Genomic DNA, 57,016 nt, shown 5'->3' on the forward strand with positions numbered 1-57,016 from the left:
ACAGTTCGCGGTGCAGCAGTTGACGCGCGACGACGCCGGGTCTGTGTCTGTGTTGGCGCATCAATCGTCACTTTCGGCAATGTCGTGTCGGACGATCGCGATTCTTGTGCAAACGTGGAGCTGCTGTTCGCCAACATTCCGGCGCCAAACGCGACCACGGCACTCGTTGAAAGAAGAAATGAGCGCCGACCAAAGCGCGCAACCCAGCAACCTACGTTAGTCATAAGATGTATTCCCCCGAATCCCGATAAATTCGCGCATGCTTCTGCAAGAGTAGAATTAGGTGAAGATTAGATCGGATTTAGAATGTCTCTAGGTCATGATCGAGACTATTGATCGAGCCCGAAAACCAGCTCTAAGCGAGTGAAGTTCGCAAATAGCGATTGACTTTCGAGTCCACCCCACAAGCCAACGGTTACAATGCGCCTGCTATTGATCGAAGACGATGCGATGTTTGGCAAAGCGCTGGTCCGAGGCCTTGGGCGAAACGGCATGACTGTGGATTGGATCCGCGATGGGGCCGACGGGTTAGCTGCGCTGACGCGCGCAGAGCACGCCGCGGCGCTACTCGATATCGGGCTTCCGGAGATGTCGGGATTCGAAATCCTGAAGGCAATGCGAAGCAGCAGGAGAATGCCGCCCATCCTCATCATAACGGCGCGAGATCACGTAGATGATATCGTGACAGGCCTCGATCTCGGCGCCGACGATTACCTCATAAAGCCGTTCGACCTTCGTACCCTGCTGGCCCGGATTCGAGCCGTGATTCGACGAACAAATGCTCGAACCAGCGCATTGATGACCAGCAAGGACATTGCCCTGAATCCATCCACTTACGTCGCGACCTTCCGAGACGTCGAAGCAACGCTGTCCGCCCGTGAGTTCTCGGTGTTGTATGCTCTGATGGAACATCCCGGAACCATTCTGTCCCGCTCGCAAATTGAAATGCGAATTTACGGCTGGGGCGAGGAAATCCAGAGCAACGCGGTCGATGTCGTCATACACGGCCTACGAAAGAAGTTCGGCAAGGACATGATCCACAACATTCGTGGAGCAGGCTGGGTGGTTATCAAAGGCGAGTCATGAATTCGTTGCTGAGGACAATACTCGCTCCGATCACGGCATTGCTGGCAGCTTTCTGCTTGGCTGCCGCAGCCGCATCTTTCGGCTTGGTGACCTACGAAGCTAACAAGTTCCTCGATGCCCAGTTGCAGGAAATTGCGATCAATACCAGTAAAAAAACGCCAATGGACTTTGAAACGGAGGATGAAGACCGGCTCGTGGTTCGCGTCTGGGATCGCTCTGGGGCCATTGTTTACCACGGCGGACCTTCAGTCGACATGCCTTGGACGCACCAACCCGGTCTTTCTGATGCTGTCGTAGACGGTCAACCCTGGCGTGTCTATCGATGGAGCACTGCTCACCACAACGCGCTGATTGCTCAAACCTGGAGTGCCCGCCGCGAGATTGCCGCGTTTGCTGCCAAGGGCGCTGCACTTCCTTTGCTGCTGGCGGTGCCGCTCGCATGGCTTCTGATACGTTGGTCCATCGGACGAACCCTGCGCGAATTTCATCGCCTATCATCTGCAATCGGCAACCGAAGCCTCGAGGCGCGCGAACCCCTTCGGCCCACGGACATACCGACCGAGATCGTTCCGCTCATTGCAGCAATCAATCAACTTGTGGAGCGCTATCGTCAGGCATTGGAAACCCAGCGACGTTTCGTTGCCGACGCCGCTCACGAACTCCGGACGCCCCTTGCAGCGCTGCAAATACAGACCGACAATTTACTGGCATCTGACCTCAGTAAACAATCCAGAGAATTGGCAAACGAACTCGGTGATGGGGTACGACGATCGTCTCATTTGGCAAACCAGCTGCTGGAAATGGCCAGATCTGAAGGCAGTCCCGCAGTCTGCAATCGAACGATCGACCTTGCCGCTCTTATCACCTCAATCCTCACAGAGTTTGTCACCTCGGCAAGCGCAAGTGGAATTCATCTCGAGAGAGACATCGCAGATCCCGCATCAGTTGATGCAGACGATACCGCGGTTCGAAAAATTCTGTCGATTCTTATCGACAATGCGATTTGCTATTCATCGCGGGACAGTGTGGTCACGGTGAAACTCTCTCTCACTGAAAATCAGCCCCGAATAGATGTAATGGACAGCGGACCCGGCATCCCGAATGATGTCATGCCTTTCATCTACGACCGTTTTTATCGAGGCGCGCCGCAGGAGATTGAAGGAAGCGGTCTTGGTTTGGCGATCGCCAAAGCGGCTGCGGATCGTAACAACATACGGCTGTTCCATCAGAGGCGAACGGACGTTCAAGGCACAGTCGCCACAATGATTTTCAACCAGTGTTCTGCGTAGATGACCAGATGCTTCGGTACGAGTCGGCGATCTCTACTTTTCTGCTTCCAGGTATGTCTCTGATGACGTTGTCCAGCATATCGGCATCGTCTGCGTTCACGCATCGCCCGGTTCAGCGCTCTCCCCACCATCGCTTGCAACATCAGATCTGGGGCGCTTCAGATCTATACATTGCTGAGCTGGTGCCTCTCTTCGCAAGAATGCCTGATCGGCCTCAAATCATCTTACGACGGACACCCGAAGCTCACGATTTTCGTTTGGTAGAATGGATGACCCCATGATCTACTTTTTTCTTTTTGTTGCAGCGCTTACTGCGTTTTCTCTTAGTGCATTTTGTGGCGGTGGCGCCGGATTATTACTGATCCCAATCCTTGGCTATTCACTCCCGCTAAGCCAGGTGCCAGCAGCGCTTACCCTTGGAACAGCAACAAGCTCCTTTTCCAGAATCTGGATATTTTTTAGCGTCATCCGTTGGGATATCGCCAAGTTGTTCTTGCCGACGGCTATGTTGGGAGTGATTTTAGGCGCGAAGATGTTGAGTTATCTTCAACCGATGTATCTAGAGTTGTGCATCAGCCTATTTCTAATCTCCAATCTACTTTGGCTCTTTAGAAAGCAGGAAACAAAACATACCGCATCCGCATCGCTCACTGTTCCACCATGGCAAATCAGACTGGTCGGCCTTTTGGCAGGTTTCATTTCTGGTCTGACAGGTGCGGTTGGTGTCCTGTTTAACCGGTTTTATTTTCGCTGCGGTTTAGACAACGATGAAATCATCGCGACCAGAGCCGCGAATGAAGTCTTGCTCCATTTGATCAAGCTCTATCTTTATGCGTCATTGGGTTTGTTTCATCTCAAAACCATAGAAATCGGCTTGCTCGTGGCGCTGGCCGCTGTTCTCTCCTCTGGCTTAATGAAATTCGTTTTGCCTAGTGTATCCAGAGGACTGTTCATGCGAGCTGGATATACCGCCATGGTACTTTCTGGCGTATTGATGCTGAACCGCGCGGTTGTCGATATTAAACTTGCAAATGATCCCGATCTAATAGTGACCATCAAGGCTGAAGAATTAAGCGCTCGATTAACTTGGAATACCTTGGTCTATCTTGCGGAGCTTAGGTACGACGAAGGCTTGGAAATCGAGAACGCTGTTCCGCTGTCATCTCTTTCGGTTGATCGACAACGCTACGTTCAATCTTTGCAAGACGGCGCCGAAAAAGTCAGTATTGAAAAGGTGTATGCTCTGAAAGGAATATCGTATGAAGCCTATTTTTTTGATCGCCAAAACCGTTTGATTAGCAAAATCAAATTCGACTGAGAACATCGGTCCAGGTGGCACAGAGAATTGAAGCGACCAAGATCACTGCGAACGCAATTTGAGAAAAACTCACCATCGATAATCTGCCCCTCGCTACCATGTTGCGAGTATCGCATCATGTTGAACTGGCGCATTCGAAACTGTCCATGGTGCGCGAGTTCGTCCGCTTTCACGGTGGTGGTAACGAGGACAACGAAGCCGCTGCAATTGAACAATTGGCCTCGCGACTCCGCGCTGCATGATTGAGCCGACGACTACTGTGTTGGCGCGGGCATTGTTGCAGGCGGCGCTGGAGGCGATGATGTAGTCGGACTGAATCCGCCGAACATATAAATGAGCGCTATAGCGAGAAAAATCGCTGCGGCGAAGCCCATCGCTCCGAGGCTTAGGGCTCTCCGATTTCGTAATCCTCGAAGCATTTCCGTCGCCCCCCAAAATAAGAAAATGACATGCGCCGCATTGCGACCCAACGTCCGGAGCGGTCTACTACTGCTTACCCCATGCTTACCCAAATGAAGAACAATTGAGCGAGCCGCAGTAGCAAGGTGTATCTAATTGATATCTTTGTGTAAATGGTGACGGGCTAAACAGGGTAATTTCCTGCAAAAAACAGGAGACGTATAGCGACCATCGTGACTTACGCCTGCCTCGTAGCGCTTTCCGTGATTTGTCTGAAGGAGGATATCAGGGAATAAACAGGGAGGCTACGACCGCGTATTGGCAGAACGGCTTGCCGATCTTGTTCTCACAGATCCGTCCTATAACGTTCCTATCACCCGTCACGGTCGCCGCCCTGCGAGGTCATGTGTTCGTACTCGAGCGGCATATTCTCGGTCCGACGTGGCTCGCCTATGACGCACACAGCGGTCGCCATAGGACGCGCATTCATCCTAGGTCAATCGCCGGCTTCCAGATCGTCAATCCGCCACGGTTGAGGCTGGTACTGCAATGGTCCTTGTCGCATCATTCTCGCTATCGTCATCTGGTGCGGGTTCGGATTGGTGTGTCTGCTTCTTGGCGCCAAAGCCGACATGTCGATCAAAACCGTCAAGGAGTGGATTTTGGTCGCGACCTCCGTTGATGTGCGGGCCGGGGCTGTCGGCGAAGAGGCAATGCCGAAGCAGCCGCAAGAACGGCTGGGGTGTCTGAGCGGCAAATCAAAGATGCACGGCGACGTCTCACGTCCTCTAGTAATTCACCCAATATCTCGACGCGCAGATAGCCAAATAAAATGCAGCTAAAAGGCCAAAAAGACCACTTGCAAACAAGAGGCCACTCTCAACCAATAGATCACGGAAAGCTGGCGCAGCGTCTTGTTCTATCGCCAGCGTGATCCGCTTGCGCCTTTTGAGAGCAAGTACAGCGAAGGTATATGAAAGGCCCGCTGTAATAGACACATACGCTATCTGTCCTATCACCTTGCGTCTCCTTCAATGTGGTCGGGTGCTGGTTGCAACCAGCCTAGCACATCGCACATCAGGTGGGCTATTTTGCTCGTCGCGAGCTTCGACAAAAACCCGCCGGCAAGGGAGACCCACCGGCGGGTCTTTGGTCGGAGATCCGCAGCCAATCCCGGATGGACCTGGCCGCGCACCCCATCCGCACAAATAATAACCGATGCATCCCGCAGCACAAACTCACTGAAGAGTGAGCAACTAACATCAGAAATCGGAGTTAGAGTTACCTTACAGGTCGCGGCAAGATCAGGTTGGTTGTGCTCTCGCGTCTGGTCTTGATCGTGATCGTTTCCGAAGGGGCGAACTCGCGCCTTCCGGCGGCCAGAGATCGACCCGCGAAAGGGAGACAACGAACATGGCCACTTATTATCCTCTCGAAGGCACGTCACCCCCACCCTCAGAAACTGCCGCCGTAGACGGACCCGTGATCCGCCATATCGGTTTCTCCGACCTTCTTGACGCCCTGCGGCTGGGCTGGGAAGACTTCAAGGCGGTTCCCAGCCACGCCATCGTCCTTTGCGTTATCTATCCCATAATCGGAATTCTGCTGTGGCGTATGGTGCTCGGCTACTCGGTCTTGCCGATGCTGGTTCCGATCGCCGCAGGCTTTGCCTTGATCGGGCCATTTGCGGCGCTAGGACTTTATGAACTGAGCTATCGGCGCGAACTCGGCCAAGAAGCCTCCGCCTGGCACGCGTTCGGCGTGCTACGAGCGCCGTCGTTTGGATCGATGCTTGGACTGGGCGCGCTGTTGTTTGCTATCTTTGTCGGCTGGGTGGTATCGGCGCACGCGATCTACGTGTCCACCTTCGGCAACACCCCGGCAGCGGCAATGCCCGATTTCTTCACGCAGGTCTTCGCCACGTCCGAGGGCTGGCGCATGATCATGATCGGTGTCGGCGTCGGGTTCCTGTTCGCGGCCGTCGCGCTGTGCATCAGCATTGTGTCGTTCCCGCTGATGCTTCATCAACACGCCGATATGAGCGATGCCATTCAGACGTCGATGCGCGTGGTCGCGAAGAATCCAATCGCGGCCGCGGAATGGGGTCTGATCGTTGCTGTCTTGCTGACGCTCGGGTCGATTCCCTTCTTCCTTGGCCTCACGATTGTGATGCCGTTGCTCGGTCATGCGACGTGGCACCTCTATCGCAAGGCGATCGAGAGCCCTTTGATGTCGTCATCGCACGAGCCCGAGCAAATTGAGAGAGAAAAGCGCTACGCGGCCGATTTCCCGTCCGTCTTGTTGCCCCCATACGGGCGCAAGCATCGGTTCTTCGATAGTTCGGATTGATGGAAAAAGGTTCGCTCTCGCAAGGCCGTCTCGATGGCAATCGAGGCGGCCGGCGCGCGCGGATCGCTCAACACAGACTCCAACCGATTATCGTCTTCAGATAGTCTTGGAAAACCCCGTTCCGGTGGGGTTTTCTATTCCGGCCGCAAATGCGCTTCGATCAACTCACGAGCTGTTTCGTAGACATGTTGCACAGCAGGATCGGCACCCTGTTGCATTTCAAGCAACATCAGGGCGTTTTCATAAATCTCAGTGGCATCTTGCTGAGTCAGGACGCCGCGATTGACCAGCGCTGGGATTAGCGCGGCAAGCAGCGATGACGAAACCAATTCGGACGCGGCAACAGATTCGAGCGGGTCTAGGTCAGGCACTTTTCGCCTCCAGGGTTGCGGCTCCGCTGATGCTTTGACGTGGGTTTTCTAAGTGGCGCTGTCAATTACCGAATTTGATGCATCCGTTAGCACGAGCTTACCGTTATCCACGCTGATCGAGCGGCGCTCTGCAAGCAACGTCAAATCATCGCTCGATGGCGCGAGCAGCTTGCGCCCCGCTCGGATGTCACGCAACTCATTCTCGTAGTGTCAACGGTCATGCTGCAGCTAAATCGATGATCTCCGACGCCAAGCGCGACACACGTCAGCGTTCGCGGAACCGAACTGCGGTGTCGCTGCGATACGACACGAGCCCGTGGACGAAGATGGCACCTTGTTTGCCGCTCAATTCTCTCCTAGTTTGACCGCAATGAGCCACAAGCGGCACGTCCGATTACTCCCTCTCGCAAGAACACTCATGTTCCTGGCGGTGGGTGCGCTTTTGCTTCAGACTATGTTGATGTCGATTTCTCAGGCCTCGGCTGCCTCTGGCGTACTGCCTGAACCAGCCGTTGTCCTGAACGGTTCCATGCACTACCACGGCCACCTCGCAGGTCATGTGCATGTCCATCATGGTGACATCGCCGAGGGCCACGTTCACAGCCCAACCGATCACAACCATGATGGCGCCCTCCCGCCTTCGTTCTGCATGCTGTTCTGCGTATCCGTTACCATTCCGACTGCGCCCATTTTGGCTGATCCGTCTGGGTTTGTCGGCGTTGCCCAACTGCCTCCATCGGAGCGTGCGGACGGCATCGACCCGGGCGCTCTGATCCGCCCGCCAAGTACCCCCAGCATCGCGTAGTCCGGGCGGCCCTTTCGGCTGCTGCAAATTCGCGTGTCTGAAGGGGTTTTCAATGTTCCTGAATCAATGCTGCCCGCGTGGGCAGTTCGTAGGGCTTGGCGCCATTGGATTTGGCTGTCTGTTTGCCTTCGTGCTCAGTCTTTCTGTTTCGGCCGCCCATGAGGGGCACGATCATGGCGACGATCAAAAATCGGCAGCCGCCTCGTCTGTGTTTCCTCGGGTGACGGCGCAATCTGATCGCTACGAGGTCGTCGGCGTCCTGAAGAACGGCAAGTTTTCGATATTCGTCGATGACGCTGTGTCCAACCAACCGGTAACGGATGTCACCGTGCAGGTCACGATCGGTGACACGGAAGCCATCGAAGCCGAGCACGGCCCGAACGGCTATACAATTCCCTCTCCTGATCTGGTCCGTTCCGGATCGACGGAGGTGATCTTCTCGATCAATGGTGGAAAGGGTGACGACCTGCTCGTCGATTCCTTTACCCCCTCCCAGCCGATCGAACCGAACATGCGGCGCAATTCGACACGGTTTTCTCCGATAGGGACCGCGGAAGCCCTTGTTTTCGCGGGAATCATCCTCGGGCTGCTGTTCGGTTATCTGAGACGTCGAGGACGGCGCAACGCGTCCTACATCGCCGGGCTGACATCTGGAGCTTGCGTGCTTCTGGCAGCCGCCGCATCCGCCGGATTGCAGAACGCAGGAATGTCGGCCAGCACGCCACAGCTGCAAGCTCAAAGCGATGCCCCACGACGGCTGCCGGACGGCACCGCATTTGCTGCCAAACCGACGCAGCGCCTACTGGATATCCGCACGGCTACCGCCGAGCCCGGAACTGCACGACCAGCGTTTAACTTGATTGGCCGCATTATCGGCGATCCAAACCGCAGTAGCATTGTCCAAAGCATTTACGGCGGCCGCATCGTCCCCAACGACGGAACGTTGCCGCGTATCGGGCAGAAAGTCACCAAGGGAGAAACACTTCTCCGGATCGAACCTTATCTGCCCGTGGCAGACCGCACGACGATTTCCGAGAAGATGGGGGAAATCGAGCAACTCATCGCGGTCGCCGAAACCAAGATCAAACGTCTGCGGCCATTGGTTGAACGCGGTGCGGCGCCGATGGGTCAGCTCAACGATCTTGAGAGTGAACTGGCAGGATTGCGGGCCCGACGCGAAACCATACGCAACTCTCGCGGTGACTATGAGCTTTTGCGGGCATCGACCGATGGCGTCATCACAGCGGCCAAGGCCGTGCCTGGTCAGGTCGTTCAGGCGCAAGACATTCTGTTCGAAATCGCCGATCCTCAAGGACTCTGGATCGAAGCATTGGCCTACGACGAGCTTGACCCCGCGGGTCCTGTCCAAGCGACGGCGTCAGATTCGGACGGCACCTCGTTTCTTTTGTCCTATCTCGGAACCAGCCGCGCCCTGAGACAGCATGCGACTGTGGTTCATTTCTCCATTCCGGAACCTCTTTCGGGCCTTCGCATCGGCCAACCCGTTACCGTGCTCGTCCAGGGCGGCAGGGCGAAGCAGGGTTTGATCTTTCCACGCGATGCCGTGGTGAAGAGTAACAACGGCGAGAGCGTCGTCTGGGTGCATGTCGCCCCTGAACGTTTCGAGCCGAGACCCGTCCGGATAGAGCCGCTCGATGCCAAAAACATAATCGTCACAGCCGGCCTTAATGCCTCCGATCGGGTCGTCGTGCGCGGCGCGGACCTCATCAACCAGATCCGCTAGGAGCCATCATGTTCAAGCTCATCGTGCAGACGAGTTTGCGCAATCGCCTGTTCGTATTGGCAGCAGCGGCAGTCCTGATCGCTTACGGCCTGTTCGTGCTTCCGCGCATCTCGATTGACGTCTTTCCGGATATCAACCGACCGACAGTCAACATCCTGGCCGAGGCGGAGGGGCTTGCCCCGCAAGAAGTCGAGCAACTCGTCACGTTTCCAATCGAAACCTCGATGAACGGCATGCCCGGCGTCCTCCGCGTCCGTTCAGTCTCCGGCGTAGGGCTTTCGGTGGTTTACGTCGAATTCGATTGGGGCGTCGATGTCTACCGGGCGCGCCAGTTCGTTTCGGAACGCCTCGCGCTGATCCGCGAGCAATTGCCCACATCCGTGAATCCACGAATGGGTCCGGTCACCTCCATCATGGGCGAGATCATGTTGATCGCGCTCAACACGGACGGCAAGGCATCGGCGATGGACGTGCGCGAGATCGCCGATTTCGTGGTCAGGCCGCGGTTGCTCGCCATTCCGGGCGTCGCTCAGGTCATCCCCATCGGCGGCGAGGTTCGGCAATATCGGGTGACGCCGAACGTTGCCACGATGCAGGCCCTTGGCGTCACACATGAACAGATCGAGCGAGCTGTTACACGTTTCGGCACCAACACCGGTGGAGGATTCGTTGATCAGCACGGCCGGGAATTCCTAATCCGGAACGTGGGGCTAACGAGGAAGATCGATGACCTTGGCAATACCGTTGTTGCGGGCCGCGACCATCAACCCATTTTGCTGAAGCAAGTGGCGCGGGTCGATTTCGCTCCGCGCGTCAAGCGAGGCGATGCCGGCTACAACGGCAAGCCAGCCGTCATTGTAAGCGTCCAGAAGCAACCCGCGTCGGATACCGTGGTACTGACCCGCGAGATCGAAGCTAAACTGCGAGATTTGCAGCTTACGATGCCTGCTGGAATCTCCGTCACAAACGTCCAGTTCCGGCAGGCCACGTTCATCGAGACCTCGATCCGCAATGTTGAGCGAGTCCTCGTTGAGGCCTCGGTCGTCGTCGCCGTGATCCTCTTCATTTTCCTGCTCGACGCGCGTGCGACGGTCGTATCATTGACCGCCATTCCGATATCGATCCTGGTGACCGCTCTGGCTTTCGGCGCCTTCGGACTCACTATCAACACGATGACGCTCGGAGGACTTGCGATTGCGATCGGCGAACTGGTTGATGACGCAGTCGTCGACGTCGAAAATATCCTGCGACGGCTTCGGGAGAACCGCACGCAGCGCAATCCCCGACCCGTTCTCGAAGTAATCGCGCAAGCGAGCCAGGAGATCCGCTCCGGCATCGTCTATGCGACAATGATTACCGTCCTGGTTTTTGTGCCGTTGTTCGCGCTTCCCGGAATCGAGGGGCGGCTGTTCACCCCGCTCGGCATCGCCTACATCGTTTCCATATTGGCGTCTTTGCTGACGTCGGTGACCGTTACACCCGTCCTCTCCTACTATCTGCTCTCTGGAAAGGCTCGTTCGCGCGAGCGCGACAGCATCGTCGTGCGAATGCTGAAGCAAGGCAATCGGTGGCTTCTCACCTGGGCGTTCGATCGCTGGAGACTCGTTCTCGGCGCAGTCAGCATTGCGGTTCTGATCGCTGGATATGCCGCGGTCATGTTGCCGCGCAGTTTTCTCCCGCCCTTCAACGAAGGCACGCTGGTGCTATCCCGTCAGTACAACCCGGGCATTTCGCTGGTGGAGTCGAATCGTCTCGGCCTTTTGGCCGAACAGCTTCTGTCGCAGGTGCCGGAGGTGAAATCAGTCGGACGCCGAACCGGCCGCGCCGAACTCGATGAACATGCCGAGGGCGTGCATTACAGCGAGATTGATGTCGATCTGACTCCATCGACACGGCACAAGACCGATATCTACGCCGACATCCGGGACAAACTGTCAGCCTTACCCGCCTCCGTCGCAATCGGACAGCCAATCAGCCATCGGCTTGATCATTTGCAGTCTGGCGTTCGCGCCCAGATCGTCCTCAAGATCTATGGGCAAGACCTCGATACACTGCGCCAGTTGGCGGAAACCACCCGCCAGCGGTTGTCACCAATCTCCGGGCTGGTCGATCTCCAGGTGGAGAAACAGGTTCTCATTCCGCAAGTACGGATCCAGGTTGATCACGAACGCGCCGCCCTCCACGGCCTGACGCCCGCGGCAATCACGCAGGCATTGGACACCCTCTCGAATGGTCGCAAGGTCTCGCAGATCGTCGACGGCAATCGACGCTTCGATGTCGTCATGCGTTTGTCCGATCAGAACAGGTCAACAAGCGGCCTCCGGGATCTTCTGATTCCGACGTCGTCCGGGTTCATCCCCTTAAAGGAACTCGCGGAGGTCACAGAGACCGACGGACCGAACCAGATCCAGCGGGAAGGCACGCAACGCAGAATCGTTGTTTACGGAAACGGCGACGGACGCCGCGACATGACCGAGATCGCGTCAGACATCCGGCGCGCCTTGGCCGAGATCAGCTTCCCGCAGGGTTATACGACCAACCTCGAGGGAGCATTCCAAGCACAAGAGGAAGCAGCATTGCGGATTGGCATCCTGTCGTTGGTGTCGCTGTCGATGATTTTCATCGTTCTTTACGGGCGATACCGATCGGTTGCGCTAGCGTTCATCATCATGGGTGGCATCCCTCTGGCATTGATAGGTAGCGTGATCGCCTTGACCATCACGGGTGAGCCATTGTCGGTCGCCTCCATGGTCGGCTTTATCACACTCGCGGGCATCTCGGCCCGCAACGGCATCTTGAAGATATCCCACTACGTCAATCTTGCGCTTCATGAGGGTGAACGCTTCGGCCACCGCCTGATCGTGCGCGGCAGTCTGGAACGATTGAGCCCCGTTCTCATGACGGCGCTTTGTGCAGGCCTTGCACTGACGCCGTTACTGTTCGGCGCCAATGAGCCTGGCCGAGAAATACTTCATCCCGTTGCTGTCACGATCTTCGGCGGTCTGCTGAGCGCAACGGCCCTCGATACCGTCGTAACGCCTGTCCTGTTCCTGTTGTTCGGCCAAAAACCTTTGAACCGCCTTCTGACCGAACACACCGCAACTTCCGAACTAGCGGAAGCCTTCTGACCCTTACCCAACCCCAAACAGAGAAATGCAATGCAGAAATATATCTTCCTGGCCATGATCGTCACCCTGACATCCTCTGTCGGCCCAGCTACGGCCCAAACGAAGAAAGGCAATAACGACGGTCCGGTCGTCACCTCGCAGGGACATGCGATCGAGTTCGTCCACAAGGGAGGGGAGATGATCTTCTATATCGGTGATCATGATGGATCGCCCCTACCGACCAAGGAGATGAAGGGCCGCGCAACGGTCCAGCAAGGCGGCAAGACTGTCACCGTGCAGCTCAAACCAGTTAATCCTAACATGATGGTCGGCAAGGCCGAGACCGAACTGGCGTCGCAAGTGCGGGTCGTGTTCTCGGGCAACGTGCACGGTCATTCCCTAACCGCCCGATATACGGTCGAATAAGCGACTGTTATTGCGAGAGCAGCCGCAAAAATGGTCGGCGACTGCCTCATGTCCCGCGCCGTTCGTTTCTCGTGACCATGGCCTGATCCGGGCGTTGGCAGCGATCGCGCTGCCATTCGTGACGCAAGTCTGTTGGCCTCATTTGGCGAGCGGGATGGGTGGAAATGATCTACCTCGCGTGGGCGCAGAAGCGCGCGGCGTGTGTCCGGCAGCCGTCCACATGGACCTTGCTGGCATTGCGATATCGAGTCCATTGACTTGCTGCCGCTTGCACGAGCACGTCAACGGGCGAAATTTGCTGGGAATAGGGCGGCAGCGGGCGACAAGCCCGCGAACCGCCGGACATCGGAACACTGACCGGCGTCGAAACCACGGGAGGGAGCACATGGAGACGGCACGCTCGACGACGGCTGGTAGTCCGCTCAAGCCGTTCTACAAGCATCTCTACGCCCAGGTGCTCACCGCCATCGTGCTTGGCGTCCTGCTGGGGCATTTCTACCCGCATCTCGGAGAGGCCATGAAGCCGCTGGGCGACGGTTTCATCAAGCTGATCAAGATGATGATTGCGCCAATCATTTTCTGCACCGTCGTGCACGGCATCGCCGGCATGGACGACATGAAGAAGGTCGGGCGCGTCGGAATTAAAGCACTGGTCTATTTCGAGGTCGTCACCTCGCTCGCGCTAATCGTAGGCCTGATCGTAGTCAACATCCTGCAGCCCGGCGTCGGCATGAATGTGGACACCCACGCGCTCGATACCAAGTCGATCCAAGTCTACACCACGAAGGCCGGCCAGCAGGGTACGGTTGAGTTCCTGATGCACATCATCCCCAATACGGTGGTGGGTGCCTTCGCGGAAGGCGAGATCCTGCAGGTTCTGTTGTTCGCGATCCTGTTCGCCTTCGGCCTGTTCATGATGGGCGAGCGCGGCCGTCCCGTCCTGGCTTTTATCGACATCGTCTCGCATACGTTCTTCGGGATCGTCGGCATCATCATGAAGGCGGCGCCGATCGGTGCATTCGGCGCGATGGCGTTCACCATCGGAAAGTACGGCTTGGGCGCTCTGCTCCTGCTAGCGAAGTTGATGGCGTCCTTCTATCTGACCTGCGTGATCTTCGTGATCTTTGTGCTGGGCGGGATCGCGTGGCTCGTCGGCTTTAACATCTTCAAGTTCATCAACTACATCAAGGAAGAGCTTCTAATCGTGCTCGGAACATCGTCATCCGAGTCGGTGCTGCCGCGCATGATCGAGAAGATGGGAAATTTGGGCTGCAAACAGTCGGTCGTCGGCCTCGTGATCCCGACCGGCTACTCCTTCAATCTGGACGGCACCTGTATCTACCTGACCATGACGGCTATCTTTCTTGCGCAAGCGACCAATACCGAACTGACTCTTTGGCAACAGCTCGGCATCATCGGCGTGTTGCTGCTCACCTCGAAGGGCGCCGCCGGTGTGACCGGATCTGGGTTCATCGTGTTGGCCGCGACGCTCGCGTCCGTCGGCACAATTCCGGTTGCCAGCATTGCGCTGATCCTGGGGGTCGATCGCTTCATGTCCGAGGCGCGTGCGCTGACCAACTTGGTTGGCAACGGTGTCGCCACCGTCGTGATTGCTAAATGGGAAAACGCGCTCGACGAAGAACGCATGCACAGGTTACTCGATCAGAAACCGGAACTCGAAGCGTCCGAACCCGAGGTCGCCATGGGGCCGCCCGATCCGTTGCTGCCGCAGGCATCGACCACCCGTACCACATCCTGAGGAAGGCCCTTCAGCGCGCGTCCCCAGCTTCTTGTGTGGCTTCTTGATCGACGACCTCAGGCCAGTCGAGCATTGCCCGCGTTAACCGTATCCCCAAATCTTGTCGCGTAACCGCGACGGCGGGTCAACTTCTGCCGCTAAGCCGCCCTATTGGATCTTTGCAATATCTCTCGACCTTTGGGGAGTTTTTTCCGGCGGCCTTTGAGTAAGGCTTTCCTCTTCGGGAGTGTGAAATCAGATGAAAGTGGCTCTCGTCCTTGTTGGTCTCGATACACTCACCACAATGAAATTCGAGACACCGCCGTGCACGACAAAGCGGATGAGCGAGCCGCCCGCTGATGGCCTATCCCGAGCATTGAATCTTTCAACGCGATGGCAAACCTAGCCCAACGATTCATTTGGATCGAGCTTGCCTGCGGCAATTCGCGGACCCTCGCGCATACGTCCGAGCAAACGGGCCGTATTGATGAAATACGGCCACCTCGCCCCGACGAGCGTGAGTACGTTGTCGCGGCGAGGGACTGGCTGTCGGCAGAGTCCATCACGCTCGTTCTTGGAGTGGCAATTGGTCTGGCTTTCGTCGCAAGTTTCGTCCTGCTTCGTGACACCCAATTGAACGGGACAATCGACAAGGCGGTCACGAAGGCTTTGGTCGAGCGCATTATTATCGCCGAGTCCAATGGTGACGCGAATGCAAGGAACAAGCGCTCGAGCGCGACGGGTGCCGCCCAGTTTGTTGACGACACGTGGCTCGAAGCCATTCGTAGGCATCGACGCGATCTGATGGCGGGGCGCAGCAAGAAGGAAGTTCTGGAGTTACGGCGAGATCCCGAGCTTACGCGAGAGATTGCCGCGCAGTTGATCGACGAATATGCCGCGATGCTAGACAAGCGCGGTCTGCCGATTACGCCCGGTTCTCTTTATCTTGCCCATTTCGCGGGACCCGCGGGCGCCGTGGCGCTATTGTCCGGCGCAGAAAATGCCGATGCTGCTTCCCTTATGGCTACCGCTGACACAACGGGTCGGACGACGCGCGAAAAAATCGTCAACGCCAATCCGTTTCTCAAGGTGCTAACCGCCGGCGACATCAAGAGGTGGGCCGACCGCAAGATGACACCAATCAATTCTCCAGGGCGCTTGTGAGAAGTTCCACCCGCCGCGCCAGTTCCTCGGAGAAGGGCGTTTTGAAGAGGATGCCCTTGGAAATTTCGTTGTCATGCTTCATTTGCTTGGCGGTGTCCATGCCCCCGCCATTGATGCAAGCCTGAGATTTGACCCGGCCTTTGGAAGCTTGAGACTCCTCGCTCGTGGGTGTTACCGGCGGCATTGCCGTCTTGCTCGGCGACTCCGCGTCCGACGGACTGGCGCCGTCATGTACGCTTTCTCCCGATCGATCCGGTATGAGTCATGCTGAAGCTGCTGCCTGGGCCGGGAGGGCCCGACATCCGCCGGTGAGATGAAGCTTGCCCGACCGGGACCTCGTAGGCAAGGCAAGGGCAACTCCCCGAGCGGCGCCTTGCCCTTCGGCACCGTCTTGCTACCTTTCTACCGCTTGGCCATCGGTACGCCGAGGTCAGGTCAGTCCGATCCGGCGTTCGAGCGTCCGGTCGGCAACTTTGGTCAGCAGGTTATCGGAGCTTGTCGTCGTGGAGAAGAAAGAGACCATCGCCCATCACGAGGCCGGACACGCCGTGATAGCGCGCGTGCTGGACATCCCGGTAAGCTACGCGACCCTCGATGCACACGACGGCGCTGGCGCCGTCGTGACGAGGTCCAGCGCGACGCACCTCGCCCTGGACGACCTTGAGACGCCGGAGAAGTACGCCATTGTCGCGCTGGCCGGCCCGCAAGCGCAGCATCACTATCGTCCCATGTCACTCGCGGCCCAGAATCACGCGTGCGAGGGTGGTTGGCGCGTGGATCGCGCCAACGCGACCAGCCTCCTGGCGATGCTGGTTTTGCGGCAGCACGGCAAGCCGGCGGTGCCGGGCAGCTACGTTGAGTTGGACGGCCCCGAGACAGAGGAGTTCAGCCGCCTATTCAGCCGTACGACCCAAAAGACTGCCGATCTGGTCGAGGAAAACTGGCCTGCAATCCAGCGCGTCGCTGCGGCCCTGCTAAGCCGTCCCGGGCTTACCGAGGATGATATCGACGCCCTAATCGCGGCGCACGACAACTAGCAGGACTATTTTATACCGACGGTTAAATCTGAGTTCGAGCCCTGCCTTCCCTGCCGGGTAACCTCCCATAATATTTAACTGTATCGTTGCCTCATTTGAGGTCGGGCTCGACAAGCTTTGCAAGCTTGCGCAGCGACTCCTGCCAACCGAGATAACATGCCTCGACTGGGATCAGATCGGGTACGTTCTGCTGAACCACCGTCATCTCCGTTCCAACTGAAACGGTCGTCAACGTGACCGTTACTTTCATCTCGCCCGGAAGGTTCGGATCATCGAACACGTCGCTGTAGACGATTGTCTCGCCAGAAACGAGTTTCAGATAGGTCCCGCCGAATGAATGGCTTTGCCCCGTCGTGAAATTTCGGAAGGACATTCTGTGCTTGCCGCCTTCCTTGGCCTCAAGCTCATGGACAGTGCAGGTAAAACCGAAGGGCGGGAGCCAGCTCGCAATCGCATCAGGTTCCAGAAAGGCGCGGTAGACCTTTTTGGGTGGGGCAGCAAAGACCCGGTGCAGTTTAACAGTGTTAGGCATAGATCATATCCTTTCATAAGTTCCCCAGGGCGTTCCCAGCCGCGTTTTACGTATGAACTTCTCTTAGGACGAACGACCTGCACGCCTTCCGACAATCCGCAAAGGTTTCTTCCAATCCATTCTTCGTAAGCTTTCAGTCAGCCACTCGCTGAGAAACGTAACCGCCGCGATGATCGTCCTGCGCGTGAACGGTACATCTCTCAAAACGAATTATAGCTTCTTGTGGCGATCGGCGAGCGCGGTCAGGCGTGCGCGCTCAATCCTTTGAGTTGCGCATCGACGAATTGCGCAAGTTGCTGCCTGAGATTTGGCGATGGTACGGCGACCATACGGTCTTCGAGCCCGAGCGAAATGATCCCGTGCGTGGCTGAAAACATGGTTCGCGCGATCAATAACAGCTCATCGGGATCGCGCTTCGATAAAAGCCGCGAGAGCGGCGAATACATCAGCGCGAACGCCTCCATGACCATATCGAGAATATCTTTGGGAAATGGGCGGTTTTTCTCCATACGATGCTCAAATAGCGATCGGAGCAGATTCGTGTGCTCCACGGCGAACTCGAGATAACCGGTCGCCAAACCATGGAGCTGGGCGCGCGGGTCTTCGCTGGGAACCATGCGTAGTTTCGATGTGAGCAGCTGAACCGTCTCGCGGTTCACGGTCAGGATCAGGCCGTCAAAGTCACCGAACTCATTGTAAACGCTCCCAATCGAGCATTCCGCGGCTTCGGCAACGTCTCGAACTTTCAATGAAATCAGTCCCTTAGACGCGATAATGCGTCGTGCGGTATCGAGCATCAGTGTGCGCCTGCGACTTTTTTTCTGATCGCGCAAAGATTCTTCTTGAACAATGTTCATTTTTCCCGTACCGAATTTTGAACAATGTTCAAAATAGCAGGAGGCCCTTGAATATGCAAACGGTCGTTCTTGAAAACATAGCTCTTACCGCTGTCGACGATGCCCATGCCCTCGCGACCGGCGTCGGCAGGATTGCCGTCAAACTCGTCATGAAGCTCCTCCTATCTCCAATCGACCGGATGGCCCAAGCCAGCGACGTTGCGGGCGTGCTGGTCCACCGCCGCAAGCGGCAGCAGACAGGAAAACGCCGTTGTCCGTTTTCTTTCGGCCACCTGAAACACCTGACATGAGGCCGATCGATGCGCCAATCCCTCTTCCGACTGTTCGACATACTGAGCGACCTGTATCGGCAATCGTTATCCCCGATAACAAGCCTGAATCGTTCACTGGCGGCGGCTCATCAATCTCACATCGCGGCTCGGCGCGCGCTTGCGATCGCAATCGCCGAACCTGAAGTCTTAACGAAGGAGCTACTATGTCACAGCATATGACGCATTCCGATCGTCCCACCAGCGCATGGGTCAACTTTTCCTACATCTGCTTCGTAGCATCTGTCCTGATGGTGGGCGGGGGTATTTTCGCGCTTCCGCTGGATTGGTGGACACGCGCCTACTTCGCAATGGGAATGGGGATGTTGATTCAATCCTGCCTAACGCTCGCCAAGACGGTTCGTGACCTTCACGAGAGCAACCGCATGATCAACCGGATTGAGGAAGCGCGGACGGAAAAGCTCTTGAGCGCCGAGCGGGCTTGACACCAAAATTTCCAAACTGCGGCCCCCCCGTCAAACTTGCCGTTTTGCAATTCAAAGCCATCACAGGAAGCCAATGATCCGGGAACTGATGTCATCACGCCGTTTTGCGCCGTTGTTTTGGGCTCAATTCTGCGCCGCGCTAAATGATAACGTTTTGAAGAACGGCCTTGTCATCATCCTGCTGTATGGGGCTACGACAACGCAGGGCGGCGGCACTCTGGTGACGATCGCCGGCGCGGTTTTTATTTTTCCCTTCTTCGTACTCTCGGGCCTCGGCGGCGAACTCGCAGACAAATACGTCAAGTCCGTCGTGGCGCGACGGTTGAAGTTCGTAGAAATTTTCGCCGCCGCTTTTGCTGCTGTCGGATTCTTCTTGCACTCGATTCCGTTTCTATTCCTGGCGCTCTTTATGTTCGGGACCGTTGCCGCGCTTTTCGGCCCTGTAAAATATGCCATTCTGCCTGATCAGTTGTCCGTCGGAGAACTTGCGACGGGTAATGCGCTGGTGGAGGGCGCGACTTTTCTCGCGATCCTGATCGGCACCATCGCTGGCGGCTTACTGGTCTCCGGTACGGCCCATATGGGCTGGGTCGCCTTCGCGATCGTGCTGCTTGCGTTCCTGTCATGGGCGTTCGCTTCCCGCATACCGATCACGACGCCATCGGCGCCTGAACTAGCCATAACAGCCAACCCCTGGACCTCGACCCTTCGTCTGCTCAGATCACTTTATGCCGAGCGGCGGCTCTGGGATGGCATGCTAATCGTGTCGTGGTTCTGGCTGGCCGGCGCCATCGTGCTGTCGCTGCTGCCCACTTTGATAAAGGATATCATCGGCGGCACCGAGACTGTCGTGACAATGTGCCTCGCGATCTTCGCCATTGGCATTGCCGCGGGTTCGCTGTTTGCCGCTCAGCTTTCGCATGTGAGGCCGAACCTCGCGCTGGTCCCGATCGGCGCGATCGTGATGGGCATTTCCGGCCTCGACATCGCATGGGTGGTGGGTCACGCCACGCCGGCCTCCGGTGTCACGCCGACAGCCTTTCTTACCTCGGTTGATGGCCTGTGGATCGTTGCCAACTTCGCGATCTTCGCCTTCGGTGGCGGCCTGTTCGTTGTCCCCTCCTTTGCCGCCGTACAGGCGTGGTCTATGCCGTCCGAGCGCGCTCGCGTGATTGCAGCTGGCAACATCCTCCAGGCAGGCTTCATGGTGGCGGGCTCGCTGATGGTCGCGCTGGTTCAAGCTGCCGGGCTTTCGATCGCATGGATCTTCTTTGGCCTCGCGCTCGCGTCCTTCGGTTCGATCTTCTTTGTTCTCAGTAAATGGGGCAAGGAAGGCGTCCGCGATTTCGGTGCGCTGTTGTTTCGGGCACTCTTTCGGGTCGAAGTACGGGGATTGGAAAATCTCCCCGAACCTGGCACCCGCATGCTGATTACCCCCAACCACGTCAGCTTGGTCGACGGCCCGCTGATACATGCGACATTACCGATTGACGCCAGCTTCGCGGTCGACACCGGAATCGCAAAGGCATGGTGGGCCAAGCCGTTCCTTCGACAGATCAGACACTACACCATGGATCCGTCCAGGCCGCTTGCAGCACGCGACCTGATCAAGCTTGTCGCGTCCGGGGAGCCGGTCGTCATCTTCCCGGAAGGCCGCATCACGGTCTCTGGCTCTTTGATGAAGGTTTACGACGGTACTGCAATGATCGCGGACAAGGCGGACGCCGTCGTGGTGCCGGTGCGGATCGAAGGCGCCCAGCGCTCATATCTGAGCTACCTGAAGAACGGTGAGATCAAGCGCAGTCTTTTCCCGAAAGTCACGATCTCCATCTTGCCGCCGGTGAAGCTGGCGATTGCCCCCCTCTTGAAGGGCAAGGCGCGGCGCAATGCCGCCGGTAGCGCGTTGCAGGACGTCATGATCGACGCCATGGTGAAGAACGCGATGCTGGACCAAACGCTGTTCGATGGACTGGCACACGCGCATCGCGATCGCGATACCGGTAAGCCGATTATTGAAGACGCGCTTGGCACGTCCTTGACCTACCGTAAGTTGATCCTTGGTGCGCAAGTATTGAGCCGCAAGCTCGAACAAGGCACATCCATCGGCGAGAACGTCGGCGTGCTATTGCCGAACTCGGCCGGCGTGGCGGTCGTATTCATGGCGCTTCAGACCATCGGCCGCGTGCCGGCGATGCTGAACTTTTCGGCCGGCATCTCGAACGTGCAAGCGGCGATGAAGGCGGCGCAGGTTCGCACTGTCCTTACGTCGAAAGCGTTCGTTGAGAAAGCCAAGCTCGACAAGCTCGTGGCGGCGGTCGCAGGCGAAGCCCGCGTGCTCTACCTCGAAGACATCCGGGCCGGAATTGGCTTTGCCGACAAGCTGGCCGGCCTGTTAGCCGGGTCCGCGCCCCGAGTTGCGCGCAAGGCCGATGACCCGGCGGTCGTGCTGGTCACGTCCGGCTCGGAGGGGACGCCTAAAGGTGTGGTGCTGTCCCATCGCAATATCCTCGCCAACGCATCACAGGCAATGGCGCGCGTCGATGCCAACGCCAATGACAAGGTTTTCAACGTCCTGCCGGTGTTCCATTCCTTCGGGTTGACCGGCGGCATGATGATGCCCCTGCTGACGGGCATCCCGATTTTCATGTATCCGTCACCCCTGCACTACCGGATCGTGCCCGAGTTGATCTACCAAACCGGTGCCAGCATCCTGTTCGGAACCGACACCTTCCTCGCCGGCTACGCACGTTCGGCTCACGCTTACGATTTCCGCTCGCTACGGCTGGTGCTTGCGGGCGCGGAGGCCGTCAAGGATCGGACGCGCCAGATCTACATGGAGCGCTACGGTTTGCGTATCCTGGAAGGGTACGGCGTCACCGAAACCGCGCCGGTGCTCGCCATGAATACGCCAATGGCAAATCGCCCGGGCACGGTCGGCCGGTTGTCGCCGCTGATGGAGGCGCGCCTCGATCCTGTCCCTGGAATCGAGGAAGGCGGACGTCTTTCGGTTCGCGGCCCGAACGTCATGCTCGGCTATCTGCGTGCGGAAAACCCGGGTGTGCTGGAGCCCCTGCCGGGCGGATGGCACGATACCGGCGACATCGTCAGCATCGACACTGCCGGCTTTATCACGATCAAGGGTCGCGCCAAGCGCTTTGCGAAAATCGCCGGCGAGATGGTTTCGCTGTCGGTCGTCGAAGCGATGGCGACCACCCTCTGGCCGCAAGCAATTTCGGTCGCGGTTTCGATTCCCGACCAGCGCAAGGGCGAGCGGATTGTGCTGCTCACGACCCAGAAGGATGCCAACCGTGCCGCGATGCAGCGCCACACCAAGGCGTCAGGGATATCGGAATTGGCCGTCCCCGCCGACGTCTGCGTAGTGGACAAGGTCCCACTGCTTGGCTCCGGCAAGACCGACTACGTGGCGGCGACAGCGCTCGGCAAGGAGACGGTACGGATTGCCGGGCGCGAAGTAGCGTGACTGATACACTTTCATCAGGCGTGGTTCTCCTCCATGGCCTGGCAAAAACGCCACGCTCATTCAGGCGAATGGAACGAGCGCTGCAAAAGGAAGGCTTCGCGACGCTGAACCTCGCCTATCCGAGCCGAAAATATCCGCTGGAGGTACTCGTCGAAAATGTTCACACTGCTATACATCCGTTTGCTATGCAGACGGACGCGCTTCACTTCGTCACACACTCCATGGGTGGACTACTCGCGCAATTCTATCTGGCAAGATATCGACCGATCCGGCTACATCGCGTCGTCATGCTCGGCCCACCGAATGGCGGCAGCGAGGTCACGGATTTTCTAAAGGAAACTGCGCCTTATCGTGCATTTTATGGACCTGCCGGTCACCAACTCGGGACGAGCCGGCTGCAATCTTCCGAGCGGCTTCCACTACCGGATTATTCTGTTGGGATCATAGCGGGAAACAAAACGATCGATCCGATCTCGTCCTTCTTTATTGTACCGCAGCCAAATGACGGCAGAGTTTCGGTAAAGAGCACCAGACTAAAAGGCATGAGCGACCATATCGTACTTGGCGCAACGCACTCCGGTTTATTGAGACACCAGAGCGCGATCAATCAGACTCTGTCCTTTCTGCGTGATGGCCAATTTCTCCGGACCGCTATAGACAGCCATCTTCGAAGCTTTTAGCTGAACGGTAACATCGATCGGAGAATTGACCGCCCCACAGGCAAACCGCGCCGGTGGCGGAGAGAAAGCCCACCATAATCGAGTGATGTTGGACCTGTGCAGACTGATCAAGCGGATGTTCACGGGTCTTTTCCGGAGCCGATCATTGTTAGGGTACCCCCGGTTGCTGGAAACTTTGCGTAGCAACAGTGACCACCGCCTCCCGAGACGGGACAGCTCATCGCCCCGAGTCCAGTTCCTTGGGTAGAGCGATGCCTTAACTCGCAACCGCGTGCCGGCCCACGCAGATGATGCGCTTGCACTCGCAAGATGGTATCTTTGAGTCACGCTTTACCCCTCCTATGGGTTTCTACCGACCTCGGAATGCGTGGTGAGCCGTTCGTTCGTCTGGCTTGTGATGAACTCGATTACCTTCAAGAGCCCGCATAAAGAGTTGCTTATGCAACTGGCGTCGGACTCACCTCGAATTCCTATACGCGTTGCGATAGCCACTGAGAGCCCCGGAGTATGTCGAGAGCTAACGGGGCATTTGCCGCTAACGGGCTCCTCGTTGCGCTTGAATGCAAACATGAAACTCGGCCTCGACGTGTCAATCGCGGATTAAGGAAGATCATGAGGCGCGCTTGGACTTGTCTGAAAGGAATGGATGCAATGACTCGTTGCTCTATCCTGTTTGCCGCGCTGCTTGCAGGTCCCGCCTTCGCACAGGATGCCGTACCAACGGCGTCTGTGGCCGATGCGCCGATCTGTACCGACCGGCCGACCAAGTCCAACTTCGCCTGCACGGTCCCCAAGGGGCTGGTGCAGATCGAAGCGGATGGCTTTACCTGGCTGAACAACACCGCGGGAGGTAACCGGACCGATCAGCTGCTGTTCAGCAATCCCACCGTGAAGTATGGCCTGACCGATAGTTCTGACATCCAGCTGAACTGGGTACCCTTCACGCGGGTGCGGACCGGCGATGCTGTCGGCAATGTGTCCACCCAGTCGGGCATCGGCGACGCAACCGTGCGGTTCAAGCGGCGGCTCACCGGCCCCGAAGGCGACTTCCAACTCGCCGTTCTGCCGTTCGTGAAGTTGCCCACAGCACCCACTGGCATCGGCAATGGCAAGGTGGAGGGCGGCATGGCCGTGCCCATCAACATCAGTGTGCCGAACGGCTGGACGGTGACGCTGGGACCGCAACTCGACGTTCTTGCCGACTCTGATGGCCAAGGCCGGCATCTTGGAGCGACGGGGCTCGTGAACGTAGCGAAGCAGATCGGCAAGTTCACGATCTACAATGAAATCTGGACCAGCCAGAATTTCGATCCTGCCGGGACCGTACAGCAATACAGCTATGATACGGCTTTGGTTTGGCTACCACACCCGACTCTGCAGTTTGATATCGGCGTCAACATCGGCCTCAATCGCAACACGCCCGCCATTGTAAGCTACGTCGGCGTCTCCACACGCTTCTGATGAGGTTGGCATGCTCGCTCATCTTCGCCCAGCGATCACCAGTGTGACAATGTTCACGGCGGTTCTCGACGTTGGCTAAGCGACCATCGCGCTATGGAAGGCAGCACCATCTTGCGCCTGACGAAGCGCCTGGAGCGCTTCCGCATTTCTCAACCTGCGCGCAACCGCAGCGAGCACGTTCAGATGTTCGCCAGATGTCGCTGTCGGCAGAAGAAGCAAAAACACGATATCCACGGGCTCCCCATCGATAGCCTCGAAATCAATCGGCTTCTGAAGGCGCGCGAGTACACCAAAAGCGCTCTTAAGACCTGGAATCCGTGCATGAGGAATGGCAACTCCGCCACCCACGCCGGTCGACCCAAGCCCTTCGCGCTTTAATATTTCGCATGAGACCGTCTTTTCATCAGAACTGGCGGCTACAGCCGCACGAGCGCAAAGATTGCTCAACAAATCGGTTTTGGTTGATGCCTGGACGTCCACAAGAGTGTTTTCCTCCGAGAGATAATCGGCAAGTTGCATTGTGCTTTCCACATTGTTTTTCTATCGTGAGTGTCAGTCTGGTGAGCTAAGCCGATAGCCGACCCCGGTTTCAGTCAGAATGTATTGAGGGCGCTCAGGGTCCTTCTCGATCTTCTGTCTGAGTTGGCGGACATAGACGCGTAAATATTGCGCGTCTGTCATCGAATCCCATAGCTCCCCAAGCAGAAACTTGTGTGTCAGCACCTTACCCGCATGCTGCACGAGGACACGGAGCAGGTCATATTCTTTGGGCGAGAGCTTTGCCTCTCTTTCGCCCATTCTAACAATGCGCCGAACGAGATCGACGGAGAGGTCACCTACCTTAAAGATTGGGCGTTCGCCCTGCGCTTGAAGCTGGTGGCGCAGTGCCGCACGCATGCGTGCGAGCAACTCTTCCATTCCAAACGGTTTTGTCAGGTAGTCATCAGCACCGTAATCGAGCGCCTGGACCTTCCCGGCTTCGTCGCCGCGGCTTGAGAGGACCACGATCGGAACGGATTCGCTGCGAGCACGGATCATCCGCAAGAGTTCGTGTCCCTGGATGTCCGGCAGTCCGAGGTCGAGAATGATCAGATCGGGTTCTTCCTTAAGCAATTCCATCCCCATCTTCCCGTTCGGCGCCTCGATGATCTGGTAGCCTTGTGTCGTCAATCCCATGCGTAGCAGCTTACGAATCGGCGGTTCATCATCGATGATGAGAACCTTGGATGCGGGTGCGTTCATGCGGCGGTATCCAGCGGCTGAGATTGGAGTGGAATCGGCAGGCGGATGGTGAAGGCTGCACCCGACCGGTCTGGCCGATTAGCCGCGACGATCGTGCCGTTCATCGCCTCGACGAAACCGCGCGCGATGGCCAGCCCAAGGCCGGTTCCAGCCCGGACCTGATCTGTCTTCTTTGCGCGGTAGAACTTGTCAAAGATATGCTCGAGATCAGCCTGCGGGATGCCATCGCCTTCGTCGACGACCTGGACACATACTTCATCGCCATCGCGCCAACTCTGAATTCGGATCGTCGTGTCCGGCGGGGCATATTTTGCGGCGTTGTCGAGGAGATTGAACAAGACTTGCTCGAACAGAACCGCATCGATTCCAACCATCGGAGGCTCAGGCGCCAGTTGCACATCGATCTGATGATGGAGAAGGATCTTATTGGCGCGCCACAGCGCGCTGCCGATGATCTCACTCACATCATGCGGAGCCAGGTTCGGCACGACCGCTCCAGACTCAAGCCTGGTCATGTCGAGAAGATTGGCGATGAAACGATTGAGCCTCTCAGACTCGTTGATAATAGTAGCGAGGAGATCCGCCTTTTCGATCTCGCTCAACTTGCCCGACAGATCGCGCAGCGTTCCGGCCGACCCCAGAATCGCCGCAAGCGGCGTCTTGAGGTCATGGGAGATCGAGGTGAGCAGCGCCGACCGCAACCGATCGGTCTCGACCGATCTTTTGACGCGATCCATATCCTCGACCAGATGAACGCGCTCGATGGCCAATGCGCTCTGGTCGATCAAGGCGTCCAGCAGACGGCGCTGGTCGGGCGTGAACAACGGCCCCGACCGATCGCTATCGATACCCACGACGCCGATGGTGCCGCGACCCGTGCGCATGGGCAGGAATAGCCATTTAGCCCCGGGCAGCGTGTCTGAGGCGCGACCCGCGGGACGGTCATTTTGCCACGCCCATTTCGCCGCACCGATGTCCGCTTCGTCCAGCGTATCTTCCGGTGGGTAGCCTGCCTTCACGACAATGCTTCCCTCCTCTGGCAGGAGGAAGACCACCCGGACCTTAAGCATCAACGCGGTCTGGTAGGCAGCGGCCCAGAGTACGTCATCTAGCGTGCCGACGCCCGCAAGCTTGCGGCTGAAGGCGTACAAAGATTCCGTGGTGCGGGCGCGTGTTGCCGCCGCAATGGCCTGAGTGTGGACCCTACCAGCGACATTGGAGACGAACACCGCCATGATGACGAAGAAGGCAAAGGCGGCGATGTTCGTCGGATCGGAGATCGAGAATGTATATAATGGCTCCATGAAGAAGAAATTGTAGCTAAGGGATGCAGCGACGCTGGCCAGGAGAGATGGCCAGAGGCCGAAGCGCACGGCAACGGCGACAATCGCCGTCAGGAAGACGAGATCAACGGTCTCGATGCCAACAAGTGGCAGGATCAACTTTCCGACCGCGAGCGCCCCGGCGACCGCCGCAAGCGACGCCGCAAAGGGGAGCGGATCCGCAAACTTTGGCTTCGGCGTGGTCTTCACAGATTTCTTCGAAACGATCTCTCCTGAGGTCTCGTCACCACCGATCACATGGACGCTGATGCTTCCAGAGCGACGAACCAGGTCATGCACTATCGAGCCATGCAGGATTTCGAACCAGCGCGAGCGGGTCGACTTACCGACGATGATATGGGCGGCGTTGGTGGACTGCGCGTATTTGATGATGTCGTCGGTGATCCGCCGGTCGCCACCTGGGATGGTGTTGGCATCGCCACCCAACGTCTGCGCGAGGCGCAGCGTATCGGCGATACGATCTCGCTCCTCCTCGGTGAGCTGGAGGCTCCGTCTGCCTTCGACCGACAGCGCGATGAATGATGCATGCAGGCGGTCGGCGAGGCGTTTGGCGTAGCGCACGAGTCCGGCGGCGCGGGGATCCTCGCTGACGCAGACGAGCACGCGCTCGCCGGCCGGCCATGGACCCTGGATGGCACGCGACCTCATCTCGGTGAGGAGCTGCTCGTCAACGCGCTCCGCGGTACGACGCAGCGCAATTTCCCGGAGTGCCGTCAGATTCGCCGGCGAGAAGAAGTGTTGCAGGGCACGCTCGGCCTGCTTTGGAACATAGACCTTGCCGTTTTTCAGGCGGTCAATCAGGTCGTCAGGCGTGAGATCGACCAGCTCGATGGCATCCGCCTGGTCGAAAACGACATCTGGAATGGTCTCGCGGACACGCACATGGGTGATCTGCGCGACCACGTCATTCAAGCTTTCGATGTGCTGGATGTTGACCGTGCTGTAGACGTCGATGCCGTGGCTTAAGAGCTCCTGCACGTCGAGATAACGCTTCGGATGGCGGCTGCCCGCAGCGTTAGTGTGTGCGAGCTCATCCACGAGCACGATCTGCGGCAACCGCGCAATGACCGCGTCGATATCCATCTCGTCGAGATGCTGCCCGCGATAGTCGGTCTGCCGGCGCGGAATGACCTCGAGGCCTTCCAACAGGGCGGCCGTCTCCTTGCGGCCATGCGTCTCCACCACACCCACCACAACGTCGCAGCCGTCGTTCTTCCGGGCGCGCCCTTGCTGGAGCATTTCGTAGGTCTTGCCGACGCCGGGAGCGGCGCCGACGAAAATCTTCAGCTTGCCGATACGTCTATCCTCACGCCGGGCAGCCTCCAGGAGGGCCTCCGGCCACGGACGTTGATCGTTATCGAGGTTCTGTTCTGCCATCAGGTTCTCCCGGATGGCCCACGCGGCCAGTCAACTCTTATCGCGCCTCGACCTCATTCAGGGCAAGGTTGAGGGCGAGAACGTTCACGCGCGGCTCCCCGAAAACCCCCAGAGCCCGACCCCGGATTTGCTGGTTGACCAACTCGCGGAGCTGAGCCTCCGGGATGTTTCGCGCCTTCGCTACGCGGGGAACCTGGAAGAGCGCTGCCTCCGGAGAGATGTCCGGATCGAGACCGCTGCCCGTGGTCGTCACCAGATCGATCGGCACCGGCATACCGGGGTTCTCCTGCCTGAGCTTTTCGACGTCGGCCTGTACGCGCTTGAGGAGCGCCTTGTTGGTCGGGCCTAGGTTTGAGCCCATCGAATTGGCCGCATTGTAGGGTGCCGGAACGGTCTTGGAGGAATCAGCGGGATCAGGACCGAGAGTCGCCGACGGCCGCCCGTGGAAATAGCGTTCGCTCGTGAATTGCTGCCCAATCAACTCAGAACCAATGACCGTTCCGTTGCGCTCGATTAGGCTTCCTTGCGCCTGATGAGGAAAGATCGCGCCGGCGATCCCCGTTATGGCGAGAGGATAGATGAGGCCTGTGATCACGGTAAGTGTGATGAGGAACGTGATGGCGGGACGGATTTCTCTCAGCATGATGTCTCTCCTCAGGCGAGGTGCAGGGCCGTGACCACGAGATCGATGGCCTTGATACCGATAAAGGGGATGATGACGCCGCCCAGGCCATAGATCAGCAGATTACGGCGAAGCAGCGGGGCGGCGCCAATTGCCCGGTAGGCCACGCCTCTCAGGGCGAGCGGAATCAACCCGATGATGATCAGCGCATTGAAGATGATTGCCGATAAGATCGCGCTTTGCGGGCTCGCGAGATTCATGATGTTGAGTGCGTTCAATTGTGGATAGAACGCGACGAACATCGCCGGGATGATGGCGAAGTACTTCGCCATGTCGTTGGCGATGGAGAAGGTGGTGAGCGCGCCGCGCGTCATCAACAGTTGCTTTCCGATCTCAACGATCTCGATGAGCTTGGTCGGATTGGAATCGAGGTCGACCATGTTGCCGGCTTCGCGGGCCGCCTGGGTGCCGGTGTTCATGGCAACGCCGACATCAGCCTGGGCAAGCGCCGGCGCGTCATTGGTGCCGTCGCCGCACATCGCGACAAGCTTGCCTTTGGCCTGCTCGTCGCGGATCAGGCGCAGCTTGTCTTCGGGGGTTGCCTGAGCGAGGAAGTCATCGACACCCGCCTCGGCCGCGATCGCGGCCGCCGTGGTCGGGTTGTCGCCGGTGATCATGACCGTGCGGATACCCATGCGCCGCAGCTCGGCGAAACGCTCGCGGATGCCGCCTTTGACGATGTCCTTGAGATAGATGACGCCGAGAAGCCTGCCGTCCTTTGCTACGGCAAGCGGAGTGCCACCGGATTTTGAGACGGCTTCGGCAATCGCGTTGATCTCGCGAACGACATCGGCACTCACCGTCGGCTGCAGGACCCGCACAGCGCTCCCTGCGGCCGGGGACGGCGAGCCGTTGAGATAGTTGAGGATCGCATCCACAGCCCCCTTGCGGACCCATGAGCCGTCAACCTCCATTCCGCTCATGCGGGTCTGGGCGGTAAAGGGAATGAACTTGCCGTGCAGCTCCGCAAGATTGCGCTCGCGGATGCCGTGCTTTTCCTTGGCCAGCACGACGATCGAACGGCCTTCGGGAGTCTCGTCCGCAAGCGAGGCAAGCTGCGCGGCGTCCGCGAGTTCCTGTTCGCTAACTCCTCGAAGGGGCTTGAACTCGGCAGCTTGCCGGTTGCCGAGCGTGATCGTGCCGGTCTTGTCGAGCAGGAGCGTGTCGACGTCGCCGGCCGCCTCGACCGCGCGGCCGGACATGGCGAGCACGTTGAAACGCACAAGGCGATCCATGCCGGCGATGCCAATGGCCGACAGCAGCGCACCGATCGTCGTCGGGATCAAGGTCACGAAGAGTGCGATCAACACCACGACGGAGATAGCACCACCGGCGTAGGCGGCGTAGCTCGGGATCGTCACGGTCGCGAACACGAAGATGATGGTGAGCCCGGCCAAGAGGACGTTCAGCGCGATCTCGTTCGGCGTCTTCTGCCGCTCGGCGCCTTCCACGAGCCGGATCATGCGGTCGATGAAGGTCGAGCCAGGCGCGGCGGTGATCCGCACGCGGATCCAGTCGGACAGCACCTGTGTGCCGCCCGTAACGGCCGAACGGTCGCCACCGGACTCACGGATGACGGGTGCAGATTCGCCAGTGATCGCCGCCTCGTTGACCGAGGCCACACCCTCAATCACCTCGCCATCGGAGGGAATGGTGTCGCCGGCTTCGACGAGCACGACATCGCCAACCTTGAGGCTAGTGCCAGGAACCTGTTTGGAACTCTTGCGGTCGGTCCCCGTGAGGAGCTTAGCCTGGGTTTCCGTGCGCGTGCGCCGCAGCGAGTCCGCCTGTGCCTTGCCGCGGCCCTCGGCGACGGCCTCTGCGAAGTTGGCGAACAGGACCGTGAACCAGAGCCACAAGACGATCTGAAACGTGAAACCGATGTTCTCCGCGCCCGTCCCGATGTCCTTTGCGAGAAAGATCGTTGTGAGCGCCGAAACAACGGCAACGACGAACATCACCGGGTTCCTGGCGAGGCTTCTGGGATTGAGCTTCTTGAAGGATTCGCCCAACGCAGGACCAAGGATGCGGGCTTCCATCATGTTCATGGGTTTCGACCGGCTCATATGAAAAACTCCAGCGTGTGGTTCGTGGGCAGGCCGGCAAGAGAAGACTTCAGGCCGGCGCAATCCATTGAATGACGGCGAGAACGGAGATCACGAGTCCCATGATCATCAGCAGTACACCGAGCAGACCGATAATGATTCCGGTCACACTGGCTGACGCATCCACCCGTGCCCCATTCCGTCGCTCTGGTCTCGTTGGCTCCATTGATCATGACGGACTGTCAAAATGTCCGCCCCTGGATCATCGAGATGTGATCGACGAGCGGCCCGAGCGCGAGTGCCGGGAAGAACGTCAATCCGCCGATGATGACGATGACGCCCACGACGAGGCCAATGAAGAGGCCGCTGGTCGTCGGAAACGTGCCGGCGGACTCGGGTATGGACTTCTTGGCGGCGAGCGAGCCTGCTATGGCCATGGCCGGGACGATCATGATGAAGCGTCCGACCAGCATCGCGATGCCACCGGTGACGTTGTAGAAAAGGATATTCCCGGTGAGCCCGCCGAAGGCAGAGCCGTTGTTGGCAGTCTGCGACACAAAGGCGTAGAGCACCTCGCTGAAGCCATGCGGCCCGGGATTCGCGATCGAGGCGACGGCCGTGGGATAGACGACGGCGATCGCGGTCCAGCCGAGATACATCAGCGGCAGGATCAGGATGGCGAGCATGGCCATCTTGACTTCCTTCGCCTCGATCTTCTTGCCGATGTACTCGGGCGTCCGCCCGACCATCAGGCCCGCGACAAAGATTGCGATGATGACGAACAGCAGCATGCCGTAGAGGCCCGCGCCGACGCCGCCGATGATGATCTCGCCAAGCTGCATGTTGATCAGCGGGATCATGCCGCCAAGCGCGGTGAAGGAGTCGTGCATGGCGTTGACGGCGCCACAGGAGGCGGCGGTCGTGACCACGGCGAACAACGCCGACAGGGGGATGCCGAAGCGGACTTCCTTGCCTTCCATGTTGCCGCCGGTGAGGCCAAGTGCGTTCAGGCCCGTCGTGCCGGACGCCTCCGCCCAGTAGCAGACGATAACGCCGGCCACGAACAGGATGCCCATTACGGCAAAGATCGACCACCCTTGACGGCGGTTGCCGACCATGCGGCCGAACACGCTGGTCAGTCCCGCGCCGATGGCGAAGATCGCCACCATGTGGATCAGGTTGGTGATGGCATTCGGGCTCTCGTAAGGATGCGCGGCGTTGGCGTTGAAGAAGCCGCCACCATTAGTGCCAAGATGCTTGATCATCATCTGCGAGGCGACCGGCCCTTGCGCGATCGTCTGCTTGGCGCCTTCGAGCGTGATCGCTTCCACATATGGGTTGAGATTCTGCGGCACACCAAGCGCTACAAGGACGATCGCACCGACCACGCAGATCGGCAGCAGGATGTAGAGCGTCGAGCGGGTGAGATCGACCCAGAAATTGCCAACGGTCCGCGACGATACGCGTGTAAAGCCACGGATCAAGGCCACCGCGATCGCCATGCCCGTGGCGGCGGACAGGAAATTCTGATGCGTCAGCCCGAGCATCTGCACGAGGTAGGACATCGTGCTCTCGCCGCCATAGTTCTGCCAGTTGGTGTTGGCGACGAAGCTGACCGATGTGTTGAAGGCGAGATCTGGAGCGACAGCCGTCATGCCCTGCAGATTAAGCGGCAGGAATTCCTGAAAGCGCATGAGCGCGTAGAGGAACAGGAAGCCCGCGACATGAAAGAACAGCATCGCGATCGTGTACATGATCCAATGCTGCTCGCGGCTCTCATCGATGCCGGCGACGCGGTAGAGGCCGATCTCAATTGGGCGTAAGACTGGCGACAGGAAAGTGCGCTCGCCGTTGAAGACGCGGGTCATATAAGCGCCGAGCGGAGCAACCAGCGCGACAATGATCGCGCAAAAAGTCAGGATCTGAATCCAGCCGTTGACAGTCATGACATGCCCCTTAGAACCGCTCGGGCTTGAGCAACGCGTAGGTGAGGTAGACAAGCAAGCCCGCAGAAACGAGGGCGGCAAGCGAGTAGTCGAAGATCATGGAAGCCCCCTTAGAGCTGGTCGCAGGCGTAGGTGTAGGCAACCGCCAGCGCAAAGAACCCGAGGCCGATGGCCAGCATGAAGAAGTCCAGCATTTGCCCGCTCCTGCCGAGTGAACTGTTTAGGGCCGTCACGGCGCGCTGACAGCCCTCAGAGTTTGTACGTGGCACCACAACGCATAGGAATTCGAGAGGGAACGCGGCTCCGCGGTATAGGAATTCCATAAAGATCAGCCCGCGCTCTTTCCTGGCTCAGAGGGCGCCGGTCGCTAACCCGCTGCCGCCCGCGCCGCTTTCTCCGGAGCGCAGACAGCCGTCTTCGCCACCTGGGCTGGGCCCCTAAACCCTTTCTTGATCGGAGATGGACGAAGCGCCTGTTTGGACTTGCGACCATCTGCGGCCATCTCATCTATTGAGGCGCACTGGCAGCCATACGGCGCGGGGCTCTCTTTGGCCATGCACCCACCAATTTCAATGAGGCTGCCGCATACGGCCTAGAGCATTTTCCGATCAGGTTGCGTCGTATCCAGCGGCGGCGAGATAATTTTGGCATTCATCGGGTGAGAAGCGTTTGAGAGCGTTGGCGATTGCTTGCCAGAGATCTGGCATGGTGCGCGCGGCAGCGGCGCGCAACAGCGCCTTCAATTTAGAGAAGGCCATCTCGATCGGGTTAAAGTCCGGACTGTAGGGCGGGAGATAGAGCAGGCTTGCTCCGGCCGCCTGAATGACCTCTCGAACGCCGTGGACCTTGTGAGCGGGCAAGTTGTCCATGATGACGGTGTCGCCCGGTTGTAACGATGGGGCGAGTAATTGTTCGACGTAGGCCAAGAAGACTTCGCCATCCATGGGACCGTCCAGGACAAGCGGTGCGATCAGGCCGCTGGAACGCAATACAGCGGTGAATGTCGTGGTCTTCCAATGTCCGTGAGGGACAGCAGCACGACATCGCTCGCCGCGCGGCGAACGTCCGTAAAGTCGCGCCATTTTGGTATTGGCGCTGGTTTCGTCGATGAAGACGAGGCGCTCAGGGTCAAGATCGACTTGCCCTTCGAACCACTCCTCACGCGCGGCATTTATATCGCCGCGCCGTTGCTCGGCGGCGTGCGCTGTCTTTTTTAAGTGTGATCTTTCTGCGCTGGAAGAAACGCCAGAGCGAAGCGATGCCGGCCGATACTCCACGACGTTTCAACAACTCTTGCAACTCGGCGAGCGTGATATCCGTCTTCACCGTCACCGCGTCCAAAATCAATTGTGAATGTGCTTCGATCCGCTGCGATCTGCGGTCACCGCCCGGTCGTTTAGGAACGACGTCGCCAGCTTCCTTGCGACGACTGCGCCAGCGGATCGCGCTGGCCGCGCTGATACCAAAATGCTCGGCGGCCCGCCGACAGGACAAGCCATCGTCAATCGCGGCGACCACCCTTTGGCGAAGATCAACGGAAAGCGCCCTGGTCATGCATGCTGACCTCCCTCGCCAGCATCCAGCTTGAATCTGACTCGCGCCGTTTTGGGAATCCCAACCGATTCATTCCGGTCGGAAAATGCTCTAGCTGCGGGCCTGGCGCGATTGGCATCTTAGTCATCGCCATGCCGCGTCAGTGACATGGCTTCTTTATTTTGCGCTTATGAAATTACCTGGCCTCCCGCCTCGATTTCCTATGTCGAGATGTGCACCTTGCCGAGTGTCCGACGACACTGTGCGGATCAACGTTTTACTCAAGGAGGCGCCCCATGTCGCTTACAGTTCATCTCGCAAGCATGCCCCGTCGGACGGGAGCAAACGCCGCAGCACAGCCGATTTCTGAGAAGTCGCTGACTGTGGAGCCGCACGGTGCCCCCGCTGTGATCAAGCGTGTTGGCAAGGCTCTGGTCATGCTGACCGGCGTCGCTGTCGTTATCGGCGCGATCACTGCATTCAAAATCTGGATGTGGTGACCACCGGATCTCAATGACCGGCAAGTCCAGCTGATGAACTTCGGATCGATGGTTTGAGTCCGATGTCCAGGCAAGTTGCGGCCATCATGAGGTCAGTCCGAAAACACCTCCCCATCTGGTACGCCGAGGGATCGGAGCGCGCAGACGTCGACAAGCGCACGAACGCAAGTTCTATCGAAAAATACAATGCCTATCGCCGCACAAACAACCTCATCCCGTTCTGCGAGGATGATTGGAAACGTGCCGCCTCCGAGACACCTAAGTCTCTGGCTCCCTGTTGGAAAGACATGCACCATGAACAACCAAGAACCTCCGAGTACGAGCAACCTCTCGCACACTCTTCTGTTGGTTGGCCAGAATAGCAGCGGCCGTTGGATCGTCCGCAATCAGTGTGGTAGTCGCGGCGGTCTGTTTGTTGATCGCGCTCACGCCATCAAGTTCGCGATGTTCGAGAGCGGACGTCGGCCGCAAGCCGTCATCATGGTTCCTGGCGTGCTTGAGCTCGACTTGAGCATCAATCCGAACGCAATCGTGCGGCCCGCGTCGGGGGTCGTGGGGACTGAGTTGCAGCGGGCGGCATGAGGCGCGCATGTTCGAAGAGCTTCGCGGTCTAGGTTACGTCGGGGCTACGAGGCGGTTAGTCGGTATGCGTGGCCCTGAAGCCAAGAGCGTGGCCCGTCGACCACCTCGGCCTTCTCTGCGCGCTTAAACTGGACAGCCGATATCGACGAATAGGAGATTCGCTTCTCGCCTCCCAATTCATGACTTAGCAGTCCGAGCACCATTGTACGGCGTATGACGAGGCAGTCCTCGTTCTGGCCGGGCAAATTCAGTTTTCGATCTTGGGCGGTGTCGAAAACACCAAGGGTCGTCTCGCTACAATCGATGAGGAGAACAGCCTGGACGCCGGCGACGGAGCAACTTGAGAAACTTGCCTCGTTTCTGAAAATGGGATTGTTGAACCAGCAGGAGTTCGACCTTCAAAAAGTCCCGCTCTTGAATGCATTTCCCATAGTTTCGGCTTCTAACGAAAAGCCGCTAGGGCATCGCACAGAGCCGGCGCTTGAGTGAGTTGACGTTTCTCTTTGACGGCCCGGCGCGGGCTGAACGGACCATTCTCCTAGTGCATTGCGCCGGCGCCCCAATAGAATCGCCATCCCTCACAGCGACAGCGAAAGCCCTGGCGGGGTCCGGCTTTCGCGTTGCTCGTTTCGAATTCGCCTATATGGTTGGCCGACGAACAGGAGTTCGAAAGCTGCCTTCGCGCGCGGAAAAGCTCAATCCCGAATATATCACTGCCGTCGATGCGCTCCGCCCCAAGGGACCGCTCATCATTGGCGGCAAATCAATGGGCGGCCGCGCGGCAAGCATGGTCGCCGACGAGCTTTTCGCCTCCGGTAGGATCCGCGGTCTGCTCTGCCTTAGTTATCCATTTCACCCGCCAGCAAAGCCTGAGCAGTTGCGCACCAAACACCTCGTGGACGTGAAGACGCCGACTCTGATCGTCCAGGGAACGCGCGACCCGTTCGGCACCAAGGAGGAGGTTTCGATCTATCCGGAGCACCACGCGGCTCTTATGCGAAGATTCCGGCTTTCCCACTAAGTGGCGCTGTATTGCCCAAGTTGCTGCGCATCTAAAGGGATGGCAGAGGCTCGATTAGCGAGCCGGTGAAAGAATATTGCCGTGATTGCAGATAATTAACTGTCGGGCTCCACGCGTCATCGCCACGTACAGGTGATTGGCGGTTAGGCTTTCAGTCTCAAGAATGACGCACGTTTCGGCCTCCAAACCTTTTAGCAGAAGCGTACTTCCGACTGTGCGTTTTGCGAGCGGTCTGCCGACGAGACGGGACTGCTCTCGTACCGTAACGGCTGCTTCGATGGGCGAAACGCCTGTTTGATCGCAAATCTTGAGGAGATTATATGCGCCACGGAGGATCGCCGGGCGATGGGAACGAACGCCGCCTTCTTCATTGATAGCGGCCAATACCGCGCCTGCCGCAGCATATGTCCTTTCGGTCTCGAACCGCAGAGCCGCCGCTTCGGCATTGGATGCAGCGCGGCGCTCGCGTCCTGCACGCAGCGTAGCTAGCCTGGACATCATGTCATTAGCGCCGACATTCACCATGACAGTGTCTGCAAACCAAACAATCTGTTGAGTGGCGTTCGCCGATCTAACGTCAAACCGGTTCGCAAACGCCGTCAGATCGGTGAGATCGACATTCTCGACAGTGACAGCTCCAGGAATTTGAGATGCGTATCTCTGTTGCGCCGCTGGTTTGTAAAAGTCGGCAATGATGAGAACCTTTTCATCGCCCGGAGCACTACACCTGCCAGCAGCGAGGCGTGTAGCGTGATCGCTCGTATCGCCAGCAAGGGGAACCCATCTGACATTTGCAGGTATTGGCCCGCTTAGCTCAATGCTGCCGCCTGCTTCTAAGACGGGACGAACGCCGAGAAGCCACCGACCGAATGCTTCTTCGGCGACGCGTATCCATCTATGTGGCGTGCTGAGCTGACCGACGACAGGGAAATGCTGACAGACCTCTGCACTCCAATCCGGTAGCGGATCTCCGAAACCGAAAATAGCTTGCATAGGGTCGCCCAACAGCACCGTTCGTAGCGCGGTCGCTGCGTTACAGACAATGCCGTGCTGTCGCTGCGAGCAATCTTGGTATTCGTCGACAATAAGTCGGTCGTAAGTTGCGCGAAGCACGTCGTCTATATGACGACCGTGCAACAACCGCCACGCGGCTTCTCGAATAAGCGGATAATCGCGCTTGCGATCATGTAGCAATAGCGCAATCGGATCGATGCCCGAACTCTTTGGGAACGTTTTGACGAGCCGAATGGCCCAACCATCAATGGTGTAGAGGCGATAACGTGACGCTGGGACATTTTCGCGGTCTAGCCTCGTTCTTAGCGCAGCCACCCCGGCATTGGTGTGAGTGAGTACGAGGATTGGTTTTGAGCCGGTATGTCGAATGAGTGCATCTGCAATGAGATGCGTCTTACCGCAACCGGCTGGCGCAGTAACAACGCCGCGATCAATCGCCAACAAGTCGATCTCAACTGGCACCGTGCAACCATCCCCAAATGCCGTTGATGATTGCGAGAAAACCCGCATCGCTGTTGTTGAGATGCAACGCGACTACATCGCGACCGATCTCTTCAGCCCGAGAGACGTTCTTGAACCAAGAATTGTTTTTCACTTTCGAAGCTTGAGCCAGCACGGTGCGCGATTGCGGTGTCACGGCGATCTTGCATGATGCTAGATTGAGAGTTCCGTTGCTCAAAGTCCTGATTTGGCTGTCGATAAGCTCGGGGCCGACAAACATTTCGGCCTTTGCCAAAAGCGCGAGGACTGCCTGATCCGGAAGACATTGGAACAATTCGTCTTCCAATGCGCGTCCCGTTCGCCACTTGAACAAAGTGCCGCCATCTGCCTGAAAATTCGCTTCTGTGTTCGCATCAGGCTGTTCATCGTCGTCGCGAAGAACTGCCACGCGATAGCGAAGACCGCGAAATGGATCAGCTCTGTTGTAAAGTCTGGTAACACCGTTGGCGTCCACCAGGCTCACCCCGCTCGCGTGGAGAGATGTTTGGCCAATGGACGTCAAATATTGGTCGAGCCCACGTAAAAGACCGACCTCGGTTGCGCCTTCGCAGACCAAAACGGAAGGCGCAATGAAAGCCTCAGGGAAGCTGCGGATCGTCCCCTGGACGTCATTTTGCGCGCCAACCACTGTTGCTGTGTGCACGCCACCAGCTTTTCTGACCACGACAAGCTGGTTACCAGATAGCTCCCGGATCGCAACGGGCGAGTGCGTCGTGATGAAGCCTTGCAATGGCGGCTGCGCTTCCTTTGCTCCGAGCGAGCCAAGAAGCCGTAGAATGCGGTGCGGCTCAAGGCCATGTTCGAGTTCATCGATCAAGATGACCGAGGCGTTAGCAGCCGCTTTGCGCTGCAATCCCGATAGAAGCAGACGCGTCGAACCGACTCCAAGGGCTCGCAGCGGAACGCCGTCTTGGCCGTGCAAGGCAATCGTGCCGCCGCTAAATGAAACGGAATGCGCGTCAAGCATCGCCTTGAGAGGACCACCAGTGGCGATACCCAGCTCGTTCGCGGTTTGCGTGACGATTTGTAGGGTGGTGCCAAGCTGGGCTTCCGCAGCGTCCCCGAAAGCAAGCCGTGCATCACGTGCGGCCTTGGCGAGTGCGGCGGAAGTTTCTACCCGCTCTTCGGAAAGCTTGTTCAAGACCGAACCTCGCCGCCATGCGAGATTATGGTCAGCAAGTGCGCCAATCCGATTTGGTGAAATCCGGGCTCGATCTGACCAGGTGAGGAAACGCCTTTGCTCACGCAAATCCTCGCGGCCAGAGACGAGACTCCAGACCGGGTCAAGATCACCAGCAACGGTGACATTGACGGTCAGGACGGTTTCGTAACCTGCTTGCGGCTCGTCAGCGACCGCCCCGTTGGCGGAATTGAAACTGCGCAGATAGGGAGCGTAGGTTTCTAAGCTCTTTAGGCCATCGTCGAGTTCTCCAAGCGTGATTGAGATCGAGATGGGCCGCTCGACATCGAGCCCGTGGAAATCGGCATCCGTCAGATTGGTACTACGGCGCGCGCCAAGGCAGAGATCGATCGCATCAAGGATCGATGATTTGCCGGAGTCGCCGGGGCCGATGAGGCAATTGAGACCTTGCCCGGGATACCAGGTGAGCTGCTGAATGCAGCGATAATTCTCAATGCTGATGATGCGGATACGAGCCAATGTTCCTCCGGCAGCAATATGGTCGAGTAAAACATAACCGGACGATGGGCGCAGGGAGAGCGAAAATCTCCCGCGCGGGTTCAGGGGCAAGGCTCCTGACCATGGGGGACTTACAGGAAGATCGAAGTTCGCCTGCGAGTGATTGCCGGCGAAACGGTCTATGACGCGACTTCGGCTCGAAGCCGTTAAGCCGCGTCACAAGCCGGAGGGGATGCAATGGGGGCGCGCGCAGCGGTCCCCATTGCCAAGATGGTGCGCGTATTACCGCACTCTTGCGGTTCATCTGAAACGCCTTTTCGAACTTCGACATAGTTTGCAAATACCGTCTTGCAAAAGCAGACCGGCTAAATTTAGCGCTGGGATTGCTCCAACGATTTTCCCTTAACCCGCAAAAGTACAAACACGCTGCGCTGTGTTTTTTTTCAGATACTGCGCCCATTTGATGATGGCAATGCTGCTTTCCTTGGCGGTCCATCCTGTACCGAGTTGGCGACCTGGTGCGTGCAAGTGCTAAATCGACTGCCGACGGTGAGGTAGCCGGGGGTCAAAGCTTTAAAACCACAAAATTACATTATATTTCAGCGATGTCGCGGAGATAGTAGGATTCGAACCTACGGTGCTGTCGACCACACGGACGAGTTCAAAAGAGCAGTAAGATTGCTCAGAAACGACTGGCATTGCTGGGCGATTGGAGCGTTACTGTCGGCGCGTTGAGTGCCTGCTTCGGCACTTAATGGCCTGCCCCGCCGGCGTGTTCGCCGTGACGGGGCTTCCGGTGGTGGCAGCGATGATGCTGCCGCAACTGGAGAGGTTACATGGCGAAAGCACAGCCCCGCAAAACCGCATCTCGATTAGCGGTAGCACCCAGCCGAGCAAAGCCGGCGCGCCCTTCGTCGGATAAGACCGCCAAAGCTGCGGCCGTCAAGAAGGTCAGGTCCGCACCAGCTCAATACTTGAATCCGCCAGTGAAGCATCGCGCCGGCAGCAAGCAAGCCCGGGTGATCGAGATGCTGATGAAGCCTAAGGGTACAACGATCGACGACATCATGAAGACCACGGATTGGCAACAGCATTCGGTGCGCGGCTTCTTCGCTGGCGTCATACGAAAGAAGCTCAAGCTGACGTTGATTTCGGAAGCGTCTGAAGCCGGTCGGATCTACAAAGTCACTGGCAACGCCGCCGCGACCGATTCGAAACCTGGCAAGGCTGCGGCCTGATGCCAATCGCAGGAAGGTCAGGATCACGCAAACCCGTCAGTCGACGGCTTACAAGGTTGTCAATGGACGAGGAGATTGCGCATCTGCGCAGTCGCGATCTGATCGGCCTAAAGTGCCGCTGGCAGAGCGTTGTGGGGCGCCCCGCCCCCGAACACCTACCCAAGCATTTGCTGTTCGGCATCCTCGCCTATCGCATCCAGGCCGATGCGCTTGGGGATCTCGATGCAGGGACGGTTCAACTTCTGAAGCGTGCGGCTACCGTAGAATCTTTGGGCGAAATCTTGCCGCTCGTAGCGGCCCAGGATCAGCGCAAGCAAGCCATGGTGCCCGGCACTTTCCTAACCCGGGAGTGGAACGGGCAGCTTCATCGGGTGATGGTCGTCGAAGGCGGCTTCGCGTTCGAGGGGAAGACCTTTGACAGCCTGTCCAGGATTGCATTTGCCATCACCGGCACAAACTGGAATGGACCCCGCTTTTTTGGTTTGCGTGGCGGAAATGGCAAGGGAGTGCGAACATGAAGCCGGCCGACAACCGGGTCGTCCGGTGCGCGATCTATACGAGGGTATCCACCGACTCCGGCCTCGATCAGGAGTTCAACTCGCTGGATGCGCAGTATGACGCATCCCAAGCCTACATCCGAAGTCAGGCGCATGCCGGTTGGACGCTGGTCAAGGGACGATATGATGATGGCGGCTTTTCGGGGGGATCGACCGATCGGCCTGCCCTGCAGCGATTGCTGGCGGATGTCGTGGCCCATCGGATTCATATTATCGTCGTCTATAAGGTAGACCGGCTGACCCGCTCTCTGGCTGACTTCGCCAAGCTGGTCGAACTGTTCGATGCCCATGGCGTCTCGTTTGTTTCGGTGACCCAGCAATTCAACACCACCACATCAATGGGGCGCCTGACGCTGAACGTCCTGTTGTCTTTTGCGCAATTTGAGCGGGAGGTCACTTCGGAGCGGATCCGCGACAAGATCGCAGCTTCAAAACGCAAGGGACTATGGGTCGGCGGCATGGTTCCTCTGGGCTACATCCTCAAGGATGGTCAGCTTCACCTTCAGGAGGAAGAAGCCAATATCGTTCGGACGATCTTTCAGCGCTATCTGGAACTCGGCAGCGTCAACCGCCTCGTCAAGGACCTAAAGGAGCGTGGCTTTCGGTCCAAGGTCCGGAAGCTAGCGTCAGGCGGAACGCGAGGGGGTGTTCCGTTCACGCAGGGACCGTTGTTCTACATGCTGCGGAACCACTTCTATCTCGGCGAGGTCAGGTTTAAGGGCGAGATTCTGCCTGGACCTCAGCCGGCCTTGCTCGACCGCACACTGTTTGACGCCGTTCAGCAAAGGCTGACCGAACAGTGGTCACATCGCACGACGACACGTATCCGAACCCGGGCCCTTCTTGCAGGGCTGCTGTTTGATGACGCCAATCATCGCATGATCTTGACCTATTCGAGTCGGGACCGCGTTCGACATCGCTATTACGTCTCTGCGCCCTGCATTCGGGGTCGCACGGATGAACCGGTTGGCGCTGTCACCCGCGTGCCTGCGTCAGAGCTAGAAGCCACGATTTCCAAGTCCGTCATTGCCAACACGGACATAGATGATCCACTTTCGAACGAAACGTTGTCTCGAGAAACCCTTGAGCGGTTCGTCACCCGGATTGAGGTTCGCAAGAACCAGTTGGCCATTCATATAAGGTCTGGCGAAAACGATAATCAGCGGACCCATAACCACCACGATCCGGATCCGGCTGAACACCGCGCCCTCACCTCGCGCACCGTCGTCGTGCCCTGGAAGAAGCCATCGAGGCCCGCCCGCGAGATCCTGTTGCCGGTGAATACACCCGAGCATCGCGCCCGGCCCATGAAGGCCGAACGCCGATCGGCTCTCATCCGATCGATCGGCCGCGGCCGGCGTTGGCTTCAGGAAATCGTCGACGGCCGCGAGACAATCGAAAGCCTCGCCGCCCGCCAACATTGCAGCACGCGACAGATCACTATGACGATCTCGCTCGCCTTCCTTGCGCCGGCGCTTGTGACAGCGGCCGTTGAAGGACGTTTCCCGCGCGGGATCGGTGTCGCTACCCTCCGCGATGCGCCGGCGGAATGGTCTCAGCAGATGCGTCGGCTCGGATTAGCACCCACAGCCGCAGCCGGTTCTGCCAATCGGTGACCCCGCCTTATCCCTCTGCCCAATTCCCAGGAACGGGAAATTGCGCCGCAGAGACAGGACCCCAAAACCACCCCGGACGGGTCACAGAGACCGCGCCCCCCAGATCGAAATGCGGAAAAGCCCGCCATTAGCGGGGCTTTTGAGACGGTCTCTGGAAATGCGAAAAATAACAGACTGGGTGGTGGGCGCGACAGGGATCGAACCTGTGACCCCTACCATGTCAAGGTAGGAGAGCGGAGTTTCTGGGGATTGTGCCAGATTTCCAAGATCTACTTTTCGCGTTGAAAAACAGCATATTGCTGGACCTTCGGATCGCCTGGGATTACCATACGTCGATCGTAATTTCCCTCTTCTGCTTCCGATTTGCTTCCAGTTTTTGCTGAAACCTCACATGCCGAACCTGACCAAGCGCGTCGTTGACGCGGCCGAGCCCGCCCACTCCGAGTTCTTTATTTGGTGCAGCAGCACGCCGGGCTTTGGCGTGCGCGTCTATCCATCTGGCAAGCGCGTGTTCGTATGTCAGGTGCGCGTCGGCCGAGCGACACGCCGTGTGAAGATCGGCGTCTATGGTCCTTACACGGTCGATCTGGCGCGCCAGCGGGCTCAGGAAATTATCCGCGTGGCTTCGGAAGGTCGCGACCCCCAGCGAGAGAAGATCGAGCTGCGGAACGCCATCACCGTAGGGGAGATGTGCGACAAATATCTCAAGGCGGCCAGCGCCAACCTCGTGATGACCCGGTTTGGCCAGCCAAAAGGCAGAGCAACACTCAAGATTGATGAGGGACGGATTGCTCGTCACTTAAAGCCGCTTCTCGGCAACCTCCGCGCGCGAGATGTAACGCAAGCCGACGTTCAGCGCATGGCCGACGCGGTTTCCGAAGGTCGAACCGGCGGTGTGTTCAAAGGTAAGCCGCGCGGCAAAGCCGTGGTGACGGGGGGTGCTGTCGCAGCAACGCGCACCGTCGGCTTACTCGGCGGCATCTACGCCTGGGCGGAAAAACGAAATCTGGTGCCCGGCCCCAATCCCGCCCACGGCATCGAAACGGCGCGTTGCGTCGCCAAGGAGCGGACACTCAGTGTCACTGAGCTTGCGGCGCTAGAAGTCCCTAGATGAGGCAACGGCGAGCCCGAACGCAGCCGCTGCAATCCACCTGATTGCATTAACCGGAATGCGCCGAGAGGAAGCCTGCGGCCTTCGGTGGCGGGAAATTGACCGGGCAGGATCGTGCGTGCGGCTCGAAGGCAGCAAAACTGGTCGCTCAGTCCGCCCCCTTGGACGTGCGGCGCTCGAACTGCTGCAGTCCATACCGCGGTCGTCCGAGGAATGGGTATTTCCGAATCGCACAGGGACTGGCAGTGCTGATTTGAAAAAATCGATTGCGGCGGTCTTTGAGGCTTCGGGCATCCACGATGCGCGCTCTCACGATCTCCGGCGTACATTCGCGAGCGTCGCGGCCGATGAGGGCTACAGCGACTCCAGCATCGGCGATCTGCTCGGTCACGCACGCCGCGGCGTCACCGCGCGCCACTACATCCGTCGGCCAGATGCGGCGCTTGTGGCGGCAGCAGACCGCGTGGCCGATCGAATTTCGCGAGCCCTTAACGGCGACCAAGACGTATCCGGGCAAGTCATCGAATATAGGCGGGCGTAGATCACGCTCTCGAGGGATTGAGTGCATGAAGGAATTTGACGCACCCGACCGACGGAAGCAATACAAGCCATTTAAGGAGAAGGTGCCTCCGGAGTGGAAAGCCGAGGACCTCCCGCCTCTGATCACCCCCGAAGGCCAGGGCTTTATACCGTTGTTTTCCGCAGCACATTGGGTTGCCGTATGCGGTGGAACGTGCGAGCCCAATTCAAAAGACGAAGGACTCTGGCCGCGCGTCTATCGCGAATTGCTGGATGCGATCTGCTCCGGCGAAGTTTCCGTGGTGGGCAGCAGAATTGGTGCGGCCGATGAAAAGCTTGAACTGAAGCCGGAGTTATTCATCGGTTGCGCCATCCAATACCCGTACCCGATAGAGGATTTCGAGTGGAATTTCGCCGACGACGAACTGGTTCTTCGCTCCTTCGCTTACGATGACGAGGACGATTGGCGAAATGGGTTTAGCGATGCATTGGTCGATCGCGAGGGCCAAGGGTGGTCACGGTTGATGGCTCGAAAATCCGATGTGCGCAGGTTATGGCCGTTCACAGTATCGAGCGCATCCAGAACCGGCGCCCCTGGAAGACCACCATCGATCTTTTATTGCGAAAACGAGCTCAGACGGAGGGTGGAGCGACTTGAAATCAAAGACACGCTCAAAGCCGAGGCAGAGTACCTAGAAACGTGGTTTCGCACCACGCACCCTAACGAGAAGCCGGTTAAGGCCGCTAGCATTCGGACCAAGATCGGAACTGAGTACAGAAAAGCCATTAATTTAAAAAAGGCCGGAATTTAATAGCTTCTTTTTAGTGGTTCGATCAGCACCCAAAACAATGGCTCCGCGAGCCCCGGATAATCCGCGGGCCTACTGAGGAGCCTCTATCAATGTCTCAACGTTACCTTCGCCGAGCTGAGGCGGCCCAACACCTGCGCCAGCAGGGTTTGCCGTGTTCGGAGAAAACCCTGGCCAAGTACGCGGTGATTGGCGGCGGCCCGATCTATTCGAAGTTTGGTCGCTATCCCGTCTACACCGCAGACGACTTGGATGCCTGGGCCCAAGCCCGTGTCGGTAAACCGGTCCGCTCGACTTCCGACTACGCGGCGAGCACACCGAAAGAATCCAGCTGTCAGGACGAAAGGTCGGTTTTGACGTCGGTAGGCACGGTCACGAACTCATCCGAGATCAGGAAGGTCGTCTGATGAGCAGGCAAAACCGAAAAGATCTGAATGTAGCGAAGGTCCCACGGAGAACAATCATCTCGCCGCGTCTCCATGGGAAGACCGTGCAGTGAGCGAGCGCGGTGTCTTTGCGGTTGATCGCGGTATCTGGGACCATCCCAGCTTTGCGAATGAGCCGCTTACGGAACGCGAGGCTTGGATCTGGCTGATCGGCGAAGCCGCATTCAAGCCGCATCGCCGCCGCGTGGGCTCAGTGGCTGTCGAACTCAAGCCAGGCCAACTCGCCGCGTCCACGCGGTTTATGGCTGGCAAATGGGGTTGGAGTGAGTCACGGGTGCGGCGGTTTCTAAATCGTCTCAAAACCGACGCCATGATCGACGCAGCAACCGACGCAGGGATTACTGTTGTAACGATCTGCAATTACAGGAAATATCAAAAGGTATCCCTTCCTTCCGACGCAGCTTACGGCGCGGAAGGCGACGCGACAGCGACGCAGGATCGACGCAAAATAGAAAACAAGGAAAACAAGGAAGTTAGTACCGTACCTAACGGTACGGGCGACAGAGCGCCCATCTACACGGATTCGCGCCACGAACTTTGGGGCGAGGGAGTTCCGATCCTTATCAGCCTTGGTGTGCGCGAGAGTCACGCCCGCTCGATAATCGGATCATGGCTGAAATTGATGAAGGACAACGAGCAAGCCGTGCTCGGCGCCATTCAGCGTGCACGCGATCACCGCGTCCACAACCCTATTCCCTGGATCACAAACGCTCTGAAAGGCCCACACCATGAACGTAATACTTCCCTTTTCCCCAACTCCGCCGCGAACCGATCCGGCTCATCTGCCATCCTTGCCGGAGTGGCTGCAGCGGCGGAGCGCCGCGCTCGGGAGCGCTGTGCAGGAGGATAGCAGCGGCACGCATCGGGAAATGCCGGTGCTCCCCAAGGACCTCATTCTGAGTTCCTCGGAGAAGCAGGCCATTCGAGAATACATTGACCATCTGGACTGCAGCCTGAGCGTTGCTCAGTCGATGATATATCGCGATCGGTACCTGACGAACGATCAGGCGCACGGGGCTATGATTGCGAATTTGCTGATGAAAGGTGGCGGCGCAAAGCTCGACAGCGATGCGGCCGACGCACTCACGGGAGATTACCTCGACGCCCTCGATGATTTGCCGGCCTGGACGGTGCGCGAGGCGCTGCGGAAATGGAACCGCGGCAAGTCTATCAAGCTCGACGGCAAGGCACATGATTTCAACTGGCGGCCGACGGCGCCAACGCTGCGACGCTTGGCAGAAGAAGAAATGGTCGCGATTAAGGCGCTCAAGATGCAGCTCGAGAAGCTGCTTGAGGCGGTACCGCTGATCGAGTTCAGCGAGGAGCACTGCGCTGACATGCGCCAGCGTCTTTCCAACTTGGTACGCGGCATCAGCGGCGAAAGACAGATCAGGCCGAAGACCTCGTGATCGGCGCCGCTCCGCCATCCGCGAAAACTTAGCTCGGCTGCGTCCCAGCGGCGTGATTTGTCGGAGCAATGTGCAAAACTCTGTAGATTCTTAGGTTTATAACTATACCCAGGACCTCGTCGTTATTGATCTCTGCATAGCGCATCGAACCACTATCGGGGTCACCGCGTCGAGATCTCGGCCGCGCCCAAGGCTATCGCAAAAGAGCTGAGCGTTCCCAATGTCAGGTCGAGGTACTTGAACGACATGCGAATCTTGGCGAGTCCTCGATTTGAGCAGGACGCGGACGCTATCCTTTTCCTCTGGCTCGAAATCTACTCCCTGCAAAGCGATTAGTTGATCTTGAGACCGAGGAGAGACCGTATAGGTTACGCGCAAACCCAGCCCCTTCAATTCGTCAACATGTAACCATTCGTAGTGGAGGTATCTTGTGATCCACCCGCGAACTAGTTAGGCACAATGGCATGGCGAAGAAGCGGCCCACTCTAGAAAATGCCAAGCGCGACCGGCGAGCGGACAACCCCGGCCGCCCGCCGCGCTACAATCCCGACATTCACCCCAAAGCTGCAAAAGCCCTCTGCGCCAAGGGCGCGACGATTGCCGAGCTCGCCGCCGCTTTTGATGTTGCGATCAGCACGATATGGCTTTGGAAGATCAGCCATCCCGAATTTATCGAGTTGTGCCACCTAGGTCTTGAAGCAGCGACCGAGCGTGTCGAGCGCAGCATGTTCGAGCGTGCCGTTGGTTACACGCATGATAGCGTCAAGATCTTCTTGCCACCCGGCGCCAGCAAGCCAGTCTATGCGCCGTACCTCAAGCACGTTCCGCCAGATCCACGCGCAGCCGAGTTCTGGCTGACGAACCGCGCCCCCGATCGTTGGAAGCACAAGCAGAACATCGAGCACAACGAGGCGATCGACAATCCGCTCCGATTACTCGCCGAGCAAATTTCCGGAAACGCCATTCGCCCGCGCCTTCCAGAGCCGAAGGTTATCGAGCAGACCGACATCGAGCCGAGCGCGATTCATCAGCAGCCGCAGAGCGTAACCAGCGTAACCACTGCCGAGCCGGTTACGCGCGCCGCGGTGGTTACGCGCCCCATCGATGACGATGACGAACCGCGCGCACCGCGTATCCACACAGTTTCTCAAGCCTATCTGGATGAGGATGAATGATAAGTCTGATGCCAAGCCGAAGCAGAGCAACGTATTTAAGCTCTCCAACGGCAGATAGACAGCGGTCATTAGGACATCGATCTGGCCTGCACCCGGTTCAGTTGACACCGACTTAGACGAATCCGGCTCTCTGTTCGAACTCCATCGGGCTTAGATATCCGATTGTCGAGTGCCTGCGCTTCAGATTGTAGAAGCGCTCAATATAATCGAAGACGTCAGCTCTTGCCTCATCTCTCGTTCGATAGATCTTCCGCGCGGTGCGTTCGGTCTTGAGCGAGGGGAAGAAGCTCTCCATCGCCGCATTGTCCCAGACGTTGCCTGAACGGCTCATCGAGCAGACGACGCCGTGATCGGCCATCAGCCGCTGGAACTGCTCGCTGGTGTACTGGCTGCCGCGGTCGGAATGATGCAGCAGGGCATCGAGCTTGCCGCGCCGCCAGATCGCCATCACCAGCGCATCGGTGACGAGCTGGGCAGTCATTCCCGCGCTCATCGACCAGCCCACCACGCGACGCGAGAACAGATCGATCACAGCGGCAACATAGATCCGCGCAGCCTTCCCCAAGGGAAGGGCAACTGCTTCCGCTCCAGCGGGACCTGCAGCCGGGCGCCGGGATTCACCCCTTCCAGCCGCTTGAACTCGAAGCCGGCGTATCCGGCCGCCGCGACTGAGAGCGCGCGATCGTTCTCATCCGCCATCGAGAGCGTCCCGTAGGGACTGATAGTAAGCGTATGCCCGTCAAAGGGTTCGTACGGCGTATCGTCTTCGCTGTCGTTCGTTTTCAACCTACTTCGCCAAGCACGACTACTACGCTCCCGACATGCAGCCCGGCAGCGATGACCCGGCAAGCCGCGCGAAGACGGCCAGGGTGCTCACTCATGGGAAGCGATGCTGACTACTGATGGCCCGTATATACTGCGCGTACGTCAAGCGGCTTGAAGACCTCATCCTGCGAATGGATGACACGTCATCCGAGCTCGACCCCGCGCACGCTACGGCGCGCCATGGAGCGGGATATGCTGCTCCTACCGCATATGTGACAGCAGAAACGCAACGAAGAAGACCTGAGGCAAGCCGGCCCTCTTTTTCGTTAGTGAGCCGGGCCACGTTCTAGCGCTGCGTGTGCGTCGTTCTGTCCGATTGCCGCACGGAACGGCAGAGAGGTATCCGCGTTCACTGCGACGATGACGATGACGACCTTCCGCTACAGCATAACGGACCTTTCCCGTTACGAATCGGACCTCATCGAGGTCGCGTGGGACTCGCAGGACGAAGCCGTGGGCTTCGGGAACGACATCGCGCGCGAGATGCTTGGGCGGATGCCCGAGCTGGCCCGCAGGGGGTGGAGCGTCACCGTGTACGACAGCGAGAAGAAGCTCGTCTCCGTCGTGCCGATCGCTGCAGTCAGCTAGCGTGCTATCGTGACGCTCGCGCTATCAGCGAAGCCGAAATCGACGCAGCACATCTACGGCCTCGCGTGCTACGGCGGCTTTCCGCGCCGCTACATGAGATCAGGGGGCGGCGCTCAAGGAACGCTACCAGCGGGAGGCGCGGGCGCAGTGGAAGGGAAGCCGCTCAGGGCGAGGTGCGCATGCACGTCACGCTCTACTTGGGCACCAGGCGCAGAGCCGACTGGGACAATTTCCACAAGCTGAACTGCGACGCGCTCAGCGGCATCGCGTACGAGGACGACAGTCGGATACGGCAGATAACAGTCGTCCCCATATATGACAAGGCGAACCCGCGCAATCGAGATCGGTGGAGCCGCTATGACAAAACAAGCCGCCAGCCCCTTGCGGAGCCAGCGGCTTCTTCGAGCTCCAAGCTCAGTTCTTGCCCTGATCCTGCGTGCCTTCGGGGTGCTTGTCATCCTTGGTAGGAATCTTCACGCCGGGCTGCTGGTTGGGCTGCACGCCCGCCTTCATGTCGGACTTCAGCGGGGCCTTCGAGCTTTGGTCTACCTTGTCATTCGGATTCGACATGAAACTCTCCTTGCTTGCGCTATTCCAACAACGCGCAAGCGGACGCAAAGTTCAGGTGCCAGACGCCGTGATGGGCTCGTGCAGGATGCGATGCCGGTGCGCTTTCCTCGCATGCTCAAGGGCGCCGATCGCCGTGTTCGCCAGCCAGACAGGATGGGCCCTGCCCGCCTTCCACTCGTGGTAGATCAGGCCTGCCCCGTCTCCTGGAGATAATGCATCGCTATGTCGAGCGATCGGTGGAGCAGCACAATCGGGATGGGGAACTCCTAGAGCATCGCTTCCTTCTCGAGTACTTTGTCCGACACGTCCAGCTGGCATGTCTCATCACACTTACTAGGCGTAATGGCAATTCGCGCCGGGCAGTCGCCGCTATAAAGGCAACGCTCGGTACATTCGGAGAACGTATGTTGAGACGCGCCATGCAATTTTAGGGTTCGCGACGCAAACCTTCCGTAGCCTTTAATGGCATTGCTAGCTGGACAACTTCAAATTGACGAAAGTGCGTCAGAGCGTCCCTCCGAAGTCGCATGAAGCGAATGCGGAGTTCTCACGGTTACGCAGACGCTCGCTGCGGCGGAAATGCTGCACCACATTGCCTTGCCTCGGTGGAGAATAGATCGTTTCTTCCCTATGGCGTCTTGGGTTGAATGGCTTTCAAGTACCATTCGAGGTGCCTCTCGACACGCTGCCGCGAGATGGGGCGGAGGTTTAACAAGCGTTTCACGCGCGCGTCACGTACGGAGGCGAGCCAAGCCTTGTCGTCCTTGAGGCTTTGGTCAAGTCGGCCATATTCATAGCGACCTTTGAGCGTCGCCATCGCCACGCGATGTGCGCTAGGATGAAGACGTAAATACACATCCACGAAGTCATCCACCGCGATCTTTGCGAGAACAGGAGCACGAACAGATTTTCTGCTGTCCGCATGACTCAATGAGACCCGTCTGTAAAAGCTGTCCACGTCCGACGTCATTTCCGATAAAAGACGTTTCGCTATTTCTGGATAAGGGTCCTCAACGGAATTTTGCATCACCGACACCAAGTGCTTGAAAAGGGCCTTGAACTCCGCGGTGTTGATATCTGGCTGACTGGTGCTGATCCATAAAAGTAGGCTTATGGATAGTCTGATAGTCCCTAGGCCGCCAGAATGGCCTCAATCGTTTCGAGCCTACGATAGCCGCGTTTAAGACCTTGGCTCTGCGATCCGACCGTGGGAGCCAAAAGAACCGTCCCAGACGCTGACGTCAGGTTGCGAAGCATCGAATAAAGCGGCTTTGGCGGAGCCATGCCCCTTGTAACCGCTGTAAGCCAAGTACGAGCCACCACCCAGCGCGAGGACGTTCAGGAGCGGATTAGGGCGGGGCTGCGCGCTGGCCGCGGTGAGGCCGAGCTCGCCAATCACGTATACCACGCGCTCTCCCCACGGTAAGTTGGGCTTCACCTCAAACGATGAGGTGAGGTTTTCCATTGGTCGCTCCTTTCGTTGTGCGATAGGAACCCGAGCTGAAGCCTCGTTGTTCCTGGCAGGTCGGTTCTTAATCAGAGCCCTGTCACGTTTGTGTCATACACACTCCGGAGGTTCGCTTTGCTTTGGTCAATCCCAGTCGCACGCATCGCTGGCACCGTCGTGCGCGTGCACGTGACGTTCGTACTCTTCCTCCTATGGATAGGCAGTGCGCAATGGCGCATCGGAGGGCGCGATGCGGCCTTTGACGGGGTGCTGTTCATGCTGCTGCTGTTCGGGTGCGTGCTTGCGCACGAGTTCGGCCACGTCCTTGCGGCCCGCCGTTATGGCATCCGCACGCTCGACGTAACCCTCTGGCCCATTGGCGGCGTCGCGAGCTTGGAACGAATTCCGGAGAAGCCAAGCGAGGAACTTGTCGTTGCGCTCGCCGGGCCCGCCGTCAATGTCGTAATCGCGGCCGTGCTTATCTTAGTCCTCGGGGGAGGGCTTGAAGGTGGGAGTATGGCGGATTTGGAGAACGCGCGGGCCGGCATACTTGCCAGGGTCGCCTCGGCAAACATTTTTCTCGTGCTCTTCAATCTTATCCCGGCGTTCCCCATGGACGGGGGGCGCGTGCTGCGAGCCGTACTTGCTATGCGCGTAAGTCACGTCGAGGCGACCCGCATCGCCGCGCGCATTGGGCAGGGAGCGGCATTCCTGTTCGCGCTCATGGGATTGTTCGTAAACCCGATGCTGATCGTGATTGGCCTTTTCATCTACCTCTCCGCCAGCGCCGAAGCGCAGCATGTTGCCTTCCAGGACGGCTCCAAAGGGTTACCGGTGAGCGACGTGATGTTGAACCCGGTCGAGACCCTTTCGCCGGGCTCGACCCTGGACGATGCCGTGGCTCTGCTTCTGCGTACGGCGCAGAAAGAGTTTCCGGTGGTGGACGGCGCGGGCCGCCCACGCGGTGTTCTCACTAGGGACGGGATCATCGTCGCGCTTCGGCAGGGGGGAGCGGCAACGCCGGTTCTTGAAGTGATGGCGCGCGATTTGCCGACGGTGCGCGACTGCGAGCCGTTAGAGTCGGGCTTGAGGCTACTGAACGCCTCGAGGTCTCCGGCCGTTCTCGTGCTCGGCGCAGACGGCAGGCTGGCCGGCCTTCTCACTCCTGAGAACATCGGCGAGATGATGATGATCCGCAGTGTCCGTCCCGACTGGCGCTTCCGTGCCCGCCGGACGGAAAGGTCGCATCTGTCCGGGACAAGGACGTGATGAATCCTCATTCACTGCGGCTGCTCAAATCAAGGTCGCTTCGGCTTCATTCAGCGCCATTCCTGGCATCTCGCAGAGCTTTCATCGCGATCAAGTGCGCGCCTGAAAGAGTCCATGCTGCGCCCAAAGCGCGCAATAGCCGCACCGCCTGCCAGCAATCTCTCAGAGTAACCGATCGTGATCCGGACCAGCCGGAGCAGGCCGTAACCACAACGACCGGCGGTTTCAGCAATGTCAATGATCGAGGCGCTTCACATCGATCATTACCGTAGTGATGGGATCCCCCCTGACATTGCGCCGACGAGCCGTTAAGAACGGCCCTCAGCACTCCGCGTTGCAGACGTTTGACCCTCTTACCGCTGGCAGGGGCCGGCAGGCCAGTCGCGGAGCACAACGCAGTTTAGCTCCAGTAGCCGGCGCCGCCCTACGCAGGGCTTTGTCTCAAAAGGTGGGCAGCCAATAGCGACGTTCCAAAATGAAGGAACGGAGGCCCTTTGATTTGGTTTTGTGCATTAACTTCGGCGAATAGGTCATGATGCTCGATAATCCGCTCATATGTCTCGTCTTATCTGGAGGTCTTGGTCTCGGCGCATACCACGGCGGAGCCTTCGAGCGATTGCACATGCGAGCGATACCGCTCGATTGGGTTGCGGGATCGTCCGCGGGAGCCATCAGCGCCGCCGTGATCGCGGGCAGTCCGCCGGCGTTGCGGCTGTCAAATTTGCGTAGCTTTTGGCAGGTTGATGCGACGCCCCCGGCGGCAGATAAGACCGATCCTTTCCGCCACGGTTTCGCTTGGATGAGCTCGATCAGCACACATCTTTTCGGAAAAGCGGGCTTTTTCCACCCCCGTCTTCCCCTGCCTACATCGCCCTTCGATGGCTTGTACGATCTGGCGCCGGCACGTGAGCGTCTGCGTGAGCTCATCGACTTTGGCAGGCTTAACGACGGCTCCCTCCGTGTCACGATTGTCGCCACGGATCTTCAGACCGGTGATGCGGTCTTCTTCGACTCCCAATTGGAAACAATCCGTATGGACCACCTCCTTGCAAGTGCCGGCTTCTTACCTGAATTCGGTCCGGTACTTATTGAAGACAAATGGCTCGGAGATGGCGGTTTTTCCCTCAATGCGCCCTTTGATCCCATTCTTGAAGTACAAAGACCTGTTCACCTCTACATCGTCGATCTTTTCGCTAGAGACGGCCCCGTGCCTGATGGGCTGGAAGCAGCGGCAGAGCGAAAGAACGATCTGTTGTTCGGCAATCAGACTTATCAACGTCTGCGATATGCTGTGGTAGCTCGCCGGCTGCGGGCTCAACTCGATGGCGCAGCCGTCGAGGACTCGATCTACCTCATTAGCTATCGACCAGGTTTCGAAGAAGCCGGACCGGATAAATCCTTCGACCTTTCGAGAACAGCAATGACGCAACGCTGGCGGGCAGGCTTCCTGGACATGGAGTACATTGATGTAACCAGCGCCTGCAAAGATGGTATCCAGGTGGTACGCCGGCCAGCCTCAAAGTAAGATCGAACCGCCGATGGATCTTGAAGCGCGGCAACCCGCATCTTGTGAGGACGAAGCAGCTTCGAGGACGTTAAAGCTAACAAACACGGCAGCCGTAGGCGCGACGTTCTAAAGGGTCGCGAAGGCTTACTTTTTGAACTCCAATGGGTCCTTACGAAGCCGATATTCCATTTCTGTGAAAGGAGATGCAACATGGCGGTGACAGCCAACCAAGTTAATTTCGACACGCCGGCCGCGGAGTTTCGGCTTCCGGCAACTGACGGAAAGATTTACGCACTGAACGACGTCGCGGGCGAAAAAGGCACTGTCGTCGCCTTTATCTGCAACCATTGCCCTTACGTCCAAGCGATAATCGACCCCATGGTTGCGGACGCACGGGTACTTATGTCGGAGGGAGTTGGTTTTGTGGCGATTTGCTCGAACGATGCGGCGAGCCATCCCGAAGATTCATTTGAGAATATGAAGAACTTCGCCAAATCTCATAATTTCCCGTTTCCTTATCTGCACGACGAGACCCAGGCAGTCGCGCGAGCATATGGGGCGGTGTGTACACCGGACTTCTTCGGTTACAGCGCCGACCTCAAGCTCAAGTACCGCGGGCGGCTCGACGAGGGTCGCAAAACTCCACCCCGCGCGGAGGCGCCCCGAGAGCTCGTCGAGGCCATGCGCGCGATTGCGAGGGCCAGTGTGGCGCCGGCTGATCAAAACCCTTCACTTGGTTGCTCGATCAAATGGAAGGAGGCATAAAACCGAGTAGCTGCACCACCTTACGCGGTTCGAGTCAGACATAGCGAGCGGGTTACTCGCATCGGTCCCGAGTTAAAGGGGCTTATGCGGATCGCTCTTCCTACATCTCGCGAAGGCCGGTAGATGTGCCAATCTAGTTTTTAGCGCGCCAAGTTTTCGATTCCTCTTACGCCGTTTTTGCCGCGGCATAATCAAATCGAGGTTATCACTGTTCGGTCCTCTCCTCCGTGTAGGCGATTAGCGCAGTACGGGCCCGAGCCAAGTCCTCTCGCGCGACCGTGAGGATCTGCTCAGCAGCATCGAGAGCGGCGAAAGCTCCCACCGAAGGGCTTGGACGTTCAGCAGTAACTATTACCCAGGCGGCGTCAACTTTAGCGAGCGCCGCGTGTAAATTCGCGATAGCGCGGCCGATCGCGTCGTAAAGCGCAATCTCTTGTTCGGGTATAACCTTCTTCGACATTATCCACCCTTTCCAATCTTCAACAAGCCGTCTGCCGTACCGAGGGGGGCTGCAAGCATCTGCCCACCTCAAAGATCATTGCAGTTCGCGAACGCAAGAAGCGGTTAAGCAGGGAGGTGAAAGCCGCAGAGACTGCTCAGGATGAAGTTCAACCTCAGCCTGCTTTAAGCGCCGCAGGCGGCTAGTTTTAACAGCTGGCCACAAACCAGAAGTCAGCATCTGCACTTACCAAGGCTTTGTGCGCTAACCAGTCAGCCAATCGCCGGACAACGACCGACGCCCCCGATCCGCGCGGTCGGACTGGAGGATCCGCTTGTAGTGGCGGATGTTGTTTCGAATGCACCCCTATCGATAAAGCTCGCAAGTCTGCTCTCGCTGTAGAGGGGCAGATGATGAAAGCTGGCTGCATTGCCATCGAGTCCGCTCATTCGGTTCGCTGCTCGCCGCGCGGGCGACCATTGCAAGCCAACTCCCTCATCTGCATCAGAGGAGAACCGGCGGCGCCTAAGCCGCCGGCCCGGCTGTTCCTCAGCCCTTGATCGCAATGCGCTTCACCTGTGACTGAGCCTTCGGGCTCTTGGGAAGCACGACGTTCAGCACACCGTTCTTGAAGTTGGCCTCGATCTTGTCTTCCTCAACCTCGACCCCGAGGGGGATGCGCCGCTCGAAGTGGCCATAGAAG

General features: G+C 58.2%; 57 protein-coding genes and 1 pseudogene (1 of these 58 cut by a window edge). 36 read left to right on the forward strand and 22 right to left on the reverse strand.

What is annotated here, in order from left to right:
• The 5 genes from AC1RT6_RS19965 to AC1RT6_RS19985 all read left to right on the forward strand — a co-directional run.
• A partial coding sequence (locus tag AC1RT6_RS19965; protein ID WP_493029622.1) for a hypothetical protein occupies positions 1–294 on the forward strand: 294 nt, incomplete at its 5' end.
• Between the two features lie 126 nt (positions 295–420).
• Positions 421–1,086: a response regulator transcription factor gene (locus AC1RT6_RS19970; protein ID WP_079447719.1), complete on the forward strand. Its 666-nt coding sequence runs from the start codon at positions 421–423 to the stop codon at positions 1,084–1,086.
• A complete protein-coding gene (locus AC1RT6_RS19975) occupies positions 1,083–2,375 on the forward strand; it encodes an ATP-binding protein (protein ID WP_079447720.1) in 1,293 nt (430 codons plus the stop codon). The genes AC1RT6_RS19970 and AC1RT6_RS19975 overlap by 4 nt, the downstream gene beginning before the upstream one ends.
• A 277-nt stretch (positions 2,376–2,652) precedes the next feature.
• Entirely contained in the window at positions 2,653–3,693 is a 1,041-nt protein-coding gene (locus tag AC1RT6_RS19980) for a sulfite exporter TauE/SafE family protein (RefSeq protein ID WP_309774758.1), read from the forward strand.
• A gap of 1,812 nt (positions 3,694–5,505) precedes the next feature.
• Entirely contained in the window at positions 5,506–6,441 is a 936-nt protein-coding gene (locus tag AC1RT6_RS19985; RefSeq protein WP_079446031.1) for a DUF2189 domain-containing protein, read from the forward strand.
• A 134-nt stretch (positions 6,442–6,575) separates the two neighbouring features.
• On the opposite strand, the gene AC1RT6_RS19990 is transcribed toward AC1RT6_RS19985, so the two are convergent.
• Positions 6,576–6,812 carry a hypothetical protein gene (locus AC1RT6_RS19990; protein WP_139372846.1) on the reverse strand — a complete coding sequence of 79 codons (237 nt, stop codon included), beginning with the start codon at positions 6,810–6,812 and terminating at the stop codon, positions 6,576–6,578.
• A gap of 460 nt (positions 6,813–7,272) precedes the next feature.
• On the opposite strand from AC1RT6_RS19990, the gene AC1RT6_RS19995 reads away from it, so the two are divergent.
• The 6 genes from AC1RT6_RS19995 (at position 7,273) to AC1RT6_RS20020 (ending at position 15,796) form a co-directional block, all read left to right on the forward strand.
• On the forward strand, positions 7,273–7,617 hold the full coding sequence (locus AC1RT6_RS19995; RefSeq protein WP_139372845.1) for a hypothetical protein: 345 nt from the start codon (positions 7,273–7,275) through the stop codon (positions 7,615–7,617).
• Between the two features lie 52 nt (positions 7,618–7,669).
• Positions 7,670–9,361, forward strand: coding sequence for an efflux RND transporter periplasmic adaptor subunit (locus tag AC1RT6_RS20000; protein WP_079446028.1), 1,692 nt, complete (start codon positions 7,670–7,672; stop codon positions 9,359–9,361).
• 8 nt (positions 9,362–9,369) lie between these two features.
• Positions 9,370–12,489, forward strand: a complete 3,120-nt coding sequence (locus AC1RT6_RS20005) for an efflux RND transporter permease subunit (RefSeq protein ID WP_079446027.1) — start codon at positions 9,370–9,372, stop codon at positions 12,487–12,489.
• A gap of 30 nt (positions 12,490–12,519) precedes the next feature.
• On the forward strand, positions 12,520–12,894 hold the full coding sequence (locus AC1RT6_RS20010) for a hypothetical protein (protein WP_079446026.1): 375 nt from the start codon (positions 12,520–12,522) through the stop codon (positions 12,892–12,894).
• A gap of 385 nt (positions 12,895–13,279) precedes the next feature.
• A complete protein-coding gene (locus AC1RT6_RS20015; protein ID WP_472790701.1) occupies positions 13,280–14,653 on the forward strand; it encodes a dicarboxylate/amino acid:cation symporter in 1,374 nt (457 codons plus the stop codon).
• A 372-nt stretch (positions 14,654–15,025) separates the two neighbouring features.
• Entirely contained in the window at positions 15,026–15,796 is a 771-nt protein-coding gene (locus AC1RT6_RS20020; protein WP_244553432.1) for a lysozyme family protein, read from the forward strand.
• Here AC1RT6_RS20020 and AC1RT6_RS20025 read toward each other — a convergent pair.
• Positions 15,774–15,896 (reverse strand): hypothetical protein, encoded by a 123-nt coding sequence (locus AC1RT6_RS20025; RefSeq protein ID WP_274533944.1) that lies wholly within the window; start codon positions 15,894–15,896, stop codon positions 15,774–15,776. The two genes, AC1RT6_RS20020 and AC1RT6_RS20025, sit on opposite strands and share 23 nt — an antisense overlap.
• 403 nt (positions 15,897–16,299) lie before the next feature.
• Between AC1RT6_RS20025 and AC1RT6_RS20030 the strand changes: the two genes are divergently transcribed.
• Entirely contained in the window at positions 16,300–16,833 is a 534-nt protein-coding gene (locus AC1RT6_RS20030; protein WP_079446024.1) for an ATP-dependent metallopeptidase FtsH/Yme1/Tma family protein, read from the forward strand.
• Positions 16,834–16,924: 91 nt separating this feature from the next.
• Here the strand turns inward: AC1RT6_RS20030 and AC1RT6_RS20035 are convergent, their stop codons facing one another.
• The gene (locus AC1RT6_RS20035) at positions 16,925–17,365 is read right to left on the reverse strand and encodes an SRPBCC family protein (RefSeq protein ID WP_079446023.1); all 441 of its coding nucleotides are present in this window, start codon (positions 17,363–17,365) and stop codon (positions 16,925–16,927) included.
• Positions 17,366–17,607: 242 nt separating this feature from the next.
• Positions 17,608–18,162, reverse strand: a complete 555-nt coding sequence (locus AC1RT6_RS20040) for a TetR/AcrR family transcriptional regulator (RefSeq protein WP_244553431.1) — start codon at positions 18,160–18,162, stop codon at positions 17,608–17,610.
• 2 nt (positions 18,163–18,164) lie between these two features.
• On the opposite strand from AC1RT6_RS20040, the gene AC1RT6_RS20045 reads away from it, so the two are divergent.
• The 5 genes from AC1RT6_RS20045 to AC1RT6_RS20065 all read left to right on the forward strand — a co-directional run bounded on the left by AC1RT6_RS20045 (position 18,165) and on the right by AC1RT6_RS20065 (position 24,598).
• Entirely contained in the window at positions 18,165–18,512 is a 348-nt protein-coding gene (locus tag AC1RT6_RS20045) for a hypothetical protein (protein ID WP_173815913.1), read from the forward strand.
• A gap of 185 nt (positions 18,513–18,697) precedes the next feature.
• Entirely contained in the window at positions 18,698–18,976 is a 279-nt protein-coding gene (locus AC1RT6_RS20050) for a YiaA/YiaB family inner membrane protein (RefSeq protein WP_244553430.1), read from the forward strand.
• Positions 18,977–19,049: 73 nt separating this feature from the next.
• Positions 19,050–22,457, forward strand: coding sequence for an acyl-[ACP]--phospholipid O-acyltransferase (locus tag AC1RT6_RS20055; RefSeq protein ID WP_079446020.1), 3,408 nt, complete (start codon positions 19,050–19,052; stop codon positions 22,455–22,457).
• Positions 22,454–23,137, forward strand: a complete 684-nt coding sequence (locus AC1RT6_RS20060) for an alpha/beta fold hydrolase (RefSeq protein ID WP_079446019.1) — start codon at positions 22,454–22,456, stop codon at positions 23,135–23,137. Before AC1RT6_RS20055 ends, AC1RT6_RS20060 begins: the two co-directional genes overlap by 4 nt.
• Positions 23,138–23,788: 651 nt before the next feature.
• A complete protein-coding gene (locus tag AC1RT6_RS20065) occupies positions 23,789–24,598 on the forward strand; it encodes a transporter (RefSeq protein ID WP_079446037.1) in 810 nt (269 codons plus the stop codon).
• Positions 24,599–24,673: 75 nt separating this feature from the next.
• On the opposite strand, the gene AC1RT6_RS20070 is transcribed toward AC1RT6_RS20065, so the two are convergent.
• The 9 genes from AC1RT6_RS20070 to AC1RT6_RS20110 all read right to left on the reverse strand — a co-directional run bounded on the left by AC1RT6_RS20070 (position 24,674) and on the right by AC1RT6_RS20110 (position 34,787).
• Positions 24,674–25,117: a PTS sugar transporter subunit IIA gene (locus tag AC1RT6_RS20070; RefSeq protein WP_079446018.1), complete on the reverse strand. Its 444-nt coding sequence runs from the start codon at positions 25,115–25,117 to the stop codon at positions 24,674–24,676.
• A 33-nt stretch (positions 25,118–25,150) separates the two neighbouring features.
• The gene (locus AC1RT6_RS20075; RefSeq protein WP_472790709.1) at positions 25,151–25,840 is read right to left on the reverse strand and encodes a response regulator; all 690 of its coding nucleotides are present in this window, start codon (positions 25,838–25,840) and stop codon (positions 25,151–25,153) included.
• Positions 25,837–28,560, reverse strand: coding sequence for an ATP-binding protein (locus AC1RT6_RS20080; RefSeq protein WP_472790711.1), 2,724 nt, complete (start codon positions 28,558–28,560; stop codon positions 25,837–25,839). The genes AC1RT6_RS20075 and AC1RT6_RS20080 overlap by 4 nt, the downstream gene beginning before the upstream one ends.
• 37 nt (positions 28,561–28,597) lie before the next feature.
• Positions 28,598–29,203, reverse strand: a complete 606-nt coding sequence (locus tag AC1RT6_RS20085; protein ID WP_079446015.1) for a K(+)-transporting ATPase subunit C — start codon at positions 29,201–29,203, stop codon at positions 28,598–28,600.
• A gap of 11 nt (positions 29,204–29,214) precedes the next feature.
• Entirely contained in the window at positions 29,215–31,290 is a 2,076-nt protein-coding gene (gene kdpB, locus AC1RT6_RS20090; RefSeq protein WP_493029629.1) for a potassium-transporting ATPase subunit KdpB, read from the reverse strand.
• Between the two features lie 239 nt (positions 31,291–31,529).
• Positions 31,530–33,233 (reverse strand): potassium-transporting ATPase subunit KdpA, encoded by a 1,704-nt coding sequence (gene kdpA / locus AC1RT6_RS20095; protein WP_472790856.1) that lies wholly within the window; start codon positions 33,231–33,233, stop codon positions 31,530–31,532.
• A gap of 10 nt (positions 33,234–33,243) precedes the next feature.
• Positions 33,244–33,333 carry a K(+)-transporting ATPase subunit F gene (locus tag AC1RT6_RS20100; RefSeq protein ID WP_472790857.1) on the reverse strand — a complete coding sequence of 30 codons (90 nt, stop codon included), beginning with the start codon at positions 33,331–33,333 and terminating at the stop codon, positions 33,244–33,246.
• Between the two features lie 10 nt (positions 33,334–33,343).
• A complete protein-coding gene (locus AC1RT6_RS20105) occupies positions 33,344–33,466 on the reverse strand; it encodes a hypothetical protein (RefSeq protein ID WP_472790858.1) in 123 nt (40 codons plus the stop codon).
• A gap of 375 nt (positions 33,467–33,841) precedes the next feature.
• Positions 33,842–34,787, reverse strand: a protein-coding gene (locus AC1RT6_RS20110; protein ID WP_472790859.1) for an IS630 family transposase whose coding sequence is annotated in 2 segments (ribosomal slippage) — positions 33,842–34,448 and positions 34,447–34,787 — 948 coding nt in all. Because the reading frame shifts where the segments join, the coding sequence is not laid out codon by codon here.
• Between the two features lie 275 nt (positions 34,788–35,062).
• On the opposite strand from AC1RT6_RS20110, the gene AC1RT6_RS20115 reads away from it, so the two are divergent.
• From AC1RT6_RS20115 to AC1RT6_RS20125, 3 genes are all read left to right on the forward strand, one after another.
• Positions 35,063–35,266: a hypothetical protein gene (locus tag AC1RT6_RS20115; RefSeq protein WP_472790860.1), complete on the forward strand. Its 204-nt coding sequence runs from the start codon at positions 35,063–35,065 to the stop codon at positions 35,264–35,266.
• Positions 35,267–35,560: 294 nt separating this feature from the next.
• Positions 35,561–35,848, forward strand: coding sequence for a hypothetical protein (locus AC1RT6_RS20120; protein WP_472790861.1), 288 nt, complete (start codon positions 35,561–35,563; stop codon positions 35,846–35,848).
• Between the two features lie 481 nt (positions 35,849–36,329).
• A complete protein-coding gene (locus AC1RT6_RS20125) occupies positions 36,330–36,869 on the forward strand; it encodes an alpha/beta hydrolase family protein (RefSeq protein WP_472790862.1) in 540 nt (179 codons plus the stop codon).
• A 54-nt stretch (positions 36,870–36,923) separates the two neighbouring features.
• On the opposite strand, the gene AC1RT6_RS20130 is transcribed toward AC1RT6_RS20125, so the two are convergent.
• Complete coding sequence (locus AC1RT6_RS20130; protein ID WP_493029623.1) at positions 36,924–38,345, reverse strand: UvrD-helicase domain-containing protein; 1,422 nt, start codon at positions 38,343–38,345, stop codon at positions 36,924–36,926.
• Positions 38,335–40,044: an ATP-dependent nuclease gene (locus AC1RT6_RS20135; RefSeq protein WP_472790864.1), complete on the reverse strand. Its 1,710-nt coding sequence runs from the start codon at positions 40,042–40,044 to the stop codon at positions 38,335–38,337. The genes AC1RT6_RS20130 and AC1RT6_RS20135 overlap by 11 nt, the downstream gene beginning before the upstream one ends.
• 815 nt (positions 40,045–40,859) lie before the next feature.
• Here AC1RT6_RS20135 and AC1RT6_RS20140 point away from each other — a divergent pair.
• The 10 genes from AC1RT6_RS20140 to AC1RT6_RS20185 all read left to right on the forward strand — a co-directional run bounded on the left by AC1RT6_RS20140 (position 40,860) and on the right by AC1RT6_RS20185 (position 48,903).
• Positions 40,860–41,261, forward strand: coding sequence for a DUF3489 domain-containing protein (locus tag AC1RT6_RS20140; protein WP_472790865.1), 402 nt, complete (start codon positions 40,860–40,862; stop codon positions 41,259–41,261).
• Positions 41,262–41,323: 62 nt separating this feature from the next.
• Positions 41,324–41,779, forward strand: a complete 456-nt coding sequence (locus tag AC1RT6_RS20145; RefSeq protein ID WP_472790866.1) for a DUF2924 domain-containing protein — start codon at positions 41,324–41,326, stop codon at positions 41,777–41,779.
• Positions 41,776–43,434 (forward strand): recombinase family protein, encoded by a 1,659-nt coding sequence (locus AC1RT6_RS20150; protein WP_493029624.1) that lies wholly within the window; start codon positions 41,776–41,778, stop codon positions 43,432–43,434. The genes AC1RT6_RS20145 and AC1RT6_RS20150 overlap by 4 nt, the downstream gene beginning before the upstream one ends.
• 391 nt (positions 43,435–43,825) lie before the next feature.
• Positions 43,826–44,548, forward strand: coding sequence for an Arm DNA-binding domain-containing protein (locus tag AC1RT6_RS20155; protein ID WP_472790868.1), 723 nt, complete (start codon positions 43,826–43,828; stop codon positions 44,546–44,548).
• 55 nt (positions 44,549–44,603) lie between these two features.
• Positions 44,604–45,086, forward strand: coding sequence for a tyrosine-type recombinase/integrase (locus AC1RT6_RS20160; RefSeq protein ID WP_493029625.1), 483 nt, complete (start codon positions 44,604–44,606; stop codon positions 45,084–45,086).
• A 25-nt stretch (positions 45,087–45,111) separates the two neighbouring features.
• A complete protein-coding gene (locus tag AC1RT6_RS20165; RefSeq protein WP_472790870.1) occupies positions 45,112–45,876 on the forward strand; it encodes a hypothetical protein in 765 nt (254 codons plus the stop codon).
• Between the two features lie 89 nt (positions 45,877–45,965).
• On the forward strand, positions 45,966–46,280 hold the full coding sequence (locus AC1RT6_RS20170) for a hypothetical protein (RefSeq protein WP_472790871.1): 315 nt from the start codon (positions 45,966–45,968) through the stop codon (positions 46,278–46,280).
• Positions 46,281–46,629: 349 nt separating this feature from the next.
• The gene (locus tag AC1RT6_RS20175; RefSeq protein ID WP_472790872.1) at positions 46,630–47,169 is read left to right on the forward strand and encodes a hypothetical protein; all 540 of its coding nucleotides are present in this window, start codon (positions 46,630–46,632) and stop codon (positions 47,167–47,169) included.
• A gap of 25 nt (positions 47,170–47,194) precedes the next feature.
• Complete coding sequence (locus AC1RT6_RS20180; RefSeq protein ID WP_472790873.1) at positions 47,195–47,728, forward strand: hypothetical protein; 534 nt, start codon at positions 47,195–47,197, stop codon at positions 47,726–47,728.
• 464 nt (positions 47,729–48,192) lie between these two features.
• The gene (locus AC1RT6_RS20185) at positions 48,193–48,903 is read left to right on the forward strand and encodes a hypothetical protein (RefSeq protein ID WP_472790874.1); all 711 of its coding nucleotides are present in this window, start codon (positions 48,193–48,195) and stop codon (positions 48,901–48,903) included.
• 112 nt (positions 48,904–49,015) lie between these two features.
• Here the strand turns inward: AC1RT6_RS20185 and AC1RT6_RS20190 are convergent.
• Positions 49,016–49,450 (reverse strand): annotated as a pseudogene (locus AC1RT6_RS20190) (IS3 family transposase); the annotation flags it as partial.
• Positions 49,432–49,689, reverse strand: a complete 258-nt coding sequence (locus tag AC1RT6_RS20195) for a hypothetical protein (RefSeq protein WP_472790875.1) — start codon at positions 49,687–49,689, stop codon at positions 49,432–49,434. The pseudogene AC1RT6_RS20190 and the gene AC1RT6_RS20195, both read right to left, overlap by 19 nt.
• Positions 49,690–49,724: 35 nt before the next feature.
• Between AC1RT6_RS20195 and AC1RT6_RS20200 the strand changes: the two genes are divergently transcribed.
• From AC1RT6_RS20200 to AC1RT6_RS20210, 3 genes are all read left to right on the forward strand, one after another.
• Positions 49,725–49,799, forward strand: a complete 75-nt coding sequence (locus AC1RT6_RS20200) for a hypothetical protein (protein ID WP_472791550.1) — start codon at positions 49,725–49,727, stop codon at positions 49,797–49,799.
• Positions 49,800–50,088: 289 nt separating this feature from the next.
• Positions 50,089–50,316, forward strand: coding sequence for a hypothetical protein (locus AC1RT6_RS20205; RefSeq protein ID WP_472790876.1), 228 nt, complete (start codon positions 50,089–50,091; stop codon positions 50,314–50,316).
• A 65-nt stretch (positions 50,317–50,381) separates the two neighbouring features.
• Positions 50,382–50,783 carry a RusA family crossover junction endodeoxyribonuclease gene (locus tag AC1RT6_RS20210; RefSeq protein ID WP_493029626.1) on the forward strand — a complete coding sequence of 134 codons (402 nt, stop codon included), beginning with the start codon at positions 50,382–50,384 and terminating at the stop codon, positions 50,781–50,783.
• Here the strand turns inward: AC1RT6_RS20210 and AC1RT6_RS20215 are convergent.
• The 3 genes from AC1RT6_RS20215 to AC1RT6_RS20225 all read right to left on the reverse strand — a co-directional run bounded on the left by AC1RT6_RS20215 (position 50,731) and on the right by AC1RT6_RS20225 (position 52,351).
• Complete coding sequence (locus AC1RT6_RS20215) at positions 50,731–50,886, reverse strand: hypothetical protein (protein WP_472790878.1); 156 nt, start codon at positions 50,884–50,886, stop codon at positions 50,731–50,733. The genes AC1RT6_RS20210 and AC1RT6_RS20215 overlap by 53 nt on opposite strands.
• A gap of 628 nt (positions 50,887–51,514) precedes the next feature.
• Positions 51,515–51,913, reverse strand: a complete 399-nt coding sequence (locus AC1RT6_RS20220; RefSeq protein ID WP_472790879.1) for a hypothetical protein — start codon at positions 51,911–51,913, stop codon at positions 51,515–51,517.
• A 153-nt stretch (positions 51,914–52,066) separates the two neighbouring features.
• Positions 52,067–52,351 carry a YgaP-like transmembrane domain gene (locus AC1RT6_RS20225; RefSeq protein ID WP_472790880.1) on the reverse strand — a complete coding sequence of 95 codons (285 nt, stop codon included), beginning with the start codon at positions 52,349–52,351 and terminating at the stop codon, positions 52,067–52,069.
• A gap of 117 nt (positions 52,352–52,468) precedes the next feature.
• Here AC1RT6_RS20225 and AC1RT6_RS20230 point away from each other — a divergent pair, with 117 nt between their 5' ends.
• From AC1RT6_RS20230 to AC1RT6_RS20240, 3 genes are all read left to right on the forward strand, one after another.
• Positions 52,469–53,602 (forward strand): site-2 protease family protein, encoded by a 1,134-nt coding sequence (locus AC1RT6_RS20230; RefSeq protein WP_472790881.1) that lies wholly within the window; start codon positions 52,469–52,471, stop codon positions 53,600–53,602.
• Between the two features lie 532 nt (positions 53,603–54,134).
• On the forward strand, positions 54,135–55,127 hold the full coding sequence (locus AC1RT6_RS20235) for a patatin-like phospholipase family protein (RefSeq protein ID WP_493029627.1): 993 nt from the start codon (positions 54,135–54,137) through the stop codon (positions 55,125–55,127).
• A 192-nt stretch (positions 55,128–55,319) separates the two neighbouring features.
• Positions 55,320–55,874, forward strand: coding sequence for a thioredoxin family protein (locus AC1RT6_RS20240; protein ID WP_472790883.1), 555 nt, complete (start codon positions 55,320–55,322; stop codon positions 55,872–55,874).
• A gap of 205 nt (positions 55,875–56,079) precedes the next feature.
• On the opposite strand, the gene AC1RT6_RS20245 is transcribed toward AC1RT6_RS20240, so the two are convergent.
• The gene (locus AC1RT6_RS20245; RefSeq protein ID WP_309775269.1) at positions 56,080–56,334 is read right to left on the reverse strand and encodes a hypothetical protein; all 255 of its coding nucleotides are present in this window, start codon (positions 56,332–56,334) and stop codon (positions 56,080–56,082) included.
• Between the two features lie 528 nt (positions 56,335–56,862).
• Positions 56,863–57,016 carry the end of an Hsp20/alpha crystallin family protein gene (locus AC1RT6_RS20250; RefSeq protein ID WP_309775271.1) on the reverse strand. The gene runs 353 nt beyond the window's last position, so 154 of the gene's 507 nt are visible here — the last part of the coding sequence; its start codon lies beyond the right edge, outside the window; the stop codon is at positions 56,863–56,865.

Source organism: Nitrobacter sp. MLSD-S21 (assembly GCF_058809865.1).

Excerpts from the sequence above, each read along its gene's own strand:
- AC1RT6_RS19970 (WP_079447719.1), top strand. The coding sequence starts at position 421 with ATGCGCCTGCTATTGATCGAAGACGATGCGATGTTTGGCAAAGCGCTG.
- AC1RT6_RS19975 (WP_079447720.1), top strand. The coding sequence starts at position 1,083 with ATGAATTCGTTGCTGAGGACAATACTCGCTCCGATCACGGCATTGCTG.
- AC1RT6_RS19980 (WP_309774758.1), top strand. The coding sequence starts at position 2,653 with ATGATCTACTTTTTTCTTTTTGTTGCAGCGCTTACTGCGTTTTCTCTT.
- AC1RT6_RS19985 (WP_079446031.1), top strand. The coding sequence starts at position 5,506 with ATGGCCACTTATTATCCTCTCGAAGGCACGTCACCCCCACCCTCAGAA.
- AC1RT6_RS19995 (WP_139372845.1), top strand. The coding sequence starts at position 7,273 with ATGTCGATTTCTCAGGCCTCGGCTGCCTCTGGCGTACTGCCTGAACCA.
- AC1RT6_RS20000 (WP_079446028.1), top strand. The coding sequence starts at position 7,670 with ATGTTCCTGAATCAATGCTGCCCGCGTGGGCAGTTCGTAGGGCTTGGC.
- AC1RT6_RS20005 (WP_079446027.1), top strand. The coding sequence starts at position 9,370 with ATGTTCAAGCTCATCGTGCAGACGAGTTTGCGCAATCGCCTGTTCGTA.
- AC1RT6_RS20010 (WP_079446026.1), top strand. The coding sequence starts at position 12,520 with ATGCAGAAATATATCTTCCTGGCCATGATCGTCACCCTGACATCCTCT.
- AC1RT6_RS20015 (WP_472790701.1), top strand. The coding sequence starts at position 13,280 with ATGGAGACGGCACGCTCGACGACGGCTGGTAGTCCGCTCAAGCCGTTC.
- AC1RT6_RS20020 (WP_244553432.1), top strand. The coding sequence starts at position 15,026 with ATGGCAAACCTAGCCCAACGATTCATTTGGATCGAGCTTGCCTGCGGC.
- AC1RT6_RS20025 (WP_274533944.1), bottom strand. The coding sequence starts at position 15,896 with ATGGACACCGCCAAGCAAATGAAGCATGACAACGAAATTTCCAAGGGC.
- AC1RT6_RS20035 (WP_079446023.1), bottom strand. The coding sequence starts at position 17,365 with ATGCCTAACACTGTTAAACTGCACCGGGTCTTTGCTGCCCCACCCAAA.
- AC1RT6_RS20040 (WP_244553431.1), bottom strand. The coding sequence starts at position 18,162 with ATGCTCGATACCGCACGACGCATTATCGCGTCTAAGGGACTGATTTCA.
- AC1RT6_RS20050 (WP_244553430.1), top strand. The coding sequence starts at position 18,698 with ATGTCACAGCATATGACGCATTCCGATCGTCCCACCAGCGCATGGGTC.
- AC1RT6_RS20055 (WP_079446020.1), top strand. The coding sequence starts at position 19,050 with ATGATCCGGGAACTGATGTCATCACGCCGTTTTGCGCCGTTGTTTTGG.
- AC1RT6_RS20065 (WP_079446037.1), top strand. The coding sequence starts at position 23,789 with ATGACTCGTTGCTCTATCCTGTTTGCCGCGCTGCTTGCAGGTCCCGCC.
- AC1RT6_RS20070 (WP_079446018.1), bottom strand. The coding sequence starts at position 25,117 with ATGCAACTTGCCGATTATCTCTCGGAGGAAAACACTCTTGTGGACGTC.
- AC1RT6_RS20075 (WP_472790709.1), bottom strand. The coding sequence starts at position 25,840 with ATGAACGCACCCGCATCCAAGGTTCTCATCATCGATGATGAACCGCCG.
- AC1RT6_RS20080 (WP_472790711.1), bottom strand. The coding sequence starts at position 28,560 with ATGGCAGAACAGAACCTCGATAACGATCAACGTCCGTGGCCGGAGGCC.
- AC1RT6_RS20085 (WP_079446015.1), bottom strand. The coding sequence starts at position 29,203 with ATGCTGAGAGAAATCCGTCCCGCCATCACGTTCCTCATCACACTTACC.
- kdpB (WP_493029629.1), bottom strand. The coding sequence starts at position 31,290 with ATGAACATGATGGAAGCCCGCATCCTTGGTCCTGCGTTGGGCGAATCC.
- kdpA (WP_472790856.1), bottom strand. The coding sequence starts at position 33,233 with ATGACTGTCAACGGCTGGATTCAGATCCTGACTTTTTGCGCGATCATT.
- AC1RT6_RS20100 (WP_472790857.1), bottom strand. The coding sequence starts at position 33,333 with ATGATCTTCGACTACTCGCTTGCCGCCCTCGTTTCTGCGGGCTTGCTT.
- AC1RT6_RS20115 (WP_472790860.1), top strand. The coding sequence starts at position 35,063 with ATGTCGCTTACAGTTCATCTCGCAAGCATGCCCCGTCGGACGGGAGCA.
- AC1RT6_RS20120 (WP_472790861.1), top strand. The coding sequence starts at position 35,561 with ATGAACAACCAAGAACCTCCGAGTACGAGCAACCTCTCGCACACTCTT.
- AC1RT6_RS20140 (WP_472790865.1), top strand. The coding sequence starts at position 40,860 with ATGGCGAAAGCACAGCCCCGCAAAACCGCATCTCGATTAGCGGTAGCA.
- AC1RT6_RS20145 (WP_472790866.1), top strand. The coding sequence starts at position 41,324 with ATGGACGAGGAGATTGCGCATCTGCGCAGTCGCGATCTGATCGGCCTA.
- AC1RT6_RS20150 (WP_493029624.1), top strand. The coding sequence starts at position 41,776 with ATGAAGCCGGCCGACAACCGGGTCGTCCGGTGCGCGATCTATACGAGG.
- AC1RT6_RS20155 (WP_472790868.1), top strand. The coding sequence starts at position 43,826 with ATGCCGAACCTGACCAAGCGCGTCGTTGACGCGGCCGAGCCCGCCCAC.
- AC1RT6_RS20160 (WP_493029625.1), top strand. The coding sequence starts at position 44,604 with ATGCGCCGAGAGGAAGCCTGCGGCCTTCGGTGGCGGGAAATTGACCGG.
- AC1RT6_RS20165 (WP_472790870.1), top strand. The coding sequence starts at position 45,112 with ATGAAGGAATTTGACGCACCCGACCGACGGAAGCAATACAAGCCATTT.
- AC1RT6_RS20170 (WP_472790871.1), top strand. The coding sequence starts at position 45,966 with ATGTCTCAACGTTACCTTCGCCGAGCTGAGGCGGCCCAACACCTGCGC.
- AC1RT6_RS20175 (WP_472790872.1), top strand. The coding sequence starts at position 46,630 with ATGATCGACGCAGCAACCGACGCAGGGATTACTGTTGTAACGATCTGC.
- AC1RT6_RS20185 (WP_472790874.1), top strand. The coding sequence starts at position 48,193 with ATGGCGAAGAAGCGGCCCACTCTAGAAAATGCCAAGCGCGACCGGCGA.
- AC1RT6_RS20205 (WP_472790876.1), top strand. The coding sequence starts at position 50,089 with ATGACGATGACGACCTTCCGCTACAGCATAACGGACCTTTCCCGTTAC.
- AC1RT6_RS20215 (WP_472790878.1), bottom strand. The coding sequence starts at position 50,886 with ATGTCGAATCCGAATGACAAGGTAGACCAAAGCTCGAAGGCCCCGCTG.
- AC1RT6_RS20220 (WP_472790879.1), bottom strand. The coding sequence starts at position 51,913 with ATGCAAAATTCCGTTGAGGACCCTTATCCAGAAATAGCGAAACGTCTT.
- AC1RT6_RS20225 (WP_472790880.1), bottom strand. The coding sequence starts at position 52,351 with ATGGAAAACCTCACCTCATCGTTTGAGGTGAAGCCCAACTTACCGTGG.
- AC1RT6_RS20235 (WP_493029627.1), top strand. The coding sequence starts at position 54,135 with ATGATGCTCGATAATCCGCTCATATGTCTCGTCTTATCTGGAGGTCTT.
- AC1RT6_RS20240 (WP_472790883.1), top strand. The coding sequence starts at position 55,320 with ATGGCGGTGACAGCCAACCAAGTTAATTTCGACACGCCGGCCGCGGAG.
- AC1RT6_RS20245 (WP_309775269.1), bottom strand. The coding sequence starts at position 56,334 with ATGTCGAAGAAGGTTATACCCGAACAAGAGATTGCGCTTTACGACGCG.